56 protein-coding genes, 1 tRNA gene and 2 pseudogenes (1 of these 59 cut by a window edge) are annotated in these 55,963 nt (G+C 65.4%); 16 read left to right on the top strand and 43 right to left on the bottom strand.

Going from position 1 to position 55,963, the window contains the following annotated elements:
* Together AQZ59_RS05935 and AQZ59_RS09585 are read left to right on the top strand one after the other, a co-directional pair.
* Positions 1-467, top strand: the 3' portion of a protein-coding gene (locus AQZ59_RS05935; RefSeq protein ID WP_062613756.1) for a Cna B-type domain-containing protein. The gene continues 1,969 nt to the left of window position 1, outside the view; 467 of the gene's 2,436 nt are visible here — the last part of the coding sequence; its start codon lies beyond the left edge, outside the window; it ends in the stop codon at positions 465-467.
* 527 nt (positions 468-994) lie between these two features.
* Complete coding sequence (locus AQZ59_RS09585) at positions 995-1,132, top strand: hypothetical protein (RefSeq protein WP_160326876.1); 138 nt, start codon at positions 995-997, stop codon at positions 1,130-1,132.
* A 10-nt stretch (positions 1,133-1,142) separates the two neighbouring features.
* Here the strand turns inward: AQZ59_RS09585 and AQZ59_RS05930 are convergent, their stop codons facing one another.
* The 9 genes and pseudogenes from AQZ59_RS05930 to nadD form a co-directional block, all read right to left on the bottom strand.
* Positions 1,143-2,021 (bottom strand): GIY-YIG nuclease family protein, encoded by an 879-nt coding sequence (locus AQZ59_RS05930; protein ID WP_062613755.1) that lies wholly within the window; start codon positions 2,019-2,021, stop codon positions 1,143-1,145.
* A gap of 69 nt (positions 2,022-2,090) precedes the next feature.
* Positions 2,091-2,351 carry a type II toxin-antitoxin system RelB/DinJ family antitoxin gene (locus tag AQZ59_RS05925; RefSeq protein ID WP_062613754.1) on the bottom strand — a complete coding sequence of 87 codons (261 nt, stop codon included), beginning with the start codon at positions 2,349-2,351 and terminating at the stop codon, positions 2,091-2,093.
* Positions 2,352-2,475: 124 nt separating this feature from the next.
* Positions 2,476-2,571: a ClbS/DfsB family four-helix bundle protein gene (locus AQZ59_RS09920; RefSeq protein WP_152994728.1), complete on the bottom strand. Its 96-nt coding sequence runs from the start codon at positions 2,569-2,571 to the stop codon at positions 2,476-2,478.
* 3 nt (positions 2,572-2,574) lie between these two features.
* Positions 2,575-2,748: pseudogene (locus AQZ59_RS09915) on the bottom strand (ClbS/DfsB family four-helix bundle protein); the annotation flags it as partial.
* A gap of 206 nt (positions 2,749-2,954) precedes the next feature.
* A tRNA-Ala gene (locus tag AQZ59_RS05920) sits at positions 2,955-3,027 on the bottom strand.
* Positions 3,028-3,166: 139 nt separating this feature from the next.
* Positions 3,167-3,862 carry a histidine phosphatase family protein gene (locus AQZ59_RS05915; RefSeq protein WP_062613753.1) on the bottom strand — a complete coding sequence of 232 codons (696 nt, stop codon included), beginning with the start codon at positions 3,860-3,862 and terminating at the stop codon, positions 3,167-3,169.
* The gene (gene rsfS, locus AQZ59_RS05910) at positions 3,859-4,383 is read right to left on the bottom strand and encodes a ribosome silencing factor (RefSeq protein WP_070808055.1); all 525 of its coding nucleotides are present in this window, start codon (positions 4,381-4,383) and stop codon (positions 3,859-3,861) included. Before rsfS ends, AQZ59_RS05915 begins: the two co-directional genes overlap by 4 nt.
* Before the next feature lie 13 nt (positions 4,384-4,396).
* Positions 4,397-5,140 carry a hypothetical protein gene (locus AQZ59_RS05905; RefSeq protein ID WP_152994727.1) on the bottom strand — a complete coding sequence of 248 codons (744 nt, stop codon included), beginning with the start codon at positions 5,138-5,140 and terminating at the stop codon, positions 4,397-4,399.
* On the bottom strand, positions 5,137-5,862 hold the full coding sequence (gene nadD / locus AQZ59_RS05900) for a nicotinate-nucleotide adenylyltransferase (protein WP_082661190.1): 726 nt from the start codon (positions 5,860-5,862) through the stop codon (positions 5,137-5,139). The genes AQZ59_RS05905 and nadD overlap by 4 nt, the downstream gene beginning before the upstream one ends.
* 318 nt (positions 5,863-6,180) lie before the next feature.
* Here nadD and trxA point away from each other — a divergent pair, with 318 nt between their 5' ends.
* A complete protein-coding gene (trxA, locus tag AQZ59_RS05895; RefSeq protein WP_062613751.1) occupies positions 6,181-6,546 on the top strand; it encodes a thioredoxin in 366 nt (121 codons plus the stop codon).
* A gap of 173 nt (positions 6,547-6,719) precedes the next feature.
* On the opposite strand, the gene AQZ59_RS05890 is transcribed toward trxA, so the two are convergent.
* From AQZ59_RS05890 to AQZ59_RS05870, 5 genes are all read right to left on the bottom strand, one after another.
* The gene (locus AQZ59_RS05890; RefSeq protein ID WP_062613750.1) at positions 6,720-7,652 is read right to left on the bottom strand and encodes a hypothetical protein; all 933 of its coding nucleotides are present in this window, start codon (positions 7,650-7,652) and stop codon (positions 6,720-6,722) included.
* Between the two features lie 693 nt (positions 7,653-8,345).
* Positions 8,346-9,860: a GTPase ObgE gene (obgE, locus tag AQZ59_RS05885; protein ID WP_062613749.1), complete on the bottom strand. Its 1,515-nt coding sequence runs from the start codon at positions 9,858-9,860 to the stop codon at positions 8,346-8,348.
* An 80-nt stretch (positions 9,861-9,940) separates the two neighbouring features.
* Positions 9,941-10,195 carry a 50S ribosomal protein L27 gene (rpmA, locus tag AQZ59_RS05880; RefSeq protein WP_062613748.1) on the bottom strand — a complete coding sequence of 85 codons (255 nt, stop codon included), beginning with the start codon at positions 10,193-10,195 and terminating at the stop codon, positions 9,941-9,943.
* Between the two features lie 38 nt (positions 10,196-10,233).
* Positions 10,234-10,539 (bottom strand): 50S ribosomal protein L21, encoded by a 306-nt coding sequence (gene rplU / locus AQZ59_RS05875; protein WP_062613747.1) that lies wholly within the window; start codon positions 10,537-10,539, stop codon positions 10,234-10,236.
* A 159-nt stretch (positions 10,540-10,698) separates the two neighbouring features.
* Complete coding sequence (locus AQZ59_RS05870; RefSeq protein ID WP_062613746.1) at positions 10,699-13,098, bottom strand: Rne/Rng family ribonuclease; 2,400 nt, start codon at positions 13,096-13,098, stop codon at positions 10,699-10,701.
* A gap of 423 nt (positions 13,099-13,521) precedes the next feature.
* On the opposite strand from AQZ59_RS05870, the gene AQZ59_RS05865 reads away from it, so the two are divergent.
* The 5 genes from AQZ59_RS05865 (at position 13,522) to AQZ59_RS05845 (ending at position 21,615) form a co-directional block, all read left to right on the top strand.
* Positions 13,522-15,033, top strand: a complete 1,512-nt coding sequence (locus AQZ59_RS05865) for a cytochrome ubiquinol oxidase subunit I (RefSeq protein WP_062613745.1) — start codon at positions 13,522-13,524, stop codon at positions 15,031-15,033.
* Positions 15,034-15,042: 9 nt separating this feature from the next.
* Positions 15,043-16,176 carry a cytochrome d ubiquinol oxidase subunit II gene (gene cydB, locus AQZ59_RS05860; RefSeq protein ID WP_062613744.1) on the top strand — a complete coding sequence of 378 codons (1,134 nt, stop codon included), beginning with the start codon at positions 15,043-15,045 and terminating at the stop codon, positions 16,174-16,176.
* A 149-nt stretch (positions 16,177-16,325) separates the two neighbouring features.
* On the top strand, positions 16,326-18,173 hold the full coding sequence (gene cydD / locus AQZ59_RS05855; RefSeq protein ID WP_070808054.1) for a thiol reductant ABC exporter subunit CydD: 1,848 nt from the start codon (positions 16,326-16,328) through the stop codon (positions 18,171-18,173).
* Positions 18,163-19,926: a thiol reductant ABC exporter subunit CydC gene (gene cydC / locus AQZ59_RS05850; protein WP_062613743.1), complete on the top strand. Its 1,764-nt coding sequence runs from the start codon at positions 18,163-18,165 to the stop codon at positions 19,924-19,926. The genes cydD and cydC overlap by 11 nt, the downstream gene beginning before the upstream one ends.
* Positions 19,927-19,965: 39 nt before the next feature.
* Entirely contained in the window at positions 19,966-21,615 is a 1,650-nt protein-coding gene (locus tag AQZ59_RS05845; protein ID WP_062613742.1) for a GAF domain-containing sensor histidine kinase, read from the top strand.
* On the opposite strand, the gene AQZ59_RS05840 is transcribed toward AQZ59_RS05845, so the two are convergent.
* From AQZ59_RS05840 to AQZ59_RS05805, 8 genes are read right to left on the bottom strand one after another with little or no spacing between them, the layout of a single operon-like run.
* Positions 21,616-22,239, bottom strand: a complete 624-nt coding sequence (locus AQZ59_RS05840) for a response regulator (RefSeq protein ID WP_062613741.1) — start codon at positions 22,237-22,239, stop codon at positions 21,616-21,618. It abuts the gene before it with no gap.
* Between the two features lie 49 nt (positions 22,240-22,288).
* Complete coding sequence (gene mutM / locus AQZ59_RS05835; RefSeq protein WP_062613740.1) at positions 22,289-23,182, bottom strand: bifunctional DNA-formamidopyrimidine glycosylase/DNA-(apurinic or apyrimidinic site) lyase; 894 nt, start codon at positions 23,180-23,182, stop codon at positions 22,289-22,291.
* A 15-nt stretch (positions 23,183-23,197) separates the two neighbouring features.
* Entirely contained in the window at positions 23,198-23,878 is a 681-nt protein-coding gene (rnc, locus tag AQZ59_RS05830; RefSeq protein WP_143602124.1) for a ribonuclease III, read from the bottom strand.
* A complete protein-coding gene (locus AQZ59_RS05825) occupies positions 23,871-24,524 on the bottom strand; it encodes a YceD family protein (RefSeq protein ID WP_062613739.1) in 654 nt (217 codons plus the stop codon). Before AQZ59_RS05825 ends, rnc begins: the two co-directional genes overlap by 8 nt.
* Positions 24,524-25,027: a hypothetical protein gene (locus tag AQZ59_RS05820; protein ID WP_062613738.1), complete on the bottom strand. Its 504-nt coding sequence runs from the start codon at positions 25,025-25,027 to the stop codon at positions 24,524-24,526. The genes AQZ59_RS05825 and AQZ59_RS05820 overlap by 1 nt, the downstream gene beginning before the upstream one ends.
* Positions 25,024-25,497 (bottom strand): pantetheine-phosphate adenylyltransferase, encoded by a 474-nt coding sequence (coaD, locus tag AQZ59_RS05815; protein WP_062613737.1) that lies wholly within the window; start codon positions 25,495-25,497, stop codon positions 25,024-25,026. Before coaD ends, AQZ59_RS05820 begins: the two co-directional genes overlap by 4 nt.
* Positions 25,494-26,060 carry an RsmD family RNA methyltransferase gene (locus tag AQZ59_RS05810; protein WP_062613736.1) on the bottom strand — a complete coding sequence of 189 codons (567 nt, stop codon included), beginning with the start codon at positions 26,058-26,060 and terminating at the stop codon, positions 25,494-25,496. Before AQZ59_RS05810 ends, coaD begins: the two co-directional genes overlap by 4 nt.
* Positions 26,057-28,276 carry an ATP-dependent DNA helicase RecG gene (locus AQZ59_RS05805; protein ID WP_062613735.1) on the bottom strand — a complete coding sequence of 740 codons (2,220 nt, stop codon included), beginning with the start codon at positions 28,274-28,276 and terminating at the stop codon, positions 26,057-26,059. Before AQZ59_RS05805 ends, AQZ59_RS05810 begins: the two co-directional genes overlap by 4 nt.
* Positions 28,277-28,480: 204 nt before the next feature.
* Here AQZ59_RS05805 and rpmB point away from each other — a divergent pair, with 204 nt between their 5' ends.
* The gene (rpmB, locus tag AQZ59_RS05800; RefSeq protein WP_062613734.1) at positions 28,481-28,672 is read left to right on the top strand and encodes a 50S ribosomal protein L28; all 192 of its coding nucleotides are present in this window, start codon (positions 28,481-28,483) and stop codon (positions 28,670-28,672) included.
* 227 nt (positions 28,673-28,899) lie between these two features.
* On the opposite strand, the gene AQZ59_RS05795 is transcribed toward rpmB, so the two are convergent.
* From AQZ59_RS05795 to nrfH, 8 genes are all read right to left on the bottom strand, one after another.
* Positions 28,900-29,514: a TlpA family protein disulfide reductase gene (locus AQZ59_RS05795; RefSeq protein ID WP_082661189.1), complete on the bottom strand. Its 615-nt coding sequence runs from the start codon at positions 29,512-29,514 to the stop codon at positions 28,900-28,902.
* A 20-nt stretch (positions 29,515-29,534) separates the two neighbouring features.
* A complete protein-coding gene (ccsA, locus tag AQZ59_RS05790; protein WP_062613732.1) occupies positions 29,535-30,449 on the bottom strand; it encodes a cytochrome c biogenesis protein CcsA in 915 nt (304 codons plus the stop codon).
* Positions 30,449-31,894: a cytochrome c biogenesis protein ResB gene (locus AQZ59_RS05785; protein ID WP_062613731.1), complete on the bottom strand. Its 1,446-nt coding sequence runs from the start codon at positions 31,892-31,894 to the stop codon at positions 30,449-30,451. The genes ccsA and AQZ59_RS05785 overlap by 1 nt, the downstream gene beginning before the upstream one ends.
* A gap of 11 nt (positions 31,895-31,905) precedes the next feature.
* Positions 31,906-32,601, bottom strand: a complete 696-nt coding sequence (locus tag AQZ59_RS05780) for a cytochrome c biogenesis CcdA family protein (protein WP_062613730.1) — start codon at positions 32,599-32,601, stop codon at positions 31,906-31,908.
* Complete coding sequence (locus tag AQZ59_RS05775; protein ID WP_062613729.1) at positions 32,591-33,367, bottom strand: tetratricopeptide repeat protein; 777 nt, start codon at positions 33,365-33,367, stop codon at positions 32,591-32,593. Before AQZ59_RS05775 ends, AQZ59_RS05780 begins: the two co-directional genes overlap by 11 nt.
* Positions 33,368-33,442: 75 nt before the next feature.
* Positions 33,443-33,793, bottom strand: a complete 351-nt coding sequence (locus AQZ59_RS09810; protein WP_070808053.1) for an ammonia-forming cytochrome c nitrite reductase subunit c552 — start codon at positions 33,791-33,793, stop codon at positions 33,443-33,445.
* Between the two features lie 26 nt (positions 33,794-33,819).
* A complete protein-coding gene (locus AQZ59_RS09805) occupies positions 33,820-34,824 on the bottom strand; it encodes an ammonia-forming cytochrome c nitrite reductase subunit c552 (RefSeq protein WP_070808052.1) in 1,005 nt (334 codons plus the stop codon).
* Between the two features lie 99 nt (positions 34,825-34,923).
* Positions 34,924-35,442 carry a cytochrome c nitrite reductase small subunit gene (nrfH, locus tag AQZ59_RS05765; protein WP_062613728.1) on the bottom strand — a complete coding sequence of 173 codons (519 nt, stop codon included), beginning with the start codon at positions 35,440-35,442 and terminating at the stop codon, positions 34,924-34,926.
* 166 nt (positions 35,443-35,608) lie between these two features.
* Between nrfH and AQZ59_RS05760 the strand changes: the two genes are divergently transcribed.
* Positions 35,609-36,457, top strand: coding sequence for an HAD-IIB family hydrolase (locus tag AQZ59_RS05760; protein ID WP_062613727.1), 849 nt, complete (start codon positions 35,609-35,611; stop codon positions 36,455-36,457).
* A 1-nt stretch (position 36,458) separates the two neighbouring features.
* On the opposite strand, the gene thiL is transcribed toward AQZ59_RS05760, so the two are convergent.
* The 3 genes from thiL to AQZ59_RS05745 form a co-directional block, all read right to left on the bottom strand.
* Positions 36,459-37,433: a thiamine-phosphate kinase gene (thiL, locus tag AQZ59_RS05755; protein WP_062613726.1), complete on the bottom strand. Its 975-nt coding sequence runs from the start codon at positions 37,431-37,433 to the stop codon at positions 36,459-36,461.
* A gap of 28 nt (positions 37,434-37,461) precedes the next feature.
* On the bottom strand, positions 37,462-38,004 hold the full coding sequence (locus tag AQZ59_RS05750; RefSeq protein WP_062613725.1) for an NADPH-dependent FMN reductase: 543 nt from the start codon (positions 38,002-38,004) through the stop codon (positions 37,462-37,464).
* A 197-nt stretch (positions 38,005-38,201) separates the two neighbouring features.
* Positions 38,202-39,302, bottom strand: coding sequence for a D-alanine--D-alanine ligase family protein (locus AQZ59_RS05745; RefSeq protein ID WP_062613724.1), 1,101 nt, complete (start codon positions 39,300-39,302; stop codon positions 38,202-38,204).
* 75 nt (positions 39,303-39,377) lie between these two features.
* Between AQZ59_RS05745 and AQZ59_RS05740 the strand changes: the two genes are divergently transcribed.
* A complete protein-coding gene (locus AQZ59_RS05740; RefSeq protein ID WP_062613723.1) occupies positions 39,378-40,040 on the top strand; it encodes an AMIN-like domain-containing (lipo)protein in 663 nt (220 codons plus the stop codon).
* A gap of 115 nt (positions 40,041-40,155) precedes the next feature.
* On the opposite strand, the gene murA is transcribed toward AQZ59_RS05740, so the two are convergent.
* Positions 40,156-41,475 (bottom strand): UDP-N-acetylglucosamine 1-carboxyvinyltransferase, encoded by a 1,320-nt coding sequence (gene murA, locus AQZ59_RS05735; protein ID WP_180947748.1) that lies wholly within the window; start codon positions 41,473-41,475, stop codon positions 40,156-40,158.
* Positions 41,476-41,602: 127 nt separating this feature from the next.
* Between murA and AQZ59_RS05730 the strand changes: the two genes are divergently transcribed.
* A complete protein-coding gene (locus AQZ59_RS05730; RefSeq protein ID WP_062613721.1) occupies positions 41,603-42,196 on the top strand; it encodes a DUF421 domain-containing protein in 594 nt (197 codons plus the stop codon).
* Between the two features lie 71 nt (positions 42,197-42,267).
* On the opposite strand, the gene leuD is transcribed toward AQZ59_RS05730, so the two are convergent.
* Together leuD and leuC are read right to left on the bottom strand one after the other, a co-directional pair.
* A complete protein-coding gene (gene leuD / locus AQZ59_RS05725) occupies positions 42,268-42,924 on the bottom strand; it encodes a 3-isopropylmalate dehydratase small subunit (protein WP_062613720.1) in 657 nt (218 codons plus the stop codon).
* On the bottom strand, positions 42,925-44,340 hold the full coding sequence (gene leuC / locus AQZ59_RS05720; RefSeq protein ID WP_062613719.1) for a 3-isopropylmalate dehydratase large subunit: 1,416 nt from the start codon (positions 44,338-44,340) through the stop codon (positions 42,925-42,927).
* Positions 44,341-44,409: 69 nt separating this feature from the next.
* Between leuC and AQZ59_RS05715 the strand changes: the two genes are divergently transcribed.
* From AQZ59_RS05715 to AQZ59_RS05705, 3 genes are read left to right on the top strand one after another with little or no spacing between them, the layout of a single operon-like run.
* Positions 44,410-45,135, top strand: a complete 726-nt coding sequence (locus AQZ59_RS05715) for an IclR family transcriptional regulator (RefSeq protein WP_062613718.1) — start codon at positions 44,410-44,412, stop codon at positions 45,133-45,135.
* Positions 45,136-45,137: 2 nt separating this feature from the next.
* Positions 45,138-46,283, top strand: coding sequence for a glycosyltransferase family 4 protein (locus AQZ59_RS05710; RefSeq protein WP_062613717.1), 1,146 nt, complete (start codon positions 45,138-45,140; stop codon positions 46,281-46,283).
* The gene (locus AQZ59_RS05705; RefSeq protein WP_062613716.1) at positions 46,283-47,137 is read left to right on the top strand and encodes an LD-carboxypeptidase; all 855 of its coding nucleotides are present in this window, start codon (positions 46,283-46,285) and stop codon (positions 47,135-47,137) included. The genes AQZ59_RS05710 and AQZ59_RS05705 overlap by 1 nt, the downstream gene beginning before the upstream one ends.
* A gap of 36 nt (positions 47,138-47,173) precedes the next feature.
* Here the strand turns inward: AQZ59_RS05705 and AQZ59_RS05700 are convergent, their stop codons facing one another.
* From AQZ59_RS05700 to AQZ59_RS05675, 6 genes are all read right to left on the bottom strand, one after another.
* Complete coding sequence (locus tag AQZ59_RS05700) at positions 47,174-47,590, bottom strand: hypothetical protein (protein WP_062613715.1); 417 nt, start codon at positions 47,588-47,590, stop codon at positions 47,174-47,176.
* Positions 47,591-47,647: 57 nt separating this feature from the next.
* On the bottom strand, positions 47,648-48,430 hold the full coding sequence (locus tag AQZ59_RS05695; RefSeq protein WP_160326875.1) for a DeoR/GlpR family DNA-binding transcription regulator: 783 nt from the start codon (positions 48,428-48,430) through the stop codon (positions 47,648-47,650).
* Between the two features lie 165 nt (positions 48,431-48,595).
* Positions 48,596-49,630: a zinc-dependent alcohol dehydrogenase gene (locus tag AQZ59_RS05690; RefSeq protein ID WP_062613713.1), complete on the bottom strand. Its 1,035-nt coding sequence runs from the start codon at positions 49,628-49,630 to the stop codon at positions 48,596-48,598.
* Between the two features lie 12 nt (positions 49,631-49,642).
* Positions 49,643-50,686 carry an NAD(P)H-dependent glycerol-3-phosphate dehydrogenase gene (locus AQZ59_RS05685; protein ID WP_062613712.1) on the bottom strand — a complete coding sequence of 348 codons (1,044 nt, stop codon included), beginning with the start codon at positions 50,684-50,686 and terminating at the stop codon, positions 49,643-49,645.
* Between the two features lie 13 nt (positions 50,687-50,699).
* Positions 50,700-52,265: a xylulokinase gene (locus tag AQZ59_RS05680; protein WP_062613711.1), complete on the bottom strand. Its 1,566-nt coding sequence runs from the start codon at positions 52,263-52,265 to the stop codon at positions 50,700-50,702.
* A 196-nt stretch (positions 52,266-52,461) separates the two neighbouring features.
* Positions 52,462-53,109: a class II aldolase/adducin family protein gene (locus tag AQZ59_RS05675; protein WP_062613710.1), complete on the bottom strand. Its 648-nt coding sequence runs from the start codon at positions 53,107-53,109 to the stop codon at positions 52,462-52,464.
* Between the two features lie 181 nt (positions 53,110-53,290).
* Here AQZ59_RS05675 and AQZ59_RS05670 point away from each other — a divergent pair, with 181 nt between their 5' ends.
* The gene (locus AQZ59_RS05670) at positions 53,291-55,303 is read left to right on the top strand and encodes a M3 family metallopeptidase (RefSeq protein ID WP_062613709.1); all 2,013 of its coding nucleotides are present in this window, start codon (positions 53,291-53,293) and stop codon (positions 55,301-55,303) included.
* Positions 55,304-55,655: 352 nt separating this feature from the next.
* Here the strand turns inward: AQZ59_RS05670 and AQZ59_RS09175 are convergent.
* A pseudogene (locus AQZ59_RS09175) lies at positions 55,656-55,841 on the bottom strand (IS256-like element ISAod1 family transposase); the annotation flags it as partial.
* Between the last annotated feature and the right edge of the window lie 122 nt (positions 55,842-55,963).

The raw sequence follows: 55,963 nt of genomic DNA, 5'->3' as shown, positions 1-55,963 counted from the left end.
TATTGTCGCAAAACAAAGACACAAAGACGATCGAGGTTGAAATCGTTAACGAACCTCCCACGTCGATCAAGGTTGAAAAGCAGTGGTCTGGTGATGTGGAATCGGACCGTCCGGGTTCTGTGACTATCAAGTTGTTGGCTGATGGTAAGGACACGGGTAAGTCTTTGGAGCTGACCGCTAAGGACGGTTGGAAGGCCACGTTTGAGGACCTGCCGAAGTTTGTGACGGTTAACGGTGAAAAGACCGAGATCGCATACACGGTGGCTGAGGTAGAAGTGCCTGACTACACGGCTTCTATTAATGGCAGCGCAACCGATGGTTATGTGGTGACCAATACTAAGGACACCCCGCCGCCTTCACGGCCCCCATTGGTTCGCACAGGTATAGCAGTTGGAGGCCTGGCAGGAGTGGGCGTGGCCCTGCTCGCTGCGGGAATCTGGGCTGTATCCAAACGCCGCCGCGTGTAAGCAAGCGCGGGTGGGTCCGCAAATCTGCGGGCCCACCCGGCTAACATGAACTAGCTTCCTCACTATTTATGCAGCTAGCTCATGCAAAACACAAACACCTCCCAGCTAATGCCTGGGAGGTGTTTCGTTATAGATATCCGGTCACATAAACTCTGTGCGATTAGTGCCCGTCAGAAAAATCCAACGCGCACCAATAAGGACCATCACGTCAGATCAGATCATCGCCTAGACAATCCGCAACCATCCACACCGCGCGATCCTTAAACTCTGGTGAATACCTTTTCGCCATGTTCCTAATACTCTCAAAACAGGTAGGAACAAAACTCACTACGCTTCAAGAGCTCTCGACTCGGCGCACAACAAACTGCAAGCCCTCATCCAAACGTTTACCACGGAGAGGCTACACGACACCCGCAAAGTCCCCGCGATCCGCCCCACGCCGATGCCCGGCAGGGCTACACGCTGGAGACCGGCGAGGAAGATCCACGACCAGATCGAGAGCCGCGAGGAGTTCGTGCGGGGCGCTCGTGCGGCGGCTCGTGGTGGAGGACACCTACGAGGGCCAGACCCGGGGCTATCTCACCGCCTACGAAAACGACATTAAGCGCGCCGACTCGTGGGACGATCTCAAGGCGTTCTCGGACCTGGCGACCATCGCCCTATAACCGGGTTCGCTCACTCCTCCGCTTCGAGCTGCTTGAGGGTGCGCCCATCGGGCAACTGCCAGGTGACGTTGCCGCTCAGCGACGCGCCGCCCACAAAGCCCGCCGCCGCTGACGGCGAGGTGAAGAGGAGGTCCTTGGTGATAACGCCGTCTGCGGTGATGGAGGCCGCGTACTTCTCGCGATTCTTGACCACGCTGCCGGGGACGCTCTTGGTCATCGTCGGCGAAATGTGGCTACCGGCCATGACAACGAATCCCTCCGAGGTGCGGGTTCCAGTCGCCTTCACCTTGCCGTAGCGGAAAGTGAAGATCGGGCCGCCGTCCTCCGGAGCCTCGACCACCTCGACCACGCGCTTCTTCGCGAGCAACGGCTCGAAGACCTTGTAACCAAGCGTGCCGACGATCAAACGCGCGTAGGAGATGAACTCGTCCATCTCACTCTCCTTCTCCTCGGTGATGTTGCCCAGCGCCGGGTCGTTCCCATTCATCACCTGATAGCGCCCCGCCTCAAGCGCCATGTTGCGGAAGCGATTTTCAAGGTAGCTGATCTCGGTCTGCCCGAAGGAGTTGTCGCGCGTGGTGAGCGCGACCGCCTCGTTCCACCAGTCCTTATCAGTGTCGCGCTTGTGCTCCTCCCACCGGTTGAGGATGCCCAATCCGTTCTTCCGCGCGGCCGCCTGGCCGATGTAGACCACGGGCTCGTCCGTGGTCGGGTCCGCACCGAAGAGCAGGTACACGCCAGTTTGCTTCAGTGCATCGATGTTGCGCGCCTTGTCCAGCATCGTGCGGGGAATCTTGTATGCCACGCCCGTCCAATTGGCCAGCGTGCATTTGATCCGGCCGTTCGGATCGCCGTCCATCAGGAACAGATTGATTGACTTGCCAGCCACCCTTGCACCTCTTCTCGCTTGTCTCTGCAATCCTACCTACCCGCGCGCCGGCAACAAGCTCGTCTTCGTTCACTTCACGTTGTCAAGGTATTCGATCGCCTCCGCAGCGTTGTCGAACGTCGCCCCGTCATCGGCTATCTCCCCTGCGAGGATGCGCTCCGTGTGAGCAATAGCTTCGGCGGTCACGCGGTTCGGGACATTCAACGTGGGACGAATCGGCAGGCCCTGCTCACGCACCGCCTGCGTGAGGAACATGTTTAACGCGGTCGACAGATCGAGGCCCAACGAGCGGAACAGCTTCTCCGCTTCATGCTTCGTTCGAGCATCTATACGAGAGTTATCCGCGTCATCTGATACTCACTCTTCCTTGCCATCATCGCCCCCCCCCTGAGTCGTCCGTACATCCAGTGTGCGCACACCATACACCAATGGCTAGGAGCAAATCTCACAGTCCCTACAGCAGCCGCATGTACGCCCGCGTCTTCTTCGCCGCCCACTCGTAGTGGGAGCTGGTCGCTGACACGAAGTAGAACCCCAAACTCGTCGACACCGTCTAGTCAAAGCACTTCTTCGTGAACAGCTCCTCGTCACTAAAGCCAGCGATCATGTCCAACACCCGCAGGTGGGAGGCCGCTAGGAGCTCGCAGGCGTGCTCGTACGTCGTGCCCGAATGCGCGGTCGCGAAGCGCTCGTTGAGCTCGCCGTAGGTGCGCCACGTATACGGCTCGGGGAAGAAGGACGCCGGCGCCCACCCGCGTGGGCGCTGGTGCTACCTGGCGTTGTTCGCGGTTGCCGAGTTCGCCGTCTTCGCCGGCCCGGAGCCGACCGTGCCATGCTCCCCCGGCGCCCGGCCCAGCGCTACTCATCTGGTTAGTCAAGCGCGGGCACGAAAAACCCGGAAACCTCGATTTCTCGCGGTTTCCGGGCCACCTGTGGAGCTAAGGGGATTCGAACCCCTGACCTCTTCCATGCCATGGAAGCGCGCTACCAACTGCGCCATAGCCCCTCAAGACTTGATTTATACTACTCAGTTCTCCCCGTCCGCGCCAATCCAGGACCTCCCCCAGTGGGTGAAACGGCTCACTACCTGGCGGTTAACATGGGCCACCGCTCGGGGCGGGACTCACGGGCGCCACCGCCGGGCCTCAGCCCTCCACGCCCACATTGTAGGATCGCAACCGCCACACCGGATTCGCCGCCGGCCTCGGCTCGAGCACTGCCCAGTGGCAGTTGTCCATCCCCTGCAGGCCCACCCACTCGGACGGGTTCTGCCCCAGCATGCTCATCACGCCGTTCGCAATCGACCCGCCGTGGGCCACGAACACGATCGTCACGACGTCGTCCCCGCCGGCCACGCCAACAACCCCGCCACCCGCGCCATTGCCCTCGCCAGCTACGCGCGCCTCACCAAGCTCCCGAATCACGTCGGCCAGTGCTCGCTCGATGGCCTCGTGCACGCGCTGCCCGCAGGCCTCCCGGGTCTCGACCCCGACTCCTTCGGGTTCCCGCCCCTCGCGCCAGGCGTGCCATTGTTGAGGGTCGCGGGCACGGATCTCGTCGGAGCTGAGCCCCTCCCATGGGCCGTAGGCCCGCTCACGCAGGCCGGCATCGGGCAGCACCTCCAGCCCAGTCACATCCGCAAGATACTGCGCCGTTTGCAACGCGCGCCCCAAATCCGAGGAGTAAATCCGCGCGGGCTTCATTCGCGCCAGCGCACCGGCAGCAGCGGCCGCCTGCGCGTGCCCGACCTCATTGAGCGGATAGTCCTGCGACCCCTGGATCCGCAGCGAGGCATTCTGAACCGTCTGGCCGTGCCGCCAAAAAACCAGCCTCAGCTTCACGCCTCATCAGCGGCCGCCGGCGCGCCCCCGTCTTCAGCATCGCTGTCGTCTTCGTCGTCGCCCGCATCGTCAGCCGAGCGGGCGGCACGAGCCGCAAGATCGTCGTCGGCCGGCACGAAGTAGTCCGCCAGCGACGAACGCGTCCCCTCCTCCACCGTCACGTCCTCGGGTAGCTCAATGACCGGGCAGTCGCCCCACAACCGCTCGAGCGCGTAGAACTCGCGGTCCTCGTCCTGCTGGACGTGCACCATGAGATTACCAAAGTCGAGCAGGACCCAGTGAGCCTCCCCCTCCAGCCCCTCGCGGCGCAGCCGCTTCACGCCGATTTTGTACATCCCCTCTTCGATCTCATCAACCAGCGCGCGCACCTGCCGCTCCGACGAGCCGGAGACAACCAGGAACACGTCCGTGATCACAAGCCGCTGGGACACGTCGATCGCGGTGATCGACGTCGCCTTCCCAGCTGAGGCGGCGCGCGCCGCCGCGATGGTCTGTTCGATCGTTTCCGGTGTAGCTGTCACGGTGTCCTTTCAGTTACAACAGCAGGGCAGAAAAATCGTTCACGACGCCGGGCATCGGCTCCGACAGGAAGGTCATGTTGATCCACGACCCGCCGAGGTAGCCGACGATTGCGGCTATGAGGACGAGGATGATGAAGTTGAGCCAGGTGCGGCGCGGGGCCTCGACCTCGGTGTCGGGGGCGGGATCGTCGGCGACGTCGACCTCAGCCGCGGGCTTCGGTGCGGGCGTCTTCTCGGCCACGGGGGCCGGCACGGGGGCGGTGGCGTGCGCGGGCTCGGCGGCGTCGCCGGCCTCCTCACCGCGGCTGGTCATCGCCAGGAAGCGGTCACGGAGGGAGTCTTCGGGCTCGTCGTCATCCAGGTCCACCTCCGGCTCAGCCTGCTCGGCCTCGGCCGCCGCCTGCACGGGCGCGGCCGGCTTAGCCACTTCGGCCGCGGGCTCCTCCTCGGGCTCGGCGGCCTCGAAGCGATCAAACACTGACTTGCGCTCATGCTGGACCGGCTCCGGCGCCTTGACGGCCTCCATCGCTTGAGTAGGCTCCCCAACATCCTCGGAATTTGCCGACTCCCCAGTCTCCACATTCTTCGGCACTTGCTCGCCAGCCTCGCGCTGTGCCAGCTCACGCAGTTCCTTGCGCGACGGGCGGCGAAGGCGCAGCTCCGTGGTGTCGTAAACCGGCGGGGTGTCGGTGGGCGCGTCGAGCAGGCCCTGCTCGCGCATCTGACGCCGACTCAGCCGTGGAGTTTCCTCACTCATTCTTCCTCCTTGCCCTCGGCGGTGGCGTGGATCGACACCGGGTCGAGGGAGGTCGTTGTGGCCTCGTTCGTTATATATAAATGATACTTGTTTATGTACTGCACTACGCCGTCGGGCACCAAATACCACACGGGCACGCCCTCGCTGGCGCGATTGCGGATAGAAGTAGATGAGATGGCCATGGCTGGGATGTCCACGAGCGACACCGAGTCCTCCGGCAACCCCGACACGTCCAGCACGTGCCCCGGCCGGTTCACGCCCACGAAGTGCGCCATGGCCCACAGGTCCGCGTTGTCTTTCCAGTCGAGGATCTGGGGCAGGACGTCGGCGCCGGTGATGAAGTAGAGGTCGGCATCGGGGTGGAGAGCCTGCAGGTCGCGCAGGGTATCCACCGTGTAGGTGACACCGCCGCGCTCGATATCCACACGCGAGACGGAAAAGCGCGGGTTGGACGCCGTCGCGATCACGGTCATGAGGTAGCGGTGTTCGGCGAGCGTAACCTTGCGGTCCTTCTTGAAGGGCTGTTCGCCGGTGGGCACGAAGATGACCTCGTCGAGATCATAGAAGTGCTGGACCTCCGAGGCCGCCACGAGGTGCCCGTGGTGGATCGGGTCAAACGTGCCGCCCATGATCCCGATTCGCCGCCGACGCCCCGGCTCCCCCGCCGGCGTCGGAATATCTGGCAGCTCCTCCACGACACGCAGCCTCTGCGATTCGGCCATACCGTCTCCTTCCGTTAGGTCAATTGAACCAGCTCAGCCCGCGGGCGTCGAGGTGGTGCGGACTTTCGCCTTGTTCACGACGGCGTCCGGGCGGGTTCACGACAGCGTCCGGGCGGGTTCACGACAGCGTCGGGTCGCGTTGGCACCGACGGCCGGGCGCGGTCACGACTGCGGGGCCGGCGCGCCCTCACTCAGAGCGGAAAACGAGCCCGGGCGCGGGCGGGGTGCCGTATCCTTGGAATAAATTTGCGGCGAACGCGTTGGAGCCGCTGATAGCCAACCCGGTGTGCTCATCGCGCACCCGACGAAAGGAAACCGATGGCAACTGTCGAAGTGACCGCAGAGAACTTTAACGATACCGTCCGCGAGGGCACCGTCCTCCTCGACTTCTGGGCTGAGTGGTGTGGTCCGTGCAAGCAGTTCGGCCCCACATTCGAGGCCGCATCCGAGCAGCACCCCGACATCACCTTCGGCAAGATCGACACCGAGGCCGAGGGCGAACTGGCGCAGAGCTTCCAGATCATGTCGATCCCCACTCTCATGATCTTCCGCGACGGCATCCGCATCTACGAAAGTGCGGGCGCCCTTCCGCCGGCGGCCCTCGAAGATCTCATCACGCAGGCCAAGGCCCTCGACATGGATGAGGTGCGTCGGAAGATCGCTGAGCAGGAGGCGCAGAACTAAGTATGTGGGGCCAATGATGCACCACGGAACCTGGTGGGGGAGGCGAAGCAGGAGCTTCGCCTCCCCCACCAGGTTCCGTGGCTTTCATATTAACGACGCCGGTCTGACAGGCGCGTGAGCAATGTGCTGGCACCTGGCAGAACGGCGTCGAACGTGAAGCGGGGAATATCTGACTACTGCTGCTCAAGCTTGGCGCGCGCATCAATCAGCGGCAGCACGCCCTTGAGCACCGAGGCCAGGTCAGTGGGCAGGGAGGCAGGAACCAGGATGACGCCATCGGCGGCGCCCAGGCCCACATAGGATTCGATCGCGTCGGCCACGTTGTAGACCGTACCGAGCACCGACGCGATGCCCGGGAACAGGTCGCAGTCGTTCATGTCCTCAATCAGCAGCGCCCGCTCCTCCGCCGCCGCCACCGAGCGTGAAATCACCACGCCAAGCTCCATGAACACCAAGATATCCTTGCCGATCTCCTTGCCCGCGGCCTGGATCGCGAAACGGGCGTTACGCGCAGCGTACGGATCGCGGACACGCAACCGGACGACGTCGGCGATCCCCGCCACGATAGCTGCACGCTCGGCGGACACAGCCGGGTCCGTGATGATGACCGTGACCTTCACGCCAGCGCGGCGCGTCTTGCGGGCCGCCTTCTCAATCCCCGCGAAATCGGAGTCCGTGTGCAGGGGCATCGTGATGCCCGCCCAGCCCTCGCGCTGAGCGGCGAGCGCAGCAGTGGCCACCTCGATATCAGCAGGTGTCGGCTCGATCCCCGCGAAAATCCCAGCGGTCGACACGTCGGCGAGCTTAGCAGCCGCGTGGACGGCGTCGTGAGAACAATCGCGCGAATCGACGTCGGTGCTGGTCAGGAAACGCGAATCGAGAGTAACGAAGTCGATGCCGCCGGTCTGCGCGGCGCGGACGGACGCAGCGAGGCGGGGGAAGTTCAGGTAATCGATGCAGTCGTCGAAGCCGACCGGGACACTCGCGCCGAGCAGCGACAGATCCACGCCAATCCACGTGGTGGCGAGGGCGCCGGGGCCAGTGGCATCGATGTCGACGGGTGCGGGATTTGAGACTTGGCTAGGGACAGAGATTTCGACAGTCATTCTTATGTTCCTTAAATAGACCGCTCCTGCGGTCAACTACAGATTTTTCGTGGATTCTTGTGTATCAGTGCATTCGCCAGGCGAACTTGAACATAAGGTGGTGCGCAATAATTACGTGGGAATGGATGGCAGTAATGTCTCGAGCGATCATCGTCATTCCTTTCATGTACGGGCGCACATAGAGCCGAAGCTAATCTGACAACCATGAATGATTATTCATCCGCTTGTGTTGAATGAGTATTCAAGTGGTTACTTTGAAACTACCCCGTAGGTTAGGCGTGGTCAATTGAGCAGCAAGCAAACAGCGCCAATACCGCCGGCTGAGCTCCCACAGCTCACTATCTGGACAGAACAAAACCGCGAGATTTCAGCGAAAAACGCTGGTACGCGGCTCGTTTGTGACATTGGGCACCACGCGCCTGTCTCGCGCGAGCACTGAGGGCGCCCTGCCGGGACGTCTTTCCCAAGAAACGCGTCAAAAAATACGCGCACTCCTCGCGTGAGGCTTCACTATTTCTACGCGTTGCGCGATTGGCCGCCGCATAATAATGCAGCCGGCCGGCTAAGCCGCTCCTCCGACAGAAGTCGTGAAAATACCGGTTGACGATTGCTATAGGCACCCGGTCGACCTCACGTTCACGAGTTGTGCCGGCGGACCCCAGGGTACTGACAGCCGCCGGAGCCCGGCTGGCCCTACTCCTGGCCCGGGTCCGTCCACATCCCGCTCTCGCGGTCCATCCACAGCTCCTGGCGGGCCGCCTCCTTGGCGTCCATCCGCTCGTGGAAGGCCGCCTTGCGCTCGCGCCGCGTGGCGCGCGTGTTCTGCTCGAGCCGGGCGTCCGTACCGCGCGGCGAGAGCAACTCGGCACCCGTGGAAATCGTGGGCTCCCAGTCGAAGATGACTCCGCCGTCCACCGGCCCAATCACCACCGTGTCGCCTTCCTTGGCGCCCATCTTCATGAGCTCCTTCTCCACCCCGAGCAGGTTGAGGCGGTCGGCGAGGTATCCCACGGCCTCGTCGTTGGAGAAGTCGGTCTGGTTGACCCACCGCTCCGGCTTGCGGCCCCGGATCTGGTAGAACGGCCGCCCACCCTTGGTGTGTGCGGTGATGGTGAACCCGCCCTCGTCCTGCGCCACAGGGCGGATGATCGGCCTGGCCTGCGGCACGATGTCGGCCGCGCGGATCTCCTCCACGATCGAGGCCAGCGCGAAGCCCAGCTCTCGTAGCCCACGCCGCGCCAGCGCCGACACCTCGAAGACGCGCAGCCCGCGCCCCTCCAGGTCGGCCCGCACGAAGTCTGCCATGTCGGCCGCATCGGGCATATCTACCTTGTTCAGCACCACTACGCGCGGGCGCTCCATAAGCGGCACACGGTCTTCCATGGGCGGGATCTGGTCCGCATAGGCGGCGAGCTCAGCCTCGATCACGTCCAGATCGCGGATCGGATCACGGTCGCTCTCCAACGCCGCGCAGTCAATGACGTGCGCGATGACCGCACACCGCTCGATATGCCGCAGAAACTCGTGCCCAAGCCCCTTGCCCTCGGAAGCGCCGGGAATCAGCCCAGGCACGTCGGCCATCGTGAACCGCACGTCGCCGGCCTGCACCACGCCCAGGTTCGGCACCAGCGTGGTGAACGGGTAGTCGGCGATCTTCGGTCGCGCGGCCGACATCGCCGCAATGAGCGACGATTTTCCAGCCGACGGAAAACCCACCAGCGCCACATCCGCCACCGACTTCAGCTCAAGGATGAGCGTGCGCTCCTCCCCATCCTCGCCCAGCAGCGCAAACCCGGGCGCCTTCCTCTTCGGGGACGCCAGCGCGGCGTTGCCAAGCCCGCCGTAGCCACCCAACGCGGCCAGGAACTCCTCGCCCTCCCCCACGAGGTCAGCCAGGATGTTGCCATCTTCGTCCTTGACCACCGTGCCGGACGGAACCGCCACCACAAGGTCCTCCCCGCGCTTGCCGTGGCGCATGTCGCCCTCGCCAGGCTTGCCGTTTTCGGCCTTAAGATGCGGGGAATGATGCAGCAACAGCAGGGTGGATTCCTGGGCGGACACGCGCAGGATCACGTCGCCGCCGTGCCCGCCGTTCGCCCCGTCGGGCCCGCCCAGCGGCTTGAACTTCTCCCGGCGCACCGACGTCGCGCCGTTGCCGCCCTTACCCGCCGTAATATGCAGGGTCACTCGGTCCACAAAACTTGCCATGAATCCCGCCTCCAACTGCCAAAAAACTGCAGAAAGGGGTGGAAGGCTAGGCCCTCCACCCCAATTCTAAAAACTTGCGCTTACGCCTGCGCCATCACGCTGACCGTCTTGCGGTTGCGCTTGACACCGAACTCGACAACGCCCGACTCGAGCGCGAACAGGGTGTCGTCCTTACCGCGGCCGACGTTGGCACCCGGGTGGTACTTGGTACCGCGCTGGCGCACGAGGATCTCGCCCGCGTTCACGGCCTGACCGCCGAAGCGCTTGATGCCGAGTCGCTGCGCATTGGAATCGCGACCGTTCTTAGTAGAACTCGCGCCCTTCTTAGTTGCCATCTCTAGACCTTTCTAAAAGCTCGTACCTGGTGCCGAATCTAAGCGATCTCAAGGACCTTGAGGCGGGTCAGCGGCTGGCGGTGACCCTGACGCTTACGGTAACCCGTCTTGTTCTTGTACTTGACGATCGAAATCTTCGGGCCCTTCTCGTCACGAACGATTTCGGCGGTCACCTTGGCGGAAATGCCATCGGCAGCGGTGGTGATCTTGTCACCGTCGACGAGCATGATCGGCTCAAGCTCGACCTTGTCGCCAGCTTCGCCGTCAATCCTGTTCGTAACCACGATGGACCCGACGGACACCTTCTCCTGGCGGCCGCCTGTCTTCACAATCGCGTAAACCACGTTCAGCTCATCTCTGTCGATTGGTGCACGTCTCCGTGCTCTTGAAAAATTGGTGCGCTCAATGCGCCGAGTTACAAGTTTACTGGCAAGCCCAAGCCGGAACAAGTCCGCCGGGCGCGACGATCACCACATTCCCGTGGCGTGTCGCGCCCGCCGAACCTACTTCTCCGCCTCGCCCTTGGCGGGGAACGTCATGATCGCCGCCGTGTTCGAGCCCGGCGTGATCGTTCCCGACGACGACACCCTGCGGCGCCTCTGCCTCTTCGGCTCGGCCTCGGCTCCGGTTTCTGCCGGCGCATCAGCCTTGGTCTCAGTCTTTGCGGGCGCATTCCGCGCGGGCCGCGCAGCCTTGGCCGCGGGCTTCTCAGCCGCTGCCTCCGCCTTCTCGCCGCCCGACTTCTCGGCCGCCGCCACTTCGCCGGCCGTCTTCTCAACCGTCTTCCCACGCGAGCCGCCCGACCGGCGTCGGCCGGAGCTGCGACGCGAGCTCTTCGACTTGTCCTCAGACTCCCCCGCCTGTTCGGCTGGGGCCTCCTCCGACTCGTGCTTGGACGACGCAGCGGCCGCGATGTTGGCAAGTGCCGCGCGGACCTCGTCGTGCTTCGGGTCTTCCTCCGCGGCAACCGGCGCGGCCGGCTGCTGCTGGCGGCGCGGGTTCGTCCGGGGGTTCTGAGCCTCGGTCTCGCCGCGCTCGACGGGGTGCTCATGGGTGATGTACCCGCGCCCGTCGCAGCACTCGCACGTGGTGGAAAAGGCCTCCACGAGGCCCTGACCCACGCGCTTGCGGGTCATCTGCACGAGCCCGAGCGAGGTCACCTCGGCCACCTGGTGGCGGGTGCGGTCGCGCCCCAGGCACTCCACCAGGCGGCGTAGCACCAGGTCGCGATTCTCTTCGAGGACCATGTCGATGAAGTCGATGACGATGATGCCGCCGATGTCACGCAGGCGCAGCTGGCGCACGATCTCCTCCGCGGCCTCGAGGTTGTTGCGCGTCACTGTCTCTTCGAGCGAGCCGCCCGCGCCGGTGAACTTTCCGGTGTTGACGTCGATCACCGTCATGGCCTCCGTACGCTCAATGATGAGAGACCCGCCCGACGGCAGGAAAACCTTGCGGTCGAATGCCTTGGACAGCTGCTCGTCCACGCGGGAGGCTGCAAAAATGTCCTTCTCACTCGTCCAGTGCTCGAGGCGGTCCACCAGCTCCGGCGACAGCTCGGCCACGTAGTCGTGGATCGTCTGCCACGCCTCATCACCCGAAACCTTGAGCTCCTTGAAGTCCTCATTAAAGATGTCACGCACCACGCGCACGGCCAGCTCCGGCTCGCTCTTGAGCATGGAGGGGGCGTTCTTCGTGGACTTGGACTTGGCCTGAATGTCCGCCCAGGCCTTGACCAGCCGGTCGACGTCGCTCTGGATCTGCTCCTCGGTAGCGCCCTCGGCGGCCGTGCGGACGATGACGCCGTGCTCGGCGGGCACCACGCGCTTGAGGATGTCCTTCAGGCGCGTGCGCTCCTTCTCCGGCAGCTTGCGTGAGATGCCGGTCATCGACCCGTCCGGCACGAGCACGAGGTGGCGTCCGGCCAGCGTGATCTGGCCGGTCAGGCGCGCGCCCTTGTGGCCGATCGGGTCCTTCGTGACCTGCACGAGCACCGTGTCGCCGCTCTTAAGCGCGTCCTCGATCTTGCGCGGCTTGCCGTTCATACCCACGGCGTCCCAGTTGACCTCGCCCGCATAAAGCACGGCGTTGCGGCCCTTGCCGATGTCAACGAACGCGGCCTCCATCGAGGGCAGTACGTTCTGCACGCGGCCAAGGTAGACGTTGCCGACCATCGAGGTCTGCGTGTGGCGTGCCACGTAGTGCTCGACCAGCACCCCGTCCTCCAGCACCGCGATCTGGTTGAGGCCGTCCTGCTCGCGCACGAGCATCGTCCGGTCTACCGCCTCGCGGCGCGCCAGGTACTCCGACTCCGAGATCGACGTCCGACGACGCCCTGCCCGGCGCCCCTCCTTCCGGCGGCGCTTCTTCGCCTCCAGGCGGGTAGAACCCTTCGGGGCGGTCACCCCGTCGTCGGCCTCCTCGGTGCTGCGCCGACGACGGCGCCGGCGCACGGTTGTCGACGACTCCGACTCCTCCTCGGCATCCTCAGCGTCAGATTCGGCGGCGGCCTCCTTGGGCTGCTCGGCCTCGTCCTTGTCCTTATCCTTGGCGCTTCGCTGGTTGGCCTTGGCGTTGCCGTCGGACTTCTGGCGGCGCGAGCGCTTCGGCGGCGCCTCCTCGCCCGTCTCCTGCGACTTCTCGGCCGACTTCTCAGCCGACTCGTTGCCAGCCTGCGCCTCGTCCGCCGACTTGCGCCCGCCGCGGCGGCCACGCCGGCTGCGGCTCTTCGTGGACTCCTCTGAGCTGTCCGAGTTCGCCTCCGCGCCCGAATGCGCGGCCGGTGCTTCGGCGTCGTCGTCGCGGCGGCGGCGAGAACGGACGGCCCGGGTCATGTCGGGCTCCTGGAAAAGGAGGGTGGTCATGGGCGCAACGTTTGCGCGTTCGTTGGCATCGTCTGCCATAGGTATCTCCTAGCAAGGCCGTGTGCATCCACGCCTTATGGAGTCTGGTCGCGGCGAGGGCCGCGGAAGCTTATCTGACGAGCTCGCCCGGCTGCACGCAACTGCGGCGCACGAAGCTCGCTCTTCGGGTGGATACACACCCGATCCGCTCCTATTGTTACACATTTCTTGTGCGCTTGTGCTGAGCTGCGATCTGGTGAGCGTCCAACGACGACGGTTCGGGACGAACGTCCTAAGGCGAAAGGCCCGTCCGCAAGCGGCACAAGCGATTTCGCCAAGCACTTTGGATCCATTCCGAGTTTGCGACGCATTTGTGTGGAGGTGTGCGATAAACTCAGGGAACACGCGTGGGCCTGCAGCGATGTTCGCCCACAGCATCGAACACACAGGGCTAGCACGGCCCGGCAAAGAAAGGCGACTTCGGTGGATGTCTTAGACCTTTCACGGTGGCAGTTCGCGATCACGACCGTGTACCACTTCATCCTGGTACCTCTCACGATCGGGCTCTCGCCACTCGTGGCAATCATGCAGACCAGGTGGCTGCGCAGCGGTGACACGAAGTACCTGCGCATGTCCGAATTCTTCGGCAAGCTCCTCCTTATTAACTTCGCGCTCGGCGTAGCCACGGGCATCGTCCAGGAGTTCCAGTTCGGACTGACCTGGTCGGAGTACTCGCGCTACGTGGGTGACATCTTCGGCGCGCCGCTCGCGTTCGAGGCCCTGCTGGCCTTCTTCCTGGAGTCCGTCTTCCTCGGCGTGTGGATCTTCGGCCGCGGCCGCATCTCCCCCAAGGCACACACGGTGGCCATCTGGATGGTGGCACTTGGCACGAACATCTCCGCGTTCTTCATCCTCGCGGCGAACTCCTTCATGCAGAACCCCACGGGCGCCGTGTTCAACCCGGAAACCGGACGCGCCGAACTTGACGGCATGTCGGGCTTCCTCGAAGTAATCTTCTCCCCCACCACGCTCTACGCGCTCTTGCACACGATCTCCGCTTCCCTCATGGTGGCCGGCGCGATGATCTCGGGCGTGTCGATCTGGTGGATCGTGCGCGCGCTGCGCACCAACAACGAGGTCGAGGCCCGCGAGTTCTGGAAGCCGGCCGCTCAGTTCGGCCTCAAGACCTTGGCGCTTGCCGGCATCCTCGCGATCGGCTCTGGCCACTTCATGGGCCAGCACATCTACGAGGTCCAGCCCACCAAGATGATCGCCGCCATGGGCATCTACGAGACGGGCGAACAGCACGACCTGGCGCTCGCCATGCTCGGCACCGAGGCGAACGAGGACACGATCATCTCCCTGCCGATCCTTCCCGGCCTTGAGTCCTTCATGGTTACCAACCACTTCTCCGGCCCCGAATCCACGCTGATCGGCACGGATGAGATCCAGCAGACCTTCACCGAGGCCTTTGGAGATATCTACGGCACGGACGTGAACTACATCCCGAACGAGTTCGTCTCCTTCTACTCCTTCCGCGCGATGATGGGCCTCGGATTTGCCTCCTTCGGCTTGTCGCTCCTGGGCCTGTTCCTCCTGCGTAAGGACAAGATGATCACCAGCCCAGCGATCGCGAAGCTGTTCGTGTGGACGATCCCGCTGCCCTATCTCGCCTCCACGTTCGGCTGGCTGCTCACCGAGATGGGCCGTCAGCCGTGGGTGGTCTACCCCAACTTCGAGCGCGAAGGCAACCTCGCCCCGTCGGAGATGATGCACCTGCTCACGCAGGACGGCGTGTCACAGAACGTCCTGTCTGGCGAGGTCCTGGCGTCGCTGATCATCTTCACGCTGCTCTACGCCGTGCTCGGCGTGGTGTGGTACAAGCTCATCGTCCGTTACGTTCGCGAGGGCATCAACCCGGCGGACAAGCTTCTCCTCGAGCAGGCCCACACCACGGGCGTCACCGAGGACACGAAGCTCAGCTTCGCTTACTAAGGAGGAACTGTGGAACTTTCAGCACTGCAGATTATCTGGTTCGCACTCCTCGCGGTTCTCTGGATCGGCTACCTCACGCTCGAAGGCTTCGGCTTCGGCACGGGCATGCTTTTGAAGATCCTGCCCCGCAACGAAAAGGAGCGCCGCCTCGCCCTCAACACCATCGGCCCCCACTGGGACGGCAACGAGGTCTTTCTTCTCACCGCCGGCGGCGCCACCTTCGCCGCGTTCCCCGAGTGGTACGCCACGATGTTCTCCGGCATGTACCTGGCCCTCGTGGCCATCCTCATCTGCCTCATCATCCGCATCTCGGCCATCGAGTGGCGCGGGAAGATCAGCTCCGATTCCTGGCGCAACCTGTGGGATAACCTCCACCTGGGCGTGGCCTGGGTGGTCACCCTGATCTGGGGCGTGGCCTTCGCCAACCTCGTGCAGGGCACGAAGATCCAGGTGGGCCACTACACCGAGCTCGGTGGCCAGTTCGTCCCGGCCGATCCGGCCGCGATCGACGCCGCCCTCGCCGCTGGCGACCGCCACTTCCTCACCGGCGGATTCGTCTCCCTGTTCACCCCCTTCACCCTGGTGGGTGGCGTGGTCTTCGTTCTGCTCTTCCTCACGCACGGCGCGCTGTGGCTGGCAATCAAGACCAAGGGTGACTTCTCCGAGCGCGCGATCGCGCTGGCCAAGAAGCTGTCGCTGGCCTCCACGGGCCTGACAGCCATCTGGGCGGTCTGGGGCCAGTTCGCCTACCGCGGGCAGGCATGGGGCTTCATCCCGCTGGTGCTGGCCGCAGTTGCGCTCATCGCCTCCACGCTGGTGATCCAGAAGGGCAAGGACGTCCAGGCGTTCCTCTTCTCCTTCGCCGGCCTGGCCTTCGCGGTGGTGTGGGTGTTCTCCACCTTCGGTGCCAACGCGCTGAAGTCCTCGGTTGACCCGGCCTATGACCTGACCCTGGTCCAGGCCTCGGCCACCTCGCCCACTCAGACGGTCATGCTCATCGCGGCGATTGTGTTCGTCCCGATCGTGCTGGGCTACACCGCCTGGTCGTACAAGTCCTTCGCAGGCCGCCTCGGAGTGGAGCACATCTCCGACGAGCCCGCGGGTCTTGACCCGAAGAAGGTGCGTGCTTTCGCCAACGCCTAAGCTGCCACCGGCGAGGGGGCGTGCGATGATCGCACGCCCCCTCGCCGTATCTGCACCCGCCCGGCCCACCTTCACCGCAACGCCAGGCGCGCACCAGCTTTCGCATTAGCCCGGCACAGAATCTAGACTTGATCTGAAATGGAGGTTCCGTGAAACCACTCGACCCACGCCTGCTCACCTACGCCGGCCAGACCAAGAGGTACATCGCCTTCCTCGTGGCCCTCGGCGTGATCGACGCGGCCCTCATCGCGGCCCAGATCGTGCTCATCGCCTACGCCGTCTCCCCCGTGTTCTACGGGACGGCTACCCCCGCCGGCGTGCTGGGGCGGGTGGCGTGGCTCGGCGTCGTCGTCGTGGCGCGCTTCGCGCTGGCGTACGTGCGTGACGCGTACGGGCACCGCTCGGCCGTGAACGTGATCGCGGACCTGCGTGGGAAGGTGCTACGTAAGGCGGCCTCCCTTGGGGACAGGTGGCTCAGCGGCAACACCACAGACACGGTCACGCTGGTCACGCGCGGCCTGGACGACCTGGAGGCCTACTTCGTCCAGTTCCTCCCCCAGCTCTTTCTGTCAGTCACGGCCATGCCGGCGCTCATTGTCCTCCTGTTCTACTTCGACTGGATCTCGGCCCTCTTCGTGGTCTTTTGCATTCCGCTGGTGCCGGTCTTCATGATCCTCATCGGCAAGATGACCTCGCGCTATTCGAACGAGCGCCTGGCCGCCATGCAGGACCTGTCCTCCCAGCTGCTCGACCTCCTCGCTGGCTTGGCCACAATCAAGGGCCTCGGCCGCGAGCACGGGCCGGAAAAGCGCGTGAAGTCGCTCGGCAACCGCTTCGCTGAAAAGACGATGCAGACCCTGTACGTGGCCTTCCTCTCCGGCGCCGCCCTCGAGTTCCTCACCACGCTCACCACCGCGCTCGTGGCCGTCAACATCGGCCTGCGGATGGTAGACGGCTCGGTGCCGCTCCAGATTGGCCTCATCGCGATCATGCTCACCCCGGAGATCCTCAAGCCCCTACGTGAGGTGGGCACCCAGTTCCACGCCTCGGCCAACGGCGTGACCGCTGCCGAAGGCGCGTTCACGATCCTCGACCTGCCGCTTTCTGAGCACGCCGGCACCGCGCCTGTGCCCGACCTCGAGAGGGCCGAGATCCGCTTCGAGGGCGTCTCCGTCTTCGCCCCCGGCCGCGCCACCGTGGCGCCGGCAGAGCTCAGCTGCACGATCCAGCCCGGCGAGATCACGGTGCTGCGCGGTCCCTCAGGTTCGGGTAAGACGACGGCCGTGAACGTCCTTCTCGGCCTGCTTTCTCCCGACGCCGGCCGTGTCACCGTGGGTGGCACGCCGCTTTCCGACATCGACCGCGAAGCCTGGTGGGCCCACATCTCCTGGGTGCCCCAGCGTCCCGTCATCGTGCCCGGCACCGTGGCTGAGAACGTGGGCGGGATCGCCACCGAGGCCGCAACGCTTACCGGTTTCGACGACGTCGTCGCCACACTCTCGGGCGGCTGGCAGACAGTCCTGGGACACGGCGGCACCGGCCTGTCGGTGGGCCAGCGCCAGCGCCTGGCCCTCACCCGGGCGCTGACCTCCTCGCGCAAGATCATCATTCTCGACGAGCCCTCCGCCCACCTCGACGCGATGAGCGAGGAATACGTCTCAAACGTCGTCACCTCCCTCAAGGCCGCCGGGCACACCGTTATTGTCATCGCCCACCGCCAGGCCATCACCGAGCTGGCCGACCACGTGATCGACGTCGTCGCCTCCACGCGCGACATCAGCGCCGAAGTCCGCGAGTCCGCCGCCCTGCGCGAGTCGGCCGAGTACGCCGCGTACGTCCGAGCTCAACGAGCCGACTACGCCATCCCGCGCCATTGGCGCGACGCCGATCCCTCCGGCCACCGCACGAATGCCGGCGCGCCCGGCGCGGGCTCCACCGCCGCGGGGTCGGACAGCACCCCGCGAACGCCGCAGAAGGAGGCCAGCGATGATCGATAGGGATGAGCGCAAGGCGCTTCGCCGCGCGATCGGCATGCTCGACTACAACAAGAAGACCTTCGCATGGTCCGTTGCCGCGGGGTCAGGCGCGATCGGCTCGGGCGTGTCGCTTGGCGCCACGTCGGCGTGGCTCATCGCCCGCGCGGCCGAACTGCCCCCGGTGCTCGACCTGTCGGTGGCGTCTACGGCCGTACGCCTGTTCGGCGTGGGCAAGGCGATCTTCCGCTACCTCGAGCGCATCGCCTCCCACTGGGTGGCCCTCTACGGCATGGCGAACCTGCGCTCGCGCGTGTATTCGACGATGGCAGGCTCGACCACCGACGTGGTCACCTCCGTCAAGCGCGGCGACCTGCTGGCCCGCACGGGTGCGGACGTGGACGAGATCGGCAACGTGGTCATCAAGTCGATGCTGCCGGCGGCGGTGGCGATCGTCGTCTCCGTGCTGTCATTGGCGATTGTCGGCTTCCTCTCCCCGCTCATCGCGCTCGTCCTGCTCGCCTGCCTGCTGCTCTCCGGCGTTGTGGCCCCCTCGATTGCGGCCCGCGGCGCCCGCGCGGACCAGGAGGCGCAGATCCGCCACCGCGCCGAGCTCAACGCCCAGGCTCTCACCATGCTCGAATCGGCCTCCGACCTGCGCATTTCCGGGCGCATGGCCCAGATGGAGGAACAGCTGGCCCAAACTGAGGCTCGCATCGCCTCCCACCGCGACTCCTCTGCCCGCCCAGCAGCCCTCTCCCATGCGCTCGACACGCTCGCCATGGGCCTCGCAGTCGTCGCCGCCCTCCTCGTCGGCACGTTCCAGATGGCGGCCGGCGACCTGACCGGAATCGAGCTGGTGGTCTGCACGCTCGTGCCGCTGTCCGCCTTCGAGGCGACCGCCCGGCTTGGGGATGCCGCCACACAACTGGTGCGATCGGCGTCGGCGGCGAAACGGATCGTCGACCTGCTGGACGCCGCCGAATCCCACGCCAAGCCCGAACCCGACGAGCGGCCAGGCGACGGCTCGGGGCTCATCGCCCGCGGCCTGCGCATCGGCTGGCCAGGCGGGCCCACCATCGCCGGGCCGATCGATCTCGAGCTCACCCCGGGCAAGACCATCGCGATCGTCGGCCCCTCCGGGATCGGCAAGTCCACGCTCCTCTACACGCTAGCCGGCATGCTCGCCCCGCAGGGCGGCGCGGTCACACTTTCCGGGCGCGACGCCTGGCGCATCGACCGCACCGAGATCTCCGCCCAGCTGTCGCTAACCGCCGAGGACGCCCACATCTTCGAAACCTCCGTGCTCGAAAACCTGCGCGTGGCCCGCGCGAGCGTCACTCCCGACGAAGCCGAGAATCTGCTGGCCCAGGCAGGCCTGGCCGAGTGGCTCGCCCAGTTGCCGGACGGCGTCGACACCTTGCTCGGCTCCAACGCCACGTCCATCTCCGGCGGCGAGCGCCGCCGCCTCCTCCTCGCCCGCGCACTCGCCGGCTCGGCCACCTTCATGCTCCTCGACGAACCCGGCGAACACCTCGACCCCGCCACCGCCGACGAGCTCATCCGCGACCTGCTCGCCGTACGCAACGCGCGCCGCGGCGTCGTGCTCGTCACCCACCGCCTCACCCCACTCGACGCCGCGGACGAGGTCATCATGCTCGGACGCGTCGGGGGCGATGGTAGCGAGAGCGGCCAGGTCGGCGTCGTCGCGCGCGGAACCCACGCCGAGCTCGCTGCCCAGATGCCCGACTACGAGTGGTCACTCGCCCAGGAATAGGTAGAGTATTTCCAAAGCCCCAAGCCGGGAAGGAAGCCAATGCAGGCCTCAGAGCAGATTTCTGAGTTTTCGCGCCACATCCTCACGATCGCTCGCTCGCTGGACCGCACCGAGGTCTCGCGCGCCCTCGTCCAGACCGCGTGCGAGCTCACGGGCGCCGAATTCGGGGCCGTCAGCGTGCTCGACTCCCACGGCGACACCATCCAGTTCATCCAGCAAGGTATGCCACGCGGGCCCGAAGTGGTGATCGAACACCCGCCCATCGACCACGGCGTGTTCAACGACATCCCACTCGACTCCTACCTCATCATCAACGACATCTCCGCCTACGCCGCCGGCACCCTCCCGCCGAACCACCCGGCGATGAAGAACTTCCTGGGCGTGGCTATCACGGTCAACGAGCAGGTGTGGGGCCGCCTCTACCTCTCGGACAAGGCCAGCCCCTTTACCGACGACGACGGCGAACTCGTCCACCTACTGGTCAAGGCCACCGAGATCTCCGTGGTCAACTCGTTGCTGTATGCCGAGTCGCAGAACCGCGCCCGGTGGCTCACCGCCTCCCAGCACATCGTGTCCTCCCTGCTCGAAGGCACGGACGAGGACGAGGCACTCGAGGTCATCGCCCACGAAATGCGCATCGCCGCCCGCGCCGACGTCGCCATGATCATCCTGCCCTCCATCCAAGATTCCTGGATCTCCGAGATCGTCGACGCCGACGACCCGGCCCGCGTCCACGAACTCGTCGGACTGCCCTTCCCCAAGGAGGGCCGGGCGCGCACGGTCATCCGCGAGCAGTCGGGCGTGGTGGTGGATTCCATGCAGCGCGTGCGCACGATCCGCGTGCCCGAGCTGCGCCAGTTCGGCTCCGCGCTCTATAGTCCGCTCATCTCCCAGGGCATGGGCCTGGGCGTCATCCTGCTACTGCGCTACCCCAACACCGGCGAGTTCAACCTGCACGACCTCACGATGGCCGAGTCGGTCGCCAAGCAGGCCACGATCGCGATCAGGCTAGCCGAAGCCCGCCAGGCCCAGGCGATGGCCGCCGAGCTCGACGAGCGCGCTCGCATCTCACGCGACCTGCACGACCTCGCCATCCAGCAACTCTTCGCCTCCGGCATGCACATCACCGCGATCCGCGAGGAGATGAGCTCGCGCGGGCTGGGCGAACGCGTGACCGGAGCGCTCGATGCCGCGATCTCCGCCATCGACGACTCAGTCAAGCAAATCCGCCAGATCGTCCACTCGCTACGCGACGAGGGATCGTCCGCCGCGATCGTCTCCCGCCTCCAGCACGAAGCCTCCGTGGCCCGCCAGTCGCTCGGCTTCGCACCCTCGCTCCTCCTCACCTGGAACGGCGCCGACGTCGCCGAAACCGACTACCACCTCATCGACGACGCGGTGGGCTCCGACATCTCCGACGATGTTGTGGCTGTGGTCCGCGAAGGCCTGTCCAACGCCGCCCGGCATGCCAAGGCCTCCTCCGTGTCGGTCACCGTGGATGCCACGCCAGACGAGATCGTGATACGCGTGCTCGACGATGGCGCCGGCATCGAACAAAGCCTGGCCCGCCGCTCCGGCCTGTCCAACCTGGCCGCCCGGGCGCGCCGCCACCAAGGCTCGTTCTCCATCGAACCGCGTGGGGACGGGCACAGCGGCACCCTTCTCGTGTGGAGGGCCCAGTTGCGCTAATTAGCCGTTCTGGTTGCGCCAGCCCATGGCACGCTGGCCGGCCACCCACGCCGCCACCTGCGTGCGGCGCTGCATGCCCATCTTCGACAGGAGAGAGGTGATGTGGTTCTTCACCGTTTTCTCGGCCACCCCCAGCTTGTCGCCGATTTCGCGGTTTGACAGGCCGTCGCCGATGAGGTCGAGCACCTTGCGCTCGGAGGGTGTCAGGTGTGCAGTGGGGTCGGCATGGTCGGCGCGGCGCCGGGTCACCGTCCGCTCGTCGAGCAGCACGCGGCCGGCCGCCACCGCCTTGATAACCTCCGTGATCTCCGCCCCACGCACCGACTTCAGCAGGTAGGCCTTCGCGCCGGCGTCAAGCGCCTCGGCGAGCGCGTCGTCATCATCAAACGAGGTCAGGACGATCGACTTCGTGTTCGGGACGACCTCACGAAATTCGCGGATGATATCGATGCCGGTGCCGTCGGGCAGGCGCAGGTCCACCAGCGCCACCTGGGGCGTCATCAGCGTGGCGCGGCGCACGGCCTCCGCCACCGAGCCGGCCTCGGCCACGACGGCGAGCCCGTCGGCGCGATCGACCACCTCAGCGATGCCGCGGCGGACCACCTCGTGGTCGTCGATAATCATCACGGAAATATCTGTAGTGCTCACCCCGCCATCTTAGCCAGATATCGCCCTACTTTTCGACGAGACGCTTCCTCTTCAGGGGCCGCACGTGCCGGGCGCGCTGGCAGGCGGGGCAAAAGTGCGAGGAACGGCCCATGAACGGCTCGCGCCTCAGCGCAGTTCCGCACGCCGGGCACGGCATCCCGCCGCGCCCGTAAACGTTAAGCGCCCGGTCGAAATAGCCGGCCGCGCCGTCCACGTTGACGTAGAGGGTATCGAACGACGTGCCGCCCACCTCCACCGCCCGGGCCATGACGTCGGCCGCCGCCAGGTAAACCTCGCGGATCTTCGCCAGCGACATGCGGCTGGCCAGTCGGCGCGGGTGAACACGGGCGGCAAACAGCGCCTCGTCGGCGTAGATGTTACCCACCCCGGAGGCAACCGACTGGTCGAGCAGGATGCGCTTGATCTCGGAGTCTTTGGCGTGGGCGCGGCGGATGACGGCCTCGAGGTCGAAGGCCGGGTCGAGTGGGTCGCGGCCGATGTGGGCCACGGATCGCGGGATGAGCGTATCGGCGCTCCCCCGGCCGGCAGGCGCGCTGTCACCGGTGGGGACGTACACATCGGGCATGAGGTGGCCAAACGTGCGCTGGTCTACGAAGTCGAGCCGGACGCCGCCGTCAAAAAAGAGCGAGGCGCGCCGGTGCGGGTTGTCCGCCCCGCCCACGCGGAACTGGCCCGACATGCCCAGGTGTGCGACGAGGGCCAGGCCGGAGGCGTCGAGCCACAGGTACTTGCCGCGTCGGGCCACCGCCTCGATTCGCCGCCCGACCAGCGGTTCCAGGCCCTCCGGCGCACGGCGCACTGCCCGCGGGCTCAGCACCTCCACGCCCACGACCGTCGCACCCACCGCGATGGGCTCAAGGCCCAGGCGGATGGTTTCAACTTCGGGAAGCTCGGGCATCGTGCTAGGCGCGGGCTAGCCGAGCGCGTAGTAGGCGGCCTTGCAGGCCTCCAGCTTGGCCTGCTTTTGCGAGGTGGCCGTACCCTCCCCGCGCTTGACCCCGTCGACGATCACCGCGGCTGTATACACGCGCGCGTGGTCCGGGCCCTCGCCCTCCACCTCGTAGCTGAGGTTGCCGGTGATCCCCTGCTCGCGGGCCTTCTCCTCGAACGCCGTGCGCCAATCGAGGGCCGGACCCATCTTCTGCGCGGCCTCCACCTGCGGAACCAGGTGGCGCAGCACAACCTCGTTCGTCACCTCCACGCCGTGCGTAAGGAACGTGCCGCCGATGAGGGCCTCCACCGTGTCGGCCAGGATCGAATCCTTATCCCGCCCGCCCGACTTCTCCTCGCCGTGCCCGAGCCGAATAAACGCGCCCAGGCCCAGCCGCCGGGCGATCTCCGCCAGCGAGCGCTCCGAGACCGCGGCCGCCTTAATCTTCGACATCCCGCCCTCGTTCATGTCCGGGTACGTGGCAAAAATGTAGCTGGTCACCACCGCGCCCAGGATCGAATCGCCCAGAAACTCCAGGCGCTCCGAGTGCTCGCCGCCGTTCTCGTACGCCCAAGACCGGTGCGTCAGCGCCGGCTCCACGTAGCGCGGATCAATCGTGGCGCCCCACGCCTCCACCTCCCGCTGCGTGATTGGCTTATGCACGGGGGTCCTCAACGACGCCGTCGAGGCCGGTCGCGTCCGCAGGCCCGGCACCGGCGCCGGCCGGGCGGGCGTCGTCGGACACGTCGGTGTCGTCGGCCTCCTGAGAAAGTTGGGCCGCGAGCGCGTCGAGGGCGGAGAAGCGCGGGTCGAGGAACTCGTGGGCGTGGCCGTCGGGCAGGTCCTCCCAGCGCTCGCCGCACTCGGGGCACAGGCCTTCGCAGTCGGGGCGGCACAGCGGGATGAGAGGCATGGCGAGCACGAGCGCGTCGCGGACGATGGGTTCCATGTCGATCGTGTCGTCGGCGACGATCGGCATGTCCTTAGCCTCTTCGTCCCCCTCGTCGAGGAGGGCCTTTTGGCTTTCGGGATAGAAGACGAGTTCGGCCACTGGTTCATGCAGGTCGAGTGTGATGTCGGTCAGGCACCGGGCGCATTGGCCGTGCGCGGTGGCGCTGACCATGCCCTGCACGAGCACGCCCTCGGAGACGGACTGCAGCGTGATATCGAGGTCAATCGGGTCGCCCTCCACCACGCGGACCATCGGGATGCCGCACTCGGCCGGCGCCGGCAGCTCGGTGCTGAGCTCGCGCTGGGCGCCCTCCGCCCGCGGCAGGTCAATGATCGAGACGACGTACGGGCTGGTCATCACTCATCCTCCAGGCGGTTGGCCAGGTGGGCGCGGCCGGCCGCGATCTGCTCGAGCAGACCGCCGAGCTCCTCCGACAGCTGGTCAAGCGTGGTGGCCGCATAATCGTCCGCGCCGCGCTTCATGTGCTCGGCCTTCGTCTGCGCCTCGTCCAGAATGCGGGTGGCCTGCGACTTCGCCGCGATCGTGATCTGATCCTGGGCCACCAGGCGCGAGGCCTGCTCGCGGGCCTCCGCCACGATCGTGGCCGCGTCCTGTTCGGCGCGCTCGCGGATCGCATCCGCATCCTGACGCGCCGACTCCGACACCGCCGACGCCTCCTGCAACACCTCGTCCGCCGCGACGATCTGATCGGGCACGATCTCCCGCGCCGTCTCCAGCAGGTCCAGCAACTCTGAGCGGTTGACCATCACCGACGCCGACATCGGCAAAGACTTCGCGTGGGACACAATCTCCACCAGCTCGTCCAGGATCTCGAGCAGCGATTCGCCTTGTTCGTTCATGAATTGACCTTCCTCAGTGCACGCGCAACATTCGGCGTCACCAGATCGTCGATTGTACCCCCGTAAGAGGCTATTTCCTTAACGAAGGAAGATGCTATGTGGCTCAGCGCCGGATCGCCCATAACAAACACGGTCTCAATGTGGGACAGGTGCCGGTTGAGCAGCGCCATGGCCTGTTCGGCGTCGTAATCCGCCGCCCCGCGCAGGCCCTTGACGATCGCCGCCGCCCTGCGCTCGCGCGCAAAGTCCGCAATCAGCCCGGTGGCCGCCTCCACCCGCACCCCGCCGACGCCGGCGAGCGCCTCACGCGCCAGCTCCACGCGCTCGTCGAGGCTGAACAGGTAGGTCTTCTTCGCGTTATGACTCACGGCCACCACGACCTCGTCAAACATCCCCCGCGCCCTCTCAATCACGTCAATGTGGCCAAGAGTGAGCGGATCGAAGGATCCCGGGCAAACCGCTAGTGTCATGGCTCCAGTCTACCCTCCCCCGCCATCACTGCGGACCAGACGCGGGTGTCGCCCCACGTGCGGTCGTCGTCGAGCTCGAGGCCCTCGGGCCAGGCCGGCTCCGGGGAGTGCTTCGAGCGCTCGACCACCACCATCGCGTCCGCGGCCAGGTGCGGCACGAGGAGCTCAAGCACGAGCGCGAGGGCCCCCTCCCCGATGTCATAAGGCGGGTCGAGGAACGCCAGGTCGAAGCGTTCGGAGGGCTCGGTGGCGAGGTACGTTTCGGCCTTCATGGGCACGACGTCGATCTCCAGCCCCGTCGCCTTCGCGTTGGCGCGCGCCACGCCGGCCGCCTGCCGGCTGGCCTCCACGCTCACCACGCTGCGCGCCCCGCGGGACTTCGCCTCGAGCCCGAGTGCCGCCGAGCCCGCGTACAGATCGAGCACGGCGCAGCCCTCGATGTAGCCGTAGTGCTCGAGGCGGGAAAACATCGCCTCCCGCACGCGCTCCGACGTGGGGCGCGTTCCGGACTTGGGCACCTGCAGGTTGCGCCCGCCGGCGGTGCCTGCCACGATTCTGGTCATGTCTTCTCCAGGTAGTCGGTGGAATCGGAGCTAGCCGCCTCGATCGCGGCACGCAGGGCGGGGTGGTCGGCGAGCGTGGCGTCGGCCGTCACGAGCGCGCGGGCCGCGGCTCGTGCTACCCCGATGAGCTCTTCGTCCGTGCGCACGCGCACGTATTTCAGCGACGACGACCGCCCGCTTTGCGCCGCCCCCAACACGTTCCCCTCGCTGCGCAGTTCGAGGTCCTTCTCCGCCAGGGCGAAGCCGTCGGTGGTGGAGGCGAAGGCAGCCAGGCGCTCGAAGGCCACCGTGCCGTCCAGTGCGTGGTGGACCGCCAGGCAGATCGACTCCCTCTGGCCGCGCCCCACGCGCCCGCGCAACTGGTGGAGCTGGGACAGGCCGAAGCGTTCGGCGTCGAGAATCACCATCATCGTGGCCTGCGGCACGTCCACGCCCACCTCAATCACCGTGGTGGACACGAGCAGGGGCGCGCGGCCGGAGGCGAAGTCGTCCATCGCTCGGGCCTTGTCCTCGGCATCCATGCGGCCGTGAACCGCACCAATCTCAACCCCCGCGAGCACCGGCTTGGCGCGCACCTGGGCGAGGACCGATTCGACCGAGGCGGGCTCGAAGTCGTCGATGGCGAGCTGCTCGCCCAAGTTGGCGAGGGCATCGGGGCCGGCGTCGCCCGGCGCCTCCTCCTCGGCCGTGGCGGAGATTCGCGGGCAGACGACGTAGACCCGGCCGCCGGCGTCGATCTCCTCACGGGCCCGCTCCCAGACCCGTTCCACCCAGCGTTCGTTCATGGCCGGGACCAGGTTCGTGGCGATCGCTCGGCGCCCCTCGGGCTGCTCGCGCAGGGTCGAGACCTGCAGCTCCCCGAAGGAAGTCATCGCGATCGTTCGCGGTATCGGCGTGGCCGTCATGACGAGGAGGTGGGCACCGGCGGCGAGGCGGTCGCGCTGATCCACCCCGAAGCGGTGCTGCTCATCGATCACCACGAGGCCGAGGAACGGGATCTGGACCATGTCCTCAAACAGGGCGTGGGTGCCAACCACGATCCCAGCCGCGCCCGAGGCGATCGCGGCGAGCGTTGCGCGTTTCTTCGCCGCGGGCAACGAGCCCGTCAGTAGCTCAATCGACGTGGCCTGCGTGGCCGCTCCGAGCTGGCCGGCCATCCCCAGCTCCCCCAGCATCGACTGAAAGGAGGCGTAGTGCTGGGCGGCGAGCACCTCCGTGGGTGCCACGAGGACGGCCTGACGCCCGGCGTCGACCGCCTGGAGCATGGCACGCAAGGCGACGACAGTCTTGCCCGATCCGACGTCGCCCTGCAAAAGGCGGCGCATCGGGCTGGCGGTGGCGAGCTCGGCGGCCAGCTCCTGACCTACCGCGCGCTGGCCGGCGGTCAGATCGAAGGGAAGGCGGGCGTCGAATGCCGCGAGGATGCCACCCTCGCGGGGCGCCATCGCGGGCGCCGGGTGTGCGGCGGCGTCGACCGCCCGCTGGGCGAGCAACGCCTGGAGCACGAAGGCCTCCTCGTGCTTGAACCGCGCAATGGCGCTGTGCCACTCCTCCTCGCTGGTCGGCTGGTGAGCCGCGCGCAGCGCCTCGAAGCGGCCAGGCAGCGAGTGATCGGCAAGGTAGTCTTCAGGGAGGGGATCGGGCACGTCGCTCGGGGTCAGCGAGGCAAGCGTGACATCCACGGCCTTGGCGATCTTCCACGAGGGCAGCTTTGCGGCAGCGTGGTAGATCGGGATCGGCTGAGCAATCTTTGCCGGATCGACCTCCGCCTCGTCCTCCACCACCTCATACTCCGGGTGGGAAAGCTGGAGCTGGCCGCGGTAGGAGGTGATCGTGCCGGAAAAGGTGGCGAGCGTGCCGGGGCGCAGCTTGGCGGCGTGAAAGTTCAGCGGACGGGAGGACTTGGCAAAGAAGGTGAGGTTAAGAGTGTGGCGCCCGTCGGAAATCACCACGGATAAGATGTAGCCGCGCCGGGAGTGCATGGGCCGGACCTGGGAATCGACGATCCGGGCCACCACCGTCACCGCTTCTCCCTCTTGCACCGCCTCAATCGGCAGGAGCTCGCCGCGCCGGGCCAGGCGGAAGGGAATGTGATCTAGGAGGTCGCCCACCGTGTGCAGGCCCATTTTGGAAAATGCTGCGCCGGTGCGCGCACCTAAGACCCGCTCGAGCGGGCGCGTGAGAGCCGTCCACGACTCCGCCGTGGTAGCAGCCATTCGATCCGACATCTTTCCTCCAGCTACTAGGTTACCGTGCAGCTGCGAACGAATGGCGGCTCGGCCGTTCCGGCCGAGCCGCGGTAGACGTGCGCAATCCCACTGGCCCGGTACGTTGGAATTTGCATGCGTCGTCGGCTATCATCTTTAAGTTGCTTCAAGGAGCGCGAGAGCGCGCTCTCAACCCAAACGAAGGAGATAACCGTGGCCTCTGTATGTGAAGTCTGCGGCAAGGGCCCTGGTTTCGGTAAGTCTGTGTCGCACTCCCACGTGCGCACCAACCGTCGTTGGAACCCGAACATCCAGCGCATTCGGGCTCTCGTCAATGGGACGCCGAAGCGTCTGAACGTGTGCACCAGCTGCCTCAAGGCCGGCAAGGTGACGCGCAACATCTAGCTCTTAGATGCAAATGAGGCGGGAGATCCCGCCTCATTTTTTATGCCCGCGCTTGCGAGTCTTATGCCGGTGCATGAGCCCCACATGAGTGCTCCGGCCTCATAGCTGTTACGTTAAGCCACCAGATGTCGCATCATTCTGTCGGTTCTTGGCGAGAATCTACGGGATTACCGTTGCGTCTATCGGGTTGTCCTCTACTCCCAAGCAGCACACCGTGGCCCCGCTCCTTATTTTGCGGCGGAGAGGAACTCCTCGATCGAGTCTTCCGACAGCACGCCCACACGATAGTTCGCCACGTTGCCCTCGGCGTCGATCAGGAAGTGAGCCGGGATGCCAAGAACCCCGTATGCGCGCGAAAGATCGTTTGACTCGTCGGCCACTGCGGCGAAGTCATATCCCGCACGCGAAAGATAGCCGCTCACGGTGTTGTCTTGCTCGCCCACGAACGCGCCCACAACTTCGACGTCGTCGCGCGCGTCAGCAACGGCCTGCACATCGGGCATCTCCGCGCGGCAACCCTGACACCAGGTCGCCGCGAATAGCAGCCACACCGGCTTGCCATGCAGCGCCTCGAGGGAAACCTCGTTGCCTGCGACGTCGACTGCGGTAAAAGCTGGGGCGGGCTCGCCAACCGTTGGCGCGGGTTGTGCACTGTCGACATCGACCTGGCTGACCTTGCCACTACCCGCAGGGGTGTCATCCTTGCCGAGCAAGCTCTCGCCAAAGCTCGAACCGGAGACGATCCATGCGCCCGCCAAAACAAGTAGCGTCGTCACTATCAGCACCATCATCGTGCCGTATTTCGACTCGCGAATACCGGTGCGCCAATCAGTCGTACTCACATTTCTCCCTTGTAGCAGATCTAAGCGTAGGAGTGCAGGCTATCAAACCACAGGTTACCGAAGAATGTGAACAGGACGGCACTAAAGCCCAGAACTAGGAGCCATGCGGACTTCCGTCCGCGCCAGCCGCGAACCACACGGGCATGGACGTAGGCGCCATAGATCAACCACGTTACTAGCGCCGAGGTTTCCTTCGGATCCCATCCCCAGTAACGGCCCCACGCGATGTTGCCCCATATGGCTCCCAGTACGATCATGATGGTCAACAGCGGGAAGGCGAAGACCACCGATTTGTAGCCGAGCTCCTCGAGGATCTCCGGCCTCGGCCAACCGCGCCAGGTGACCTTCGGTGCGAGCAGATACATGATCGCGGCGCCGAATCCGATGACTGCCGCGCCGTAGGACAGCGCAGCGGTGAACACGTGCAGGGTCAGTAGCGGACTATTCTGGAGTGCCGGCATGAGAGGCTCCTTGGCGAAGTCCAACGAGGTCACGTAAATGAGCATGCCAAGAATGACCGGTAACGTGAACAACGCTAGCGTGCGGATACGGTAGCGGTGCTCGAAGTAGATCTGGAAGGCAAGCATTCCCCATACGAAGGCTGTGGCGAACTCGTATTGGTTGGCCAGCGGAGGTTCACCGGTGGCGATGTAGCGCACAATGACCGAGGCAGTGAGGGTGAGGAAGGCTAGCTTTTCGAGCAGGTTGCCCATGCGCGGAAGCCCCCTGGCCTGCATGGGTTGGACCTGGGTCTCGGTGCTGGTGACGTTCGATTCCACGACGACGGCCGAAGCGGATGTCGGCGCAGCCACAGTCGCAGACTGCTTGGCCGAACTCATATTGCGCGCAACGAAAGTAGCCATGACGTAGATTCCGAAGGCAAGCGCAACAATTAGCGTGCTTGCGAAAAGGAGAATCTGGGAAAACTCAAGCATTAGAGTTCCTTTCCTTGTGTGATGCGTTCGGTGATCTCGGTACCGAATCCATGGAAATAGCGCGAGAACCCGAGGTCACGCTTGTCGTGCGAGGCCAGTCGGAGGACGGAGCCATCGTCGGTGGCGGTCACCCACGCCCACATGCGCTGGTGACGTAGTGCCATGGTCATGATTGATCCAATAATAAGCAACGCGCTACCAAGCCAGACCACCCACGCGCCCGGGTCACTTCGGACGATGAGGCCGGCGTACTGAGCCTCGCGTTCGAATGTGATGTCAAGGCCGGCGACTGTGGCGGGCTGGCCTTGGTCCACCACCTTCATATCCATCGTCTCCTGCGAGCCAGACTCGTAGACCTCAATGCGCGCCTGGCCAGGCGCGAGATCCGGGTTTGTGCGTCCGGACGCTGAGGTGATGACGAAGACCTCGAGGGCCGGGTCCTCCAACTCAACGACGCCGTAGCTGTAGGCCCCGTCACTGGTCGTGTAGCGCAATGGCACGCCCCCGGAGCGGAGTTCGCCCGCATTCCCCGAAATCGAAACCACAGCGGACATACCGAAGGAGGCTTGATGGAACATGACGCCGTCATAGGACAGCGGCGAGTTCACGCGGACGTTCTGATCGGCCACGGTCTGCCCGTCCTTGTAGAGGATGACGTGGGAGACGTAGTCGAGCGGACGGCCGTCTTCGTTGTAGGCATCCTGGAACGAGACGACCTTGGCGCTCAGGCCCGTGTTGTAGCCGACTTCCTGGGTCTCCCCCACAGTGACGAGGAAGAAGTCGTTACGAAAGCCCATGCTCTGGGTGACGAGGAAGCCGATGATGATAAGTATGAACGCTAGGTGGGAAAGCGCGGTTCCAAAGGGCGCCCAGTGGAAGCGATCGAGATAGAAGAACTCGCGCTGGGCGTCGTCGGCGATCACGCGCATGTGGCGCCTCTTGGCCGTAGCCAGCAGCGCATCCGTGGTTGTCTCCGCGTCCGCGCTCAGCCTTGCGCTGTAGCGGAAGCGGGCCGTGTTGAAGAAGTTCTCACTCGCCCGCTTACGCGGCTTGTATGCCGTGCGGTACAGAAGCGGAATGCGGTGAGTGGTGCAACCGATGATACTCAGGCACAGCAGGATCATCATGATCCTGAACAGCCATGAGGAGAACATGTTGAAGAAACCGATCGCCGCCAGAATTCTCGTCCACCCGCCGTATACCGGTGTCAGGTTCGTGAGGAAATCCTCCCACGCCGCCTCATCGGCCACGACGTACGAGTTGGCCTGCGGGAAGACTACACCGATCAGGCTGAGGATCGTCACGATCAGGATGAGAAGTAGACCGATCTTCTTGTTGTAGAAGAGGGCATAAATAGTACGCCACACCTCGGCGCCAGAGATGCGGGCGCCGTCGAGAGCATCCACCTGCTCAGGTTCGTGGGTGGCCGTGTTTTGATCAGACACTTCTTCTCCTCCTACAGCAAGGCCGGAACCAGCGTGGCCAGGCGTGCGAACAGGTTGGTGATCATGAGGAAGCCCATAACAATGAGCAGAGTGCCGGCGAGAAGCTCCACCAGCCTATGGTTACGACGAAAGAATCCGAAGCGTTTGTGAAGGTCAACCGCGCCGATGGCCACGGCCACGATCGGAAGCCCCAAGCCAAGGCAAAAAACTGCCATCATGAGGGCACCTTGCCATGCCGTCTCACTTTGAACAGCAAGGGCAAGGATGCCGCCAAGGATCGGGCCGATGCACGGGGTCCAGCCCGCACCAAAAACCACGCCCATGAGAGCTGAGCGGGCCGTGCCGTTGCGAATCCCCGCCGGTCCCTTGAGATCCCCGCGGATCAGTTGGTCGAGTACGGGAATTGAGATAAGGCGAGCCATGTGCAGGCCCATAACGATCAGGATCGCGCCGCCGCCGATCCGAAGGACGTTCGAGTACTGTCCGAGGACGTTCCCTACCGCCGCGATGGACAGCCAGATCGTCATAAAAATGACCGAGAACCCCACCATGAACGCCACGGCGTGCCATCCGGCGCGGCTACGTGAGACCTCTCCCGGATCTCCCCCAACGATCTGGCCGACGAAGACCGGCACGACCGGGAGGAAACAGGGTGAGGCGAAGGCGATGATCCCAGCCGCGAAGGAAAGGAGGACACTAATCTCCATTTGTCTCGGCGCTCTCGCGGTACTTCATGATGTCGGCGGCCATGTCAGAGTCGGGCGCCAGTTCGAGGACCTTGTCCCACACGCGCGTCAGCTCAGCCTCGTCGACGGGCTCCTCCATGAGATAAACAAATCCAAGGTTGAACCACGGCTCGGCCTTCGTCGGATCGAGTTCAGTGGCCTTCATCCAGCGCTCCTTCGCGCCTTCGAAGTTGTTGAGCGAGTACTTGCACACGCCAGCCATGAGGTGGCTTTCCATATCATCGGGGGCTACTTCGATCGCTTTGTTGAGGGCATCGAGCGCGTTCTGGTACTGACGGGCGTCCACGTAGGTCTTGCCCAACTCCTTGAGGGTATCCACATCCTGCGGATTATCCTCGATCTTCTGGTTAAGCTCGGCGACCTTTTCTTCATCAAGGGTCGCCATCTGGCCCATGTCCATCTGAGAAATATCCGGGTGGTTCGCGGGAAGGGTCGGGTTGTCATTCGCCGACGGGCCCAGCCCGGCCTGCCGAACAATGATCACGACGGCGATCGCCAGCAGAACCGTCAACACGAACGTGAGCTTGTTGATTGTTTTCTTCTCTCCCGCAGCCGGCGAGGTCCCTGGGCGGGAGGTAGGCGCCGCCTTGGCCCGAACCGGCTTGGGCGGGGAATCACTTCCGTCGTCCTCCTCGTACGTGTCAATATCGACCACGTCGGCATCGACGACGTCGGGATCGCCCGTCTCTTCGTGGGGGAGATCGTCCTTGGGACCTGATGGCGGCATGCTCACTCTTCTCAATGGTGTGGTGCGGCGCCCTGGGACGCCGCACCACTATCGGGACCTTCGGCTACTGGTTCTTTACTTGGGGCCGGGCCGGTCGACCGGCTTGATGTCATAGCTATCCGGGGTGCGCTGGATGTCAACGTCGACACCCCTGAGTGCTAGCTGGCCGGCGCGGGCGTAGTCGGTAGCGGCGTTGAGCACCGCCAGTGAATACCCTGGCGCATGGAACCCTCGAGAGTTCTCGGAGACGGAGTAGTCAACCATGAACTGCGCCTTGCGCTGGAAGTCATAGGCCTTTTCCAAGGTGGCCTGATCAACGGATCCCTTCATCTGCTCCAGGTCATCAAGCAGGCCTTGCACGGCAGTGAAGGCAACATCCTTAGCATCGCCCCATCGGTTCTGGATTGTCTCAACACGGCCACGCATCTCGTCTTCGGAAGAGTGGTGGCAGGTCAGGCACCCGCGTTGATGGAGGCGTTGTCTAGCATCGGCGAGCGCACCTGGTGATCGCTGATCTTCGCGGCGCCGTCACGCTTGTAGGGCATATGGCAGTCCGCGCAGGTCACGCCGTTGTCGGCGTGGATGCCCTGTGACCAGGTTTCGAAGTCCGGGTGCTGAGCCTTGATGACTTTGGCTCCCGTCGTGGCATGTTCGAAGTCGGAGAAGCCGATCTCGTCGTAGTACGCGATGGCGTCATCGACGGTCAGACCCTTCGTCCAGGGGAAGGTGAGGGTCTTCCCCTCGCCCTTGAAGTAGTACTCCACATGGCACTGTCCACACACGAAGCTCCGCATTTCCTGGTTGGTGGCATCTCGGTTGACGTCGTAATCCTCGATGCCCTCCAACGCCTTGACTGCGCGGATGCCTTCAATGAACGCGGGGCGGGTGACACGCAGCTTCATGGTCGCCGGATCGTGACAGTCGATACAGCCAATCGGGCCACCCGCGTGTTGCACGACCTCCGAGTAGGGAAGCTTGTTCATCTGTGCCCAGCCATCTGCCGGATCGTCAGGATTAAGGGCGTTAACGACCTCCGGGACCGAGGAATGGCAGTTAAGGCAGGCGCCGGGCTGGTTGAAGTCAGTCATGCGCTTGACGTACTTCTGGTCGTCGAGCATGTAGGCGTGTCCGCGCGGCTCGTTGTACTCGACCGAGAAGGCATAGCCCTTCCAGATGGACACAAGACGCGGTTCGATGGCGAGCTTGGAACGCGTCTTAAATTCGCGTGTGTCTTCGGGGACGGACGGATCGGTGTTGGCCACCTTATTGTTCGGATCCATCTCCGACGTCGCCATATAACCCTCGTATTGCTTGGGCCAGTTTTCTCCCCACACTGCGGGATCAAACGTGGTGTCGGTAATCTCCGCCACGGGCGACCACGGATGGGCAGCCTCTTGCTTCTTGTCCATAATGTCCATGAACAGCCACGTGATGAACGCGGCGGCAAGGGCTACCACGACGAGGACGACGACGGCGGGCCACGTCTTCTTCGTCGCGGTCGATGCACCAGCACCATCGGGGGGGAACTACTTCGAATTCCTCGTTACTCACTATTCTCACCTCGCGTGTCCAACGCCGTCGTGGCACTTGACGCACGACATTTCTTCATTTCTTTCGAGGAAGCCGTGGTTAACCTGGTCCACAAGATCCGCATGGCAATAGCGGCAGGCGTGTTCCACGACTTCTTGATTGTGTGGGCGAATCTTGATGTTCTCAGGGTAGTTACCCACGGTGAACTTCAAGGAGTGCATGAAGCCGTTTTCGGCCTTGTTGATGTACTTGGCAACGAGATTCTCATGCGGAGCATGACAGTCGTTGCACGTGGCAACGTTGGCGTGACTTCCTCGCACATACGCGTTGTACTGTTCGTTCATCGCGTGGCACGAATTGCATGTCTGGGGGTCGTTGCCAAAATAGTTGGTGAAGCCGGCAGCCTGGAGCGTCATCGCCCCCACGCCAATGACCGCACCGACGAGGGCGGCGAGGACGATGCCCTTCCAGCCCGAAAATGTGGAGACGAAAGCTCGCCAGGTGCGCCTCAGCCACCCGGGTTGATATTTTTGCCGTGTGCCCATGCCTCGCCTCCATTTCCTTAACAGCATCATATGATGTTTGATGTCAGGAGAATTAGAATTATTCACAACAACTACGGGACACTTTGTCTTGAAAAACGAGTTGTGGAGCTTTTTGGGACACTAGTCCCACGATTGTTCGCTAACACGATTGAATCTGGAAGTACCAATGAGAACCCCGGTCCTCGACTTTGACAACCTGCCCTGGCCCCGCGGCGCGCTCAAACACGCGGTTTTCGACATCGACGGCACGCTCACGGACGAGCACTCCATCACTTCCGACGTCACGATCGCCGCGTTGCGTGCGCTTGACGACGCCGGCGTGCCGATCGCGTTGGCCACCGGGCGCCTGCTCAACGGGGGCGCGAACCTGGTGCGCCGGGCGGGGATTCACGCGTGGGTGATCGCAGCCGGCGGCGGCGTGGTGTGGAACGGGAAGGATATCGTCTCGGCGCATTACATGGATGTCGAGGAGGTTGAGCAGGTCACGGCGATGGCCCACGGCAACGGCCTGGTCCCCTTCTACTTTGACGAGGAGCGCATCTACGCTGACCGCGCCGCACTGGATGCGATGGGCATGCTCGAGATCAACGAGAACGCGAGCGAGGGCCAGCCCGTGCTCGACCTCGACCAGTTCACCCCCGCCCACGCCACCAAGGTCTCGCTTGCCGCGGCCACGCCCGACCACATGAACGACGTGATCGGCGCGTTCACCAAGCGCTTCCCCACCACCACGCGCTCGCATGCCAACTTCCTCGACATCGTGGCCCCCGGGGTCACGAAGTGGGAGGGGATCGAAAGGGCACTCGCCGTGCGGGGCCTGCGGGCCGAGGACGGGCTCGGCGTCGGTGATTCGGAGAACGACGTCGCCTGGCTCAGCCGCATCGGCTACCCCGTGGCGGCCGCGCTCGCCAGCCCTGAGGTGCTTGAGACGTGCCGGTGGCGTTTGCCGAAGGTTGACGACGCCGTGGCGCGGCTTCTCCAGGCCGAGGTTGCTCGCCGGGCCAAGGACGACTAGCCTACTCCTCCGTTCCGGCCCCGAAGTGGTCCCAGCCGCCAAACCCTGCCACTTCGCGGTTGCCCACAGTCACGCGCCCGCCGTTGGAGGCGCCCATGACCTCGCCGATGTCGATGAAGCCCTCCGGCAGGGCGACGCCGGGGCGGATCGTGGCGATGAACCCGTGGTCCTCCCCGCCGGTGAGGAGCCATTCGCGCCGGTCGGCGTGGAGCCGACCGGCTGCCCGGCCCAGCGGCCCCAGCTTCCTTTCAAGTGAGCGTGGGTCGAAGTCGATCCACACCCCGGAGGCCTTCGCTAGGCGCCGCGCATCGCGGACGAGGCCATCGGAGACGTCCATCATTGCCGTCACGCCCCCGGCCATCGCCGCGGCGAGCGCGGCATCGAGCGGCGGCTTGGGCCGCTTGAAGTCGTCAACGAGCCCGGCCACCGCCGCGTCGATGTCCACCCCGGCCTCGAGCAGGGCTAACCCGGCCGCACCGTGCCCGAGGTTCCCGGCGTGAATCACCCGGTCCCCGATCTGGGCGTCGGAGCGGCGCAGGGGCGCGCGCCCCTCCATGTCGCCCAGCACGGTCACGCCAATGACGATCGCCTCCGAGCCCACCAGGTCTCCTCCGTCCACGCCAACCCCCAGTGGCGCACACGCCTCCGCCAACCCGCGCGCAAAGTCCTCCACCCACTCCACCTCGAGCGAGCCGGGCAGGCCGAGCGAGATGACAAGCGTGCGGGGCCGGGCTCCCATGGCCACGGCGTCGGCGAGGTTTTGCATGGCGGCCCGGAAGCCGATGTCGGCCCCGCCTGACCAGTCGCGCCGGAAGTGGTGGCCTTCCACGAGCATGTCGGTGGAGATCGCGGCCGCCCCGGCTATGGCGAGCACGGCACAGTCGTCCCCCGAAGGCACGTCTACCCCTTCGCCGCGCGGCAGAAGGGGTAGGAAGCGTGAGATGAGGTCGTCTTCGGTGGTGTGCGAGATGAGCATGTGCTCACCCTAGCAAACGGCCACGGCCCTACTTGTTATCCTCGATGAACTGGGCAAACGCGGCGATGAAGTTCGCGATGATCTCGCGCGAGGTTTCGTTCGTGATCACGCCATCCTCGAGCTGGCCGGTCCGGGTGGCGTCGATGTAGGCCTCGGGCTGGGTCATGAGCTTCGGGTCGAAGAACAGCAGGGTGCTGCGCAGGTGCGACTGGGCCAGCGCCGTGCCAACCCCAGAGGGCGCCGCACCAGTCACCGCCACGGGCTTACCCGCTAGCGACCACTGCCCCCACGGGCGCGACGACCACTCGATCGCGTTGTGGAGCAGTGCCGAGAACATGCGGTTGTGCTCGGGGGTGATGAACAGGACGCCGTCGGCGGAAGCCAGCAGCTCCTTAAACTTGACGGCCACCTCGGGGTAGGCCGCGTCGTAGTCACGGTTGTAGTGCGGCAGGTCCTTGATCTCGGCCTCGACCATCTCGACGCCCTCCGGCGCGAGTTCCACGAGCGTGTTGGCAAGCTGACGGTTGATGGAGCTCGCCGAAGCGGAGCCGACCAGGTAAACGATCTTCATGTTGGACCTTCCCGTAGGTGTTATTCGCGAACTTCGCGTTACACGTTCAGGTTAAGATCGAATAGTCGAACTTTCAACTATTCTGGTGGTGTGCTCTCTCACAGCGCACGACGCCGCCCAGTCGCCCCGCGCCCGCCGTCCAGCCACCCGCAACGCATGCCCGACGACGCCGTCGTCCGGCCCGTTCCAGCGCCCGGCTAGCGCAGCCCGCGCGGCCGCTCGAGGGCCAGCCCGACGAGCTCGTCGACGAGCTCGCCATAGGACAGCCCGGCCTGGCCCCACAGGGCCGGATACATGGAGAACGGCGTAAAGCCAGGCATCGTGTTGATCTCGTTGACGATCGGCTCGCCGCCGGCAACGAAAAAGTCCACGCGCGTGAGCCCCTCGCACTCGAAGGCATCGAAAGTCCGCACGGCGATCTCTCCCACGCGCCGCGTGGTCTCCTCATCCAGCTCGGCGGGGATCGACATGGTGAGACCGTCGGTGGAAACGTATTTGGAGTCGAAGTCGTAGAAGCCGCCGGCCGGGGCCTCAAGCAGCACCTCGCCCAACACCGAGGCTCGGGCCGGTTCATCCCCACGCCCACCGAGCACAGCGCACTCGACCTCACGCCCGGCAATCCCCTGCTCGATCACCACCTTCGGGTCATGCGCCTGGGCCACCTCCACCGCGGCGGCCACGCCCTCCAGGCGCTCCACCTTGGAGATCCCCAGCGAGGACCCTGCACGCGCCGGCTTGACATACACCGGGAACTCAAGCTCCGCGACCTCCGCGAGCACGGCGTCGCGCTCGGCACGCCAACGGTGAGCGGTGACGGCCACGTACGGCCCCACCGGCAACCCCGCCCCGATCAGCACCTGCTTCATGAAATCCTTGTCCATCCCAGCAGCCGACGCCAATACGCCGCAGCCCACATACGGGATGCCGGCCATCTCGAGCAGGCCCTGGATGGTGCCGTCCTCCCCGAAGGGTCCGTGCAGAACGGGGAAGACGACGTCGACCGCGCCCAGCTCACGCACCTGCCCGCCCCCGACCTCGAGTAGCGACTGGCTACCGTCTCCCGGCGGGATCACGATGCGCCGATCGGAAGGACCCACCTCGGTCAACCCGCGGGACATGTCGAGCGCCTCGGGGTCCGTCTCCCCCGGCACCCAAGTGCCGTCGCGGCGGATGCCGATGCTGACGACGTCGTAACGATCCGGATCGAGCGCCCTCATAACCGCGCCCGCGGTGGCGCACGAAATCGAGTGTTCCCCGGAAATCCCGCCGTAAATGACGGCAATACGAATTCTCTTCACCACTTAAGACTACCCGAGGAGGTTCACAGTGTCGGTGAGCCGCGTTAGTCTGTTAAGCAACATGAAGGAGGAAACGTGAAGACACACCTTTTTGCCGCGGCCGCCGTGTTGGCGCTTGCCGCATGTACGCAGGATCCAGGCGCGTCCGACACCACTCCCGCGCCAACGACGCCGACCCCGTCGGCCACCAAGACCGCAACTCCCGAGCCGACCGAGGAGCCAACGCAAACCGAGACCGAGCCCGAGCAGCCCGCGCTCCCCAGCGCCGAACCGTCGGTGCCCTACACCCCGGAAAACAAGGCCTCCCAGTCCGAGAACTGGCCGGACATTTCGGCCCAGGCCCTGCCCTACGCCGTCAACTATGGCTACAACTACGTGGACATCATCTACACGTGGGACGGCACGGGCGAACTGAGCTGGTACACGGACGGCTGGGCGGACCAGGCCGTCGAGGAGGGCTCGGGCCTGCCGATCGACGTCCACTCCGACAACGTGCTGCAGATCCACGTGGCTGGCCTACGCCTGCCCGAACCGGACGAGTATGACACGTCCGCCTTCACCCTCAGCCAGACCGAGACCACGGGCATGACCCGGCTCGCAGTTGCCGGCCCGTTCGAAGGACAACACACCGTGACCATTGGCGCCGAGGCACGCCTGCCCTACTCCATCGAGGTCACCAGCCAGCCCAATGCCGACGGCGGCACCGACGCCGTGCTGCGCGTCTACTTCGACGAGTAGGCGGCAGTGAACCGCCGAGCCGACGAGTAAGCGGCAACGAGCGGCGACTCTAAAAATAGGTAGCAACGACCCGCGGACGGCATAGAGCCGCGCGGGCGTCGTCGGGCTAGTACAGCTAGGCGACCCGCTCAACGACGGCGCCCACGGCCGCCAGTTTGCGCATGAAGTGCTCGTACCCGCGGTTGATGATGTCGATGCCCACCACGTGCGATTCGCCCTCGGCCGCGAGGGCGGCGATGAGATGGGAGAAGCCTCCGCGCAGGTCCGGCACCTCAATGTCCGCGGCGTGGAGCTTGGTGGGGCCCTGAATGACGGCGGAGTGGTAGTAGTTCTCCTGGCCGAACCGGCACCCCTTGGAGCCCAGGCACTCGCGGTAGACCTGGATCTTCGCGCCCATCTGGTTGAGCGCCTTGGTGAATCCGAAGCGGTTTTCGTACACGGTTTCGTGGACGATCGACACGCCTTCGGCTTGGGTGAGGGCCACGACCATGGGCTGCTGCCAGTCGGTCATAAAACCGGGGTGCACGTCGGTCTCAAGCGGAATGGATTTGAGTGGCGTGCCGGGGTGCCAGAAGCGGATCCCGTCGTCGAGCACGTCGAACTTGCCGCCCACCTTGCGGAAGACATTGAGGAAGTTCATCATCGATTCCTGCTCGGCCCCGCGCACGGTGATGTCGCCGCCGGTGGCCAGCGCCGCACACGCCCACGAACCCGCCTCGATCCGGTCTGGTAGCGCGGTGTGGGTGTAGCCGTGGAGCTCCTCCACGCCCTCGATGTGGATGGTGCGATCGGTGTCCACTGTGATGAGCGCGCCCATCTTTTGCAAGATCGCGATGAGGTCCATGATCTCGGGTTCCACGGCCGCGCCGCGCAGCTCGGTGATGCCGCGCGCCCGCACGGCCGCCAGCAGGGTCTGCTCGGTGGCACCCACGGACGGGTAGGGCAGGTGGACCTTGCGCGCCTTGAGGCCGGAGGGGGCCACGAGGTGGAGGCCGAGCTCCTGGGCGTCACGCGTGGCGCCGAAGTCCTCGAGCACCTTGAGGTGGAAGTCCACCGGCCGATCACCGATATGGCAGCCGCCCAGGTCCGGGATGAAGGCCTCCCCCAGCCGGTGCAAGAGCGGACCGCAGAAGAGGATCGGGATGCGGGAGGAGCCGGCCAGCTCGTCCACCTTCGCCGGGTCCGGCAAGTGCAGCCGGCCCGGGGTGATGGTGACGACGCCCTCCGCCTGGTCATAATCGACCTTCGCGCCGTGCAGGCGCAATAGCTCCGAGACCACGTCGACGTCGCGAATCAGCGGCACGTTACGCAACACGGACGTCTCCTCCGTGAGTAGCGCCGCCACCATCGCCTTCGACACGAGGTTCTTCGCTCCACGCACGCGGATCTCACCGCGTAGCGGATGCCCGCCTTGGACGCTCAACACTCCAGCCATCACTGTCCTTCCATAACTGGTGCCATCTTAGCCACTGCCACCGACAATTCCTGTGATCTAATGTCCACGGGGAGTCCGCCGGCCGAGGAAAGCTGTGCGTGGCCCGTGTTGGTGTGATGATAGGTGCATGGAGATCAACACCCTGACATTCGGCGACCTACTCGGCATCACCTGGCTCCAAGCGCTCGCGGTGGTGGTGGGCACGGTGGCGATGTATGCGCTGCTGTTGCTCATCTTGCGCGTGATCGGCCAGCGGATGAGCGCGCGCCTGGCCACGCACGACATGGTGGCGATCATTATCCTCGGCGCGATCGCCGGCCGCTCCACGCTCGGCCACACCCCCACCCTGGCAGGCGGCGCGATCGCGCTGGTCACGCTGTTCATCATGCGCTCGATCCTGGGCCGCATACGGCACAACCCGCACGGAGACCTCCTGATCAACACCCCGCCCATCGTGGTCATGGCACGCACCAACATCTTCCCCGACGCCCTGCGCCACGCGCGCGTCACCGAAGCCGAGCTGTGGATGGCGCTGCGCCAGGCCGGCGTGCGTAACGATGACGAAATCGCCGCCGTCGTCCTTGAACCCAACGGGCATTTTTCGGTACTGCGCCGGGGCGTGCCGATCGACCCGCGGATTCTCCAGCACGTCGACGGCGCCGACCGCATCCCGCGCGAGTTCATCGGAGACAAACACTTCGGCGACCTCGACACCGACTAGCCCGGCTGGCCGACCCTAGTCCGACTCGGCGGGCGCCCTCCCACTGAGCGGCAGCCGGCAACGCGCCCCAACTACGCGATCGGCGCGTCCCCGCCCACGGGCCGAGCAGCCTTGACCTCAAACTTGGCCTCGGTCTTGGCAGGAAGCGTCCGCGGCTTCCAGCTGGGGCGATTCGCCTCATAGGCCGTGATGAGCTCTTCATCGCGCAGGGTGAGCCCGATGTCGTCCAGGCCCTCCATGAGCGTCCAGCGCGTGTAGTCGTCGATGTCGAAGCGGCAGGTGAAGCCGCCGGCGATGACCTGACGGTTCTCCAGGTCAACCGTCACCTCCGTGCCCGGCTCGGTTTCGAGGATCTTCCACAGCTGCTCGATGTCTTCCTGGCCCACGACACCGGCCACTAACCCCTGCTTGCCCGCGTTCCCGCGGAAGATGTCCGCAAAGCGCGGGGCGAGGACGGCCCTGAACCCGTAGTCCTTCAGCGCCCATACCGCGTGCTCGCGCGAGGAACCCGTGCCAAAGTCAGGGCCGGCCACGAGCACCGAGCCGCGCTTGTAGGAATCCTGGTTGAGCACGAACTTCGGGTCCTTGCGCCAGGCATAGAACAGGGCGTCGTCGAAGCCCGTGCGTGCCACGCGCTTGAGGAAGACCGCCGGGATGATCTGATCGGTGTCCACGTTCGAGCGGCGCAGTGGCACCCCCACGCCCGTGTGCGTGATGAACTTGTCCATTTACTTCCCCGCTTCCATGAGGTCTGCCGGCGTGGCGAAGTGCCCCGCGATAGCCGTGGCGGCCGCCACCAGCGGTGAGACCAGGTGGGTGCGCCCACCCTTGCCCTGGCGGCCTTCAAAGTTTCGGTTCGACGTCGACGCCGCTCGCTCGCCTGGCGCCAGCTGGTCGGGGTTCATGCCCAGGCACATCGAGCACCCGGCATTACGCCACTCGGCACCAAAGTCGAGGAAGACCTTATCCAAGCCCTCCTGCTCCGCCTGGAGCCGGACGCGCGCCGAGCCGGGAACCACAAGCACGCGGACGTCGTCGTGCTTCTTCTTGCCCTCGATCACGCCAGCCACGGCCCGCAGATCCTCGATGCGGCCGTTGGTGCACGAGCCGATGAAGACCGTGTCCACGGCGATGTCGCGGATTGGCTTGCCCGGCTCGAGGTCCATGTACTCGAGGGCGCGTTCGGCGGCGGTGCGCTGGGTTTCGTCGGCCATGTCGGCCGGGTCGGGCACGGTGGCCGAGATCGGCACGCCCTGACCGGGGTTGGTGCCCCAGGTGACGTAGGGTTCGAGGTCGTCGGCGTCCAGATCCACCTCGGCGTCGAAGACGGCGTCGTCGTCGGACTTGAGCGTGCGCCAGTAGGCGAGCGCGGCCTCCCATTCCCCGCCCTCGGGGGCGTGCGGACGGCCCTTAATGTAGGCGAACGTCGTGTCGTCGGGCGCGATCATGCCCGCGCGGGCGCCGGCCTCGATCGACATGTTGCAGATCGTCATGCGTGCCTCCATCGACAGCGCGCGGATCGCCTCGCCACGATACTCGAGCACGTAGCCGGCACCCCCGTTGGTGCCGATCTTGGCAATGATGGCAAGGATGATGTCCTTGGCGGTAGTGCCGGGCTTGAGAGCGCCACGCACGTTGATCGCCATCGTCTTAAACGGCGCCACGGGCAGGGTCTGGGTGGCGAGCACATGCTCCACCTGCGAGGTGCCGATGCCGAACGCGAGCGCGCCGAACGCGCCGTGCGTGGAGGTGTGCGAATCGCCGCAGACGATCGTCATGCCCGGCTGCGTGATGCCCAGCTGCGGGCCGACCACGTGAACGATGCCCTGGTCGGCGTCGCCCAGCGAATGGAGGCGGATGCCGAACTCTTCGGCGTTCTTGCGCAACGTGTCGATCTGCGTGCGCGAGGTGGGGTCGGCGATTGGCAGGTCGATGTCGAGGGTGGGGGTGTTGTGGTCCTCGGTTGCGATCGTCAGATCGGGCCGGCGCACCTTCCTCCCCGCCAGGCGTAGGCCCTCGAAGGCCTGGGGGCTCGTAACCTCGTGGCACAGCTGGAGGTCGATGTACAACAGGTCCGGGGCGCCGTTCTCCCCGCGCTTGACGATGTGGTCGTGCCACACCTTTTCAGCCAAAGTTCCGCTCATGCCTTCACTTTAGGGGCATAGGACCATCGATCACTTGCATCTCATCTTGTGAGATGGGAGGATCATTGCATGGACAAGGAAAACGGAAGCGGCGTCGGCGTTCTTGACAAGGCCACGCTCGTACTGAACGCTCTCGAATCGGGCCCACTGACCTTGGCTCAGCTGGTGCAAGCAACGCACCTCGCACGCCCCACAGCCCATCGGCTCGCCGTGGCTCTAGAATATCATCGCTTCGTCGCGCGCGACATGCAGGGGCGCTTCACCCTCGGCCTGCGCCTGTCCGAGCTCGCCTCGGCCGCTGGCGAGGACCGCCTGCTCGCCGCCGCAAACCCCGTGCTCACCGCGCTGCGCGACCACACGGGCGAATCCGCCCAGCTCTACCGCCGCCAGAACGACGTGCGCGTGTGCGTGGCAGCCGCCGACCGCTCGATGGGCCTGCGCGATTCCATCCCCGTGGGCGCCACCCTGTCCATGCTCGCCGGCTCCGGCGCCCAGGTACTGCTTGCCTGGGAGGAACCCGACAAGCTCCACCGCGGCCTTCACGGCGCCGAGTTCACCGCCACCATCCTTTCCGCCGTCCGACGCCGCGGCTGGGCCCAGTCCATCGGCGAGCGCGAGCCGGGGGTCGCCTCGATATCGGCGCCCGTGCGCGGGCCGTCGGGGCGCGTGATCGCCGCCGTGTCCATCTCCGGGCCCGTGGAGCGCATGGGCCGCCAGCCCGGGCGCCACCACGCGGCCGCCGTCGTCACCGCCGCGAACCGCCTCACCGAGGTGCTCAAGCGCTCCGAGTTCTAACCATGCGCAAGACACTCCTCGTCACCAATGATTTCCCGCCGCGCGCCGGCGGCATCCAGACCTTCCTCGAGGGCTTCGTCGGCCAACTCGACCCCGACCAGCTCATCGTCTACGCCTCCACTCCCCCGGACGTGGACGGGGTGTCGGGCGTGACGCTCGCCGCGGACTACGACGCAGGCCAGCCGTTCGACGTCGTGCGCTACCCCGGCACGATGATGTTGCCCACGCCCACCGTGCGCCGGAAGATGCAGCAGCTCATCCGCGATCACGACGTGAAAAACGTGTGGTTCGGGGCCGCCGCACCGCTCGGGGTCATGGCAAAGGCCGCTCACGCCGCCGGCGCCGACCGCGTCATTTCCACCACGCACGGCCACGAGATCGGCTGGTCGATGCTGCCGGGTGCCCGCCAGATCCTGCGCAAGGTGTTTCACGACGCCGACCTAGTCACCTACCTGACCGAGGCCACGCTCGCCCGGCTCAAGCCCTTCATGGGCGACACGGACATCATGCAGCTCCACGGCGCGATCGACCCCGAGCTGTTCGCCTTCAACGCCGGCGCCCGCCGCGAGCTGCGCGAGCGCTACGGGCTGGGCGAGGCGCCCGTCGTCGTGTGCATCTCGCGTCTTGTGGAGCGCAAGGGGCAAGACCGCCTCATCGCCGCCTGGCCGGAGGTGATGGCGCGCCACCCGGAGGCGAAGCTGGTGATCGTGGGCAAGGGACCGTACGGGGAGAAACTGCGGCAGATGGCGGCGGACTCCCCCGTGTCAGCCTCGATCGTGTTCACGGGCGAGGTGCAGTATTCGGAGCTCGTGGCGCACTATTCGCTGGGCGACGTGTTCGCCATGCCGTGCCGCACGCGCGGGGCAGGGCTCGACATCGAGGGGCTCGGCATCGTGTATCTGGAGGCCTACGCGGCCGGGCTGCCTGTGGTGGCCGGGGATTCGGGCGGGGCGCCCGAGGCGGTCCAAGACGGGAAAACAGGCCTGGTGGTCAACGGCCGGTCAGTGCACGCGATCGTGGCCGCCCTCGACTACCTGCTCGAAGACCGCGAGCGCTCCGCCGCCATGGGAGCGGCCGGCAAGCGCTGGGTGGATGAGAAATGGCGGTGGTCCGACGTGGCCAAGCCACTGATCGAGGCCCTGTCCTGATGGCGACCATCGGCCTTGCCGCCTGCTCGAACCCCGTTGCGGGGCGGGAGGAGAAGCTGGCCGAACTCGTCGGAGTCTTTGAGGGCGCGGGGTATCGCGTGGATACGCGGTTCGTGGAGCGTTTCGCCGGGCACGAGCAGCGGGTTAGTGGCGGTTCTGGGGGCTCGGGCGGGGGCTCGCGCGTGTGGCGCATCAACCCGCGCGTGCGTGCCGAGTTGCTCACCGAGCTTTTCGCCGACAGTGCTGTCCACGCCATCTTCGACATAACCGGCGGGGACCTGGCCAACGAGGTGCTCGAATGGGTGGACTGGGACGTGGTGAGCGCCAACCCCAAGCCGTTTGCCGGCTACTCGGACGTGAGCGTGGTGGTCAACGCGCTGGTCGTTGCCGGCTCTGGCGCGGGCAGGTTGGGACCGGGTCGGACGGCCACGCTGTGGAACCCGTGGACAGCGCTGAAGCGCGGGGCTGACGACGTGCCTGCGATCCTCGCGCGCAAGCACATTCGCCCGGCATGCGATCGCGAGCTGCCCGACCTGCCGATCATCGGCGGCAACGTACGCTGCCTGGCCAAGCTGGGCGGCACGCGCTGGTGGCCTCGGGCCACCGGGCATCTTGCCCTGCTCGAGGGCATGGCGACCACCCTCGAGGCCGTTACCACCTACACCGAACAGCTACGCCAGCTCGGACTGTTCCGCGGGGCCGAGGGCCTGATCCTGGGCCAGTTCACGGACATCGACGCGGTCGGCCAGCGCGGTATCCTCGCCGACACCCTGCGCGAGATCACAGGCCTGGACGTCTGGCACGCGCCTGAGATCGGACACTCGCGCGACTCCGCGCCGGTCACCATCGGCTAGCCGCGCACCTGTCTGGCCGGCGTCGTGAAGCCACGATCAGTTGGGGATGAGCTCGACTACGCGCTCGAAGTCGGCCTTCGGCAGGCGCTTTTGGCCGCGGATGGGCTTGCACATGGAATCGGAGGCCTTGTAGACCACGGAGGGCAGGGCGTAGAGTCGGCCCACCTTGGTGGCGGCGAGGGAGGCGAGTTCGAAGGCGCCAGGCCCGGGGTGGTCGGTGAGTGCAACCAGTGAGACGGCGTGCGGGTCGAGGACAAGCGCCTTCGTCTTGCCGTGACCCTTGAGCCGTGCCTCGACGATCTGGCCGGTGATGAGGGAGCCCGCGCCATCATCGTAGGCGCCGATCTTCTTGGGGCCCTTGGCGGGCTTGGCTCGGCGGAAGCGCTGGAACAGGCCTTCGACGACATCGTCGGTGAAGAAAACGTCGAGCAAGAAATCGAGAATCGCACCCATAGACCTATTATGGCAAGCCGGGAACGGCGGTGGTCCGCCCGAAGGTGGACTAGCGGGCTACGGCGTCGTCGAACCCGCCAAGCGGACCGCCGCGCCGCGCTCGCGAAGCTGCGCCACGACGTCGTCGGGCGTGTCAGAGGTGACCACGACGCTGTCGAACTCGGCGGTGTCGGCCACCCGGTAGAGCGCCTTGCGTTCGAACTTGGAGGCCGTGACCGCCAGGTGGGACTGGGCAGCGGAGGTGAGCATGAGGGCCTTGTAAGCGGCGACCTCCGGGTAGGGGTGGTAGACCACGCCGTCCGTGATGGCCGCGGCGGAGATAAAGGCGTGGTCGGCGTGCATCTGTTGGAGGGCCTTCATGCCCTCGGGGCCGTAGTTGGCGTCCAGGTGGCGGTCGTAGCGCCCGCCGAGGGTGACGAGCTCCCAGTCGGGCACGGAGCCCGCGAGCTGGATGATCGACCAGTTGTTCGTAATGACGGTAAGCCCGCCCACGTCGGTGAACTGCTTGAGGATGGAAAACACGGTGGAGGAATCGTCGCAGATGATCGAGGCGCCGCGGGTGATGTACTCCTTGAACTCGCACGCCAGCATGTCCTTCGCCTCTTCCTCCTGGGTGAGGCGGTACTTCATCGAGGTTTCGCTGAGCGACGTGGCGACCGCGGTCACTTCACCGCGCGAGCGGACAATCACGCGGTCATTCTCCAGCTCGGATAGGTCGCGATAGATCGTCATCGAGGAGGCGTCCACCAGCTTCAGCAGGTCCTCAATGCGAACCGTGCCGACGTTGAGCACGTGCTCGGCGAGCAGCTGCTGGCGTTCGTTCTTACTGAGCTGAGCCACGACCATATCCTTCGTATCGGCCGACCAAGACGTGTCACTATAGTATCCCCGCCGGGGCACGACGACGAAAGGTGTGCCGGGAGAGGCCTCCCAGCACACCTTGTCGCCAACCGGCAAGGCGTTCAGCCTGCCGGCGCTGGCGCCGAAGGGTCCCAACCGCAGGATTTAGGGGCGAAGAATGTACTTCGATCCCTTGCCCTGGGCCATGTCCTCCAGCGATTCCACGAGCGCCTCGAGCGGGCGCACCTCGCTACACAGCGACATGCCGTCGAACTTGCCGGTGGACAGCAGCTCGACCGCGATCTTCACGTAGCGCGGTTGGTGGTGGTAGACGCCCTTGAGCGTGTACTCCTTGTAGTGCATGTCCGAGGAATTCACCGAGAACGGCGCACCCTTCGGCGTGCCACCGAACAGTACGGCGGTGCCGCCTGGGCGCAGGCAGTGCACAGTCTGCTCCCACACCTGGGGCAGGCCCACGGCCTCGACAGCGACGTCTGCACCCCGCCCACTGGGGGTGAGCTTCGTGATCTTCGCGGCGCACTCCTCCGGGGTTTCCAGGCCGGTGAGGTTGACGGTGCGAGCACCGGCGGCCTCGGCTTGCGCGAGTCGACCCTCGGAGCGGTCGGCGGCGATCACGCTGGCGCCGCGCAGTTGGGCGAGCTTGATGAACATCTGACCGATCGGGCCGGCGCCGTTGACCACCACCGTGTCGCCCAGCTTGATGCCGGACTCGGAGATGCCGTGCACCACGGTCGAGAGCGGCTCGAGCGGGGCGGCAGCCTCGAAGGAGAGCGTGTCTGGAATCTTGTAGGTGTTGCGCTCTACGATCGCCTTCGGGATGACGATCTGCTCAGCGAACGCGCCGTTGAGGTACTCAAGGTTCTCGCACAGCGATTCGCGCCCGATCGAGCAGGCCCAGCAGTGCCCGCACGGTGCGGTGTTGGCGGCGACCACGCGGTCGCCTGGGGCGAAGTCGGTCACGCCCTCCCCCACCTCGGTCACGACGCCGGCGAACTCGTGGCCGAACCTCGCCGGTAGCGTCGGGAAAAGAGTGGGGTGGCCGCGTCGGTAGGACTTGAGATCGGTGCCGCAGGTCGCGGCGGCCTTAACCTCGACGGCGACTTCGCCGGGCCCAGGTGTGCCCGGTTCGATGTCTTCGAGTCGAAGATCGCCGGGTCCGTAAAACATGTATGCGCGCATATTTTCTCCTTGTTACGGGCGTGCGGGGAGCACGGCCCGAGCTAAAATGTTGGCGTAGTCCGGATCGTCGCCGTAGACGATCTGCTCGGCCGCGTACAGGAGCGGCAGGCGGTCTTTGACGCCGCCGGTCTGCTCCACGAGCCTGATAGCGAGCGGGATAGCGGGAACGCCCTCGACTGTCTGCTCGAGCTCCTCCATAGTCTTGAGCGCTACCTTCGCGCCTTCGCCGCGGCCGATGCGCACGCCGTAGACCTTGTTGCGCCCGGACAGGCCGGTCACCTCGAGGTCGCCCACGCCGGGCAGGCCGTAGGCGGTGGCCTCCTTCGCGCCGAGCGCCACGGACAGGATCGACATCTCGCGCACCGCCTGGGCGAAGGTCGCTGCCTTGAGGTTGTGGTGCGGGTGACCGCTCTTTTCCTCCAGGCCGTCGGCGATGCCGAGCATGATGGCGTAGACGTTCTTCATCGGGGCACACAGCTCCACGCCGACCTCGTCGTCCGAGGCCTCGATCGCGTAGTGGTCGGAGCGTGCCTCGCGGGCGTACTTGACGGCGACGTCGTAGTCCCGGCACCCGAAGATCGTGGCCGTGGGCTCGTTCGCCGCGCACTCGTTGGCCTTGACCGGGCCGGCGATCGCCACGATCGGCGGCAGCGTGACCCCGGCGTTCTGTGCCATGCGACGGAGCCCGACGGGCAGGAGCTCAATCGTGCCGTCCTCGGCAGGCAGGAAGCCCTTCGTGGTCAGCCACAGCGCCTTGGCCTTCGAAATGCCCTCGAAGGCAAGCTCGGCCACCTTCGGCACGCCAACGGACGCGACCGACATGACGACGACGTCGACCCCGGCCATCGCCATGTTCAGGTCGCCTGAGCGGAAGGTGCTGACCTTGTCGGAGATCACGACGTCGATGCGCGGGTGCGGCTTGCCGGCCTCGATCGCGTCGATGAGGTGGTCATCAAGCCAGGTCCCCCACAGGTTCACCTCCCAGCCCGCGCGCACGAGCGCGTTGGCGAGTCCGGAGCCCATGGCTCCAGCACCGAGGATTGCAATGGATGGCATGACAGTTTCCTTCCTACTCTTCTTCGTTGGACACTTCGGCGTCCGGGTAGCGGCGCGCGAACTCGTGGAGCTGATCGTTGGTCTCCTTCAGGTCCGCGTACAGGCGGCCCTGGATGTCAGCGAGTTCGGCGTAGATCTTGTGGTTTTCCTCATTCGGCTCGGTGGAGTCGGTGAACTGGGCCATGTGCTTGGCGGCCGTGGCGATCGAGTTGTCGCCAAAGACGCCGGTGGCGGACATGGCCACGATGCCGGCGCCGAGCGCGGAGATTTCGTCTTCCTTGCAGGCTGTCATCGGCAGGCCGATCGCATCGGTCATGATCTGGCGCCACAGCTGGGAGCGGATGCCGCCTCCCATCGCGCGCACGGTGGTGAGCTTGGTGCCGGTGGCCTCCTGCAGAGCGTTGAGCGAGCGCGCCATCTCCATGGCGATCGCCTCGAGCAACGAGCGGTACATCGAGCCACGCCCGTGCGTGCCGCGCCAGCCGACCACAGCGCCGCGGGCGATCGGCTCCCAGTAGGGGCTTTGCACGGCGTTCCAGTAGGGCAGGGTGACGAGGCCGCCAGAACCCACGGGGCGGGCCGCTGCCGCCGCCTCCAGCTCCGGGTCCGGGCCGCCGTTGAGGGCGGGGTTGCCGAACTGCTTGCGGAACCAGGTGGCGAGGAACGCGCCGGAGGACTGGAGAACCTCAAGCACGTAGGTGTCCGGGATGCCGCCGGCGAGCGTGCGGAAAACCTGGCCGTACTGGTAGTCGGTGGCGGTCACGCCCGCGTTTACCGCGGTGCCCATGTTGAGGTAGGCCACGTCCGGGTCCACTGCCGCCGCGCCGACGCCGGCCGCCTGGCCATCGCCCAGGCCCGAGATGACGGGCACTTCCTGGAACAGGCCCCAGAACTCGCGGATGTCCTTCTTGACGTAGCCGATGACCTCGCCGGGCTTGTGGAGGGTGGCCATCTGATCTCGGGTGACGCCGGCGATGTCCATGAGCTTGTCGGAGAAGTCGAGCTTTTCAATGTCGAACAGGCCGAGGGAGTCGGCCGAGGTGACCGAGGACTTCCACTCGCCGGTCAGGCAGTAGACGAGGTAGCCGTGGACGTCCACGATCTTGTCAGCACTCGCCCACAGTTCCGGCTCGTGCTCCTTGACCCAGGCCATCTTGTAGATCGCGGGCGTGACGTCGGCCGGCTTGCCCGACAGCTGGTGAATCTCGGGCGTGCCGTACTTCTGGATCTGGTCGGCCGCGCGGATGTCGAGCCACAGGATACCGTTACGCAGGGGCGTGCCGTCAGCGGTGAAGGGCGCGAAAGATTCGCGCTGGTGGGTGATGCCGATGGCGGCGATCCGACCGCGGTCGGCCATCGATAGCGAGGCCACGGCCTCGGCGATAGCAGCGTTCGTGGAGCTCCACCAGTGCTCGGGATCGTGCTCACCGAATCCCTGGTGCGGGGTGCGAAGGGGGATTTCGCGCTTACCGAGCGCGATGACGTTTCCTTCAACATCGACAACGATGGCCTTCGACGAGGTCGTGGACGAGTCAACTGCGATAACGAGCGGACCATCGGCCGCGTTCAACTTGGTCATTGTGTTCTCCTGATTCTTCTTTGAATCCGACCGGCCGGGACAACCGGCGCTAATTAACAGTATCAACAATATTGAATGATAAATCCACCATTTGATCTTGTTGAATATATGTGCAGAGCACATGAACGACTGAGAAAAGCGCAACCCCGGCTGCTGGAATCAACAGCCGGGGCTGGCAGGCTCGCTCTTGGATTGACTACTTTCGTTCGGGTTGCTTGCCGTAGCTGGCCATGCCCACCACTGCTTCGGCCATCTGCTCCTCATCAAGCAGTGCGATCGGCGCGCCCGTGGACATCGCCCGCAACTGGATCTCGCAGATGTATTCGAGGATCGGAAGGAGGTTCACGGCCTTGGTCAGGCTCGGACCGATCGTGATCGCTCCGTGGTTCTTCATCAGGGCGCCCGTGCGGCCGTCCAGTGCGGCGGCCACGTTGTCGGCAAGCTCGTCCGTGCCGAACGCCGCATAGGGCGCCACCCGCACCACTCCCCCGAACATCGCCGAGTAGTAGTGCGACGGCGGAATCTCGTCCACCAATAGACCAAGCGCGGTGGAGGCGTAGGCGTGGTTGTGAGTGATCGCCTGGGCGTCGGTGGCCTCATACACAGCAATGTGCAGCGGGAGCTCAGAGGACGGCTTGAGATCGCCATCCACGCGATTGCCCGCCATGTCGTAGACCACCACGTCCTTCGCCGTCATGGTCGCATAATCGACGCCCGAGGGCGAGATAACCACATGGTCCCCAATCCGGATCGAGACGTTGCCGGCGGTTCCCACCACCAGGTTTTCCTCCACCATGAACAGGCAGGTATCAACGACTTCTTGGCGTTCCTTTTCGTACAGCATGACAAGCTCCTTGACCTGACCCCGCGCCGATGCGGCGGCCCACACTTCCGTACCCTAACGAAACCAGCACACGCCCGCATATGGGCTTGGAGCGATTGCGGCAAAAGAGCACGTATGAGCGGTGGGGCCGCGGCGGCGTCGTCGTTCGCGCAGACCCCGGGCCCGCCCGTAGAATCGAGCCATGACGAATCCATTGCTTACCCGATCCCCCCTCCCCTACTGCGTTCCCGACTGGGCCGCCATCACGCCCGAGCACATCGTGCCGGCGCTAACCGAGCTCATGACCACCGAGCGCGAGGCGTGGGAGCGCATCGCCACGAACCCCGAGCCGGCCACTGCCGCCAACACCGTAGACGCACTCGAGGAGGCCGGTCTTCCGCTCGCGCTCGCCCTCAACGCCGCCTACACGCTCATGAGCTCGATCGGTGGTGACGAACTCGACGCCGTCCAGACCGAAGTGCTCCCCCTGCTGTCCGAGCACGCGAACGCCTTCCGCCTCGACAAGCGCATCTACAACCGCTTCGCCGCCATCGACCTCACCGGCCTCGACCCCGAAACCGCGCGCTACATCACCGAGGAGCTCGAGGCGTTCACGCGCTCGGGCATCACGCTCGACGACGCCGGCAAGACCCGCCTCCGCGACCTCGACTCGCGCCTATCCGCCCTCGAGGTCGAATTCTCCCAGCGCGTCATCAAGGCGATGGACGACAACGCCGCGGTGCTGAGCGAGGCTGACGTGGACGGCGTCGACGACACGCGGCTGGCCGGCGCCCGCCAGGAGGACGGCACGTACCGCTTCGCGCTCGACAACTTCACCAACCAGACCCTGCAGGTGGCGCTCACCAAGCCAGAGGCACGCGTGGCGGTGCTCGAGGCCTCGCTCAGTCGTGGCCTGGGCGGGCACGCCTCGTCCGACACGCGCCAGCTCGTACTGGACATCACCAGGCTCCGTGCCGAGCGCGCCGAACTGCTCGGCTACCCGCACCATGCGCAGGCCGTGGCCGACGCCGGGATGGCGAAGGATTCGCAGGCGATCGTGGACCTGCTCGGGTCCGTGGCGCCGAAGGCTCTAGCGGCCGTGGAACGCGACCGAGCCAAGCTGGAGGAGCTGGCCGCGGCGGACGGCGTCGGGCTTGGCGCAGCCGACTACACGTACTACCAGGAGAAGCTGCGCGGACAGCTCGGACTCGACGACGAGGCGCTCAAGCCCTACCTCGAGCTGAACAACGTGGTGGAAAACGGCATCTTCTTCGCCGCCGGCAAGCTGTACGGGCTGACCTTCAAGCCGCGCCCAGACATCGCCGGCTGGGTGGACACGTGCAAGACGTGGGAGGTGCTGGACGAGGACGGCGAGGGCATCGCCCTGTTCCAGGCGGACTTCTACCGGCGCAAGGGCAAGTCCGGCGGAGCGTGGATGAACTCGGCTGTGGACGGCTCGAGCCGCGATGGGCTCAAGCCCGTCATCCTCAACAACTGCAACTTCCCCGAGCCCGCCGCCGGCGAGCCGTGCCTGCTGAGCTGGGACAACGTCATCACCGTGTTCCACGAGTTCGGCCACGCCCTGCACGGGATGCTGTCCCTAACGCGCTACCGCTCGCTCGCCGGCACCGAAGTTCCGCGCGACTTCGTGGAGCTGCCCTCGCAGCTGAACGAGATGTGGGCCTACCACCCGCAGGTCATGACCTCCTACGCGCGTCACTTCGAGACGGGCGAGCCGATGCCCGAGCGAATGGCGGCCACGCTGACCAAGGCCGCCACCTTCGGGCAGGCGTTCGACACCACCGAGTTCCTCGCCGCCGCCCTCCTCGACCAGGCCTGGCACCGCCTGCGTGCCGACGAGGTTCCGGATGACGCGGCTGAGTTCGAGGCCTTCGAGGAGCGCGCGCTGCGACAGATGAACATCTTCCACGAGCTCGTGCCCCCGCGCTACCGCTCCGCATATTTCGCGCACACCTTCGGCGGCGGCTACGACGCCGGCTACTACTCGTACATGTGGGCCGAAGTGTTGGTTGCCGATCTGGAGAACTGGTTCAAGGAGCAGGAGGCCGGCGGCCTCACCCGCGACGCCGGGCGCACGCTCGCCGCCGAACTGCTCTCACGCGGCAACTCCCGTGACCCCATGGAGTCCTTCGTGGCCGTCCGCGGGCGGGCCCCGCGCGCCGAGGCGCTGCTCGAGAGGCGCGGGCTGGCGTAGGCCGGGTTGCCGGGGTCGCCGCGTCCACAAACGCTGCACTAAACCGCAAGATGCGATACTTATTTCCCGTTATTTTGTATCGCATCTTGCGGTTTAGTACAGCAGATGCCCTGGCGCGCGGCCGGGAACCGCGCGGCCGCACCCGGCTGCCTAACGCCGATAACGCGCACCGACGACCCCAATTCCTGCCCGGCACCGGCTGCGCTCGACACAACTCGTGAACCTGAGGCCCACTAGGCCCCCAGGGCCACCGGCAGCCAATATATTCACGACTTCTGTCGGGCAGACCGGCGGGACCTTGGTGCGCGACGCCGATAACGCGGCTTATAGGCCAAAACATGTTGGTTTCGGTTTAGTAGGTTTCGTGCCAGGTTCCGCTGTGGTCGAAGTCGGTCCAGTTAGCTACGGTTCCCCACCTGTCGATCTCGGCTTGTGCTTGGGCGCGGTGGCTGGCCTTGTCGAATTGGTCAATGATTTGTTGGTCGGTGATCGTGGTTTTAAGGATGTGTGCTGGGGTGGCAGGGAACTCGGTGTGAAGCGTCCTGGGTTTAGTTCCGCTTCTTTTACGGCCCTGTGTTGATGGGCTGGGTGAGATAGTACTCGGTTTCTACTTCTTGTGGGGTGGCGTAGTCCAATGCTTCGTGAAGCCGCTTGGTGTTC

Origin of the sequence: Trueperella bernardiae, from assembly GCF_001469025.1 — a bacterium.
GTDB lineage: Bacteria > Actinomycetota > Actinomycetes > Actinomycetales > Actinomycetaceae > Trueperella > Trueperella bernardiae.
The sequence above is the reverse complement of the archived record's forward strand: the minus strand, read 5'-3'. Positions and strand labels throughout refer to the sequence as shown.

Excerpts from the sequence above, each read along its gene's own strand:
- AQZ59_RS05905 (WP_152994727.1), bottom strand. The coding sequence starts at position 5,140 with ATGAGTGAGGAAACTCCACGGCTGAGTCGGCGTCAGATGCGCGAGCAG.
- nadD (WP_082661190.1), bottom strand. The coding sequence starts at position 5,862 with ATGGCCGAATCGCAGAGGCTGCGTGTCGTGGAGGAGCTGCCAGATATT.
- trxA (WP_062613751.1), top strand. The coding sequence starts at position 6,181 with ATGGCAACTGTCGAAGTGACCGCAGAGAACTTTAACGATACCGTCCGC.
- AQZ59_RS05890 (WP_062613750.1), bottom strand. The coding sequence starts at position 7,652 with ATGACTGTCGAAATCTCTGTCCCTAGCCAAGTCTCAAATCCCGCACCC.
- obgE (WP_062613749.1), bottom strand. The coding sequence starts at position 9,860 with ATGGCAAGTTTTGTGGACCGAGTGACCCTGCATATTACGGCGGGTAAG.
- rpmA (WP_062613748.1), bottom strand. The coding sequence starts at position 10,195 with ATGGCAACTAAGAAGGGCGCGAGTTCTACTAAGAACGGTCGCGATTCC.
- AQZ59_RS05870 (WP_062613746.1), bottom strand. The coding sequence starts at position 13,098 with ATGGCAGACGATGCCAACGAACGCGCAAACGTTGCGCCCATGACCACC.
- cydC (WP_062613743.1), top strand. The coding sequence starts at position 18,163 with ATGATCGATAGGGATGAGCGCAAGGCGCTTCGCCGCGCGATCGGCATG.
- AQZ59_RS05845 (WP_062613742.1), top strand. The coding sequence starts at position 19,966 with ATGCAGGCCTCAGAGCAGATTTCTGAGTTTTCGCGCCACATCCTCACG.
- AQZ59_RS05840 (WP_062613741.1), bottom strand. The coding sequence starts at position 22,239 with ATGATTATCGACGACCACGAGGTGGTCCGCCGCGGCATCGCTGAGGTG.
- mutM (WP_062613740.1), bottom strand. The coding sequence starts at position 23,182 with ATGCCCGAGCTTCCCGAAGTTGAAACCATCCGCCTGGGCCTTGAGCCC.
- AQZ59_RS05825 (WP_062613739.1), bottom strand. The coding sequence starts at position 24,524 with ATGACCAGCCCGTACGTCGTCTCGATCATTGACCTGCCGCGGGCGGAG.
- AQZ59_RS05820 (WP_062613738.1), bottom strand. The coding sequence starts at position 25,027 with ATGAACGAACAAGGCGAATCGCTGCTCGAGATCCTGGACGAGCTGGTG.
- coaD (WP_062613737.1), bottom strand. The coding sequence starts at position 25,497 with ATGACACTAGCGGTTTGCCCGGGATCCTTCGATCCGCTCACTCTTGGC.
- AQZ59_RS05810 (WP_062613736.1), bottom strand. The coding sequence starts at position 26,060 with ATGACCAGAATCGTGGCAGGCACCGCCGGCGGGCGCAACCTGCAGGTG.
- AQZ59_RS05805 (WP_062613735.1), bottom strand. The coding sequence starts at position 28,276 with ATGGCTGCTACCACGGCGGAGTCGTGGACGGCTCTCACGCGCCCGCTC.
- ccsA (WP_062613732.1), bottom strand. The coding sequence starts at position 30,449 with ATGCTTGAGTTTTCCCAGATTCTCCTTTTCGCAAGCACGCTAATTGTT.
- AQZ59_RS05780 (WP_062613730.1), bottom strand. The coding sequence starts at position 32,601 with ATGGAGATTAGTGTCCTCCTTTCCTTCGCGGCTGGGATCATCGCCTTC.
- AQZ59_RS05775 (WP_062613729.1), bottom strand. The coding sequence starts at position 33,367 with ATGCCGCCATCAGGTCCCAAGGACGATCTCCCCCACGAAGAGACGGGC.
- AQZ59_RS09810 (WP_070808053.1), bottom strand. The coding sequence starts at position 33,793 with ATGCGTGGCCGTGTTGAGACAATCCAGAACCGATGGGGCGATGCTAAG.
- nrfH (WP_062613728.1), bottom strand. The coding sequence starts at position 35,442 with ATGGGCACACGGCAAAAATATCAACCCGGGTGGCTGAGGCGCACCTGG.
- AQZ59_RS05760 (WP_062613727.1), top strand. The coding sequence starts at position 35,609 with ATGAGAACCCCGGTCCTCGACTTTGACAACCTGCCCTGGCCCCGCGGC.
- thiL (WP_062613726.1), bottom strand. The coding sequence starts at position 37,433 with ATGCTCATCTCGCACACCACCGAAGACGACCTCATCTCACGCTTCCTA.
- AQZ59_RS05750 (WP_062613725.1), bottom strand. The coding sequence starts at position 38,004 with ATGAAGATCGTTTACCTGGTCGGCTCCGCTTCGGCGAGCTCCATCAAC.
- murA (WP_180947748.1), bottom strand. The coding sequence starts at position 41,475 with ATGGCTGGAGTGTTGAGCGTCCAAGGCGGGCATCCGCTACGCGGTGAG.
- AQZ59_RS05730 (WP_062613721.1), top strand. The coding sequence starts at position 41,603 with ATGGAGATCAACACCCTGACATTCGGCGACCTACTCGGCATCACCTGG.
- leuD (WP_062613720.1), bottom strand. The coding sequence starts at position 42,924 with ATGGACAAGTTCATCACGCACACGGGCGTGGGGGTGCCACTGCGCCGC.
- leuC (WP_062613719.1), bottom strand. The coding sequence starts at position 44,340 with ATGAGCGGAACTTTGGCTGAAAAGGTGTGGCACGACCACATCGTCAAG.
- AQZ59_RS05715 (WP_062613718.1), top strand. The coding sequence starts at position 44,410 with ATGGACAAGGAAAACGGAAGCGGCGTCGGCGTTCTTGACAAGGCCACG.
- AQZ59_RS05710 (WP_062613717.1), top strand. The coding sequence starts at position 45,138 with ATGCGCAAGACACTCCTCGTCACCAATGATTTCCCGCCGCGCGCCGGC.
- AQZ59_RS05705 (WP_062613716.1), top strand. The coding sequence starts at position 46,283 with ATGGCGACCATCGGCCTTGCCGCCTGCTCGAACCCCGTTGCGGGGCGG.
- AQZ59_RS05700 (WP_062613715.1), bottom strand. The coding sequence starts at position 47,590 with ATGGGTGCGATTCTCGATTTCTTGCTCGACGTTTTCTTCACCGACGAT.
- AQZ59_RS05690 (WP_062613713.1), bottom strand. The coding sequence starts at position 49,630 with ATGCGCGCATACATGTTTTACGGACCCGGCGATCTTCGACTCGAAGAC.
- AQZ59_RS05685 (WP_062613712.1), bottom strand. The coding sequence starts at position 50,686 with ATGCCATCCATTGCAATCCTCGGTGCTGGAGCCATGGGCTCCGGACTC.
- AQZ59_RS05680 (WP_062613711.1), bottom strand. The coding sequence starts at position 52,265 with ATGACCAAGTTGAACGCGGCCGATGGTCCGCTCGTTATCGCAGTTGAC.
- AQZ59_RS05675 (WP_062613710.1), bottom strand. The coding sequence starts at position 53,109 with ATGCTGTACGAAAAGGAACGCCAAGAAGTCGTTGATACCTGCCTGTTC.
- AQZ59_RS05670 (WP_062613709.1), top strand. The coding sequence starts at position 53,291 with ATGACGAATCCATTGCTTACCCGATCCCCCCTCCCCTACTGCGTTCCC.